We start from the raw sequence: 57,671 nt of genomic DNA on the forward strand, positions 1-57,671 counted from the left end.
AATTTTTGCGGCACAATAACTTCCAAAGTGTGGTTGCGCACAGTCGCTTGTTTTTGCCAGCGGGGAATGCTACTTTGCAGCACTTCACCGAGAGACATGGCTGTTAGCTGCAATGCGGAATTTTTCGCTTGCGACATTTCCATTTCCACGGCGCGGAAAATTAAACCGAAGCGATCGATCTGAGCGGTACACTCAGCATCAATCATTTCCAAACGCTTGACCACCACCGGATCGAGTTTGGGACGTTTCAGCAGCAATCGAGTCAGCGTGCGGATGGTAGCCAAAGGAGTGCGGACTTCGTGGGCGATCGCCTGCAGCAATTCCACCTCTTTAGTAGCCAGAGGAATTGGAGATTTGCAGTTAATATCTGTAGCTGATAACTTTTGATGCCTGCGGCTCAAACCATCATCAGCTCTTTCATCTTTAACCCGGCCCGATTCGTCGATTTTGAGTGGCAAATTCTTCAACAACAAGCGGCTGAACAGCGCGACTGTTTGATAGTTGGGAACAACAGGCGAAAACTGCTGGAACAGCGCATCTAATTTAGTAGAATTATGAGTTAATTGGCTCGCTGGCAAATTGATACCGCCGTCAGAATTGGCAAGCAAACTGTCGCTTTCAGTCACCCGGCGCCGCAAAACTTCCCAAGCTTTGGCGACGACTTGCGGATCGAAAGAAAATAGAAAAGCTGGAAGGCCGACGGAATTTTCACCCAAAACCATCACCAGACTAAAACTAGCAGTTAAAACCACACAAAACTGCTCGTTCGCCAAAGGATCGCCGATCGCCAAAGCCAAAGCCGGGGCCGCCGCAGGCGCAGATATTTGCTCCTGGGCCGCCGGCAGCAAAGCTAAAGTTTGTCTGGCCCGAAAAGACCACAAAGCTGCATCGCTGTCGGGAATACTGGTAAAAATCCAATTAGCAAAGCCCGAAGCCACAGCGGGGTCAGTCAAAACCGAAGACGGGCCCGACAACACCAATCCCTGACAGGAATTGGGGATTGGGGAGAGACAGTGTTTTTGCCGGTCGAGCATTTGATTCAAAGCCGCGATCGCCCCGTACCATTCCTGTTCAGCTTTCAGCCTCTGGGCCCCACGGCTTCCAGGACACTTCGGGCGATTGTTTTCTGAGGCCAACTTCGCCTCAAACAGACTGAGGTCATTTTCGCCAGAGGAGGCTAAAATTTCGCTGATTGTCGGTAAAAAGTAAGTATTCACAGTAGTTATAAACCAACCTTCACAGGTATGAAGGATGAAGTATTTATGTATAGGAAAGTTCAGGAGTAAGAATTCAAGCACCAGCAGAACCAAAAAATCCCGCATAATTTCTTGCGCCTTGCTCCTAACTCACAGGATATCCACATTTGTCAACTACTGATATTGGCAGAACCGTACCAATAAGTCGCAATCTCCGCGCTTGGGGCGATATTTTGCACCAAATAGCCCGATCGCCCCGGCAAAAGTGCAAAATGAAATCAGTTAAACACCGTGCTTTCCTTATGCCCACCTCGATCGCCGACTCAAAAAATCTGCTGTCAGACTTAATGGCACGCTACCGCAACCAAGTAGATTATCTGGCAATTCGACTCGAAGAAGCCGAAGGCACCGACATCCTGCTGCGGGGCGAAAAAATTGAAACCCTCAGCGAAGGAGTCTCAATTGGCGGCCAAGTCCGAGCTTGTCACAAAGGCGGCTGGGGCTTTGCCAGTTTTAACCGACTTTCCACCCTCGCCGAAAGAATCGAAGAAGCCATCGCCGCGGCCAAACTGATCGGCGAAGAAGAAACGATTCTCGCGCCTGTCACCCCAGTACAAGACATTTGCTTGCTGCCGCTGACAGGAACAGACCCCCGTCTGGTGCCCCTAATTGACAAAAAGCAATTGTGCGATCGCTACGCAGCCATTTTGCGCAGCATAGACCCCCGCATCGCCACCATCTCAGTGCGCTACGGCGACAGCACCCAGCGCATCATCCTCGCCACCTCCGAAGGCACCATGCTCGAACAAGGTTGGGCAGACATGGAAATGCGCTTTGCCGCCACAGCCCGCAGCGGGGAAACCGTACAAACCGGCCGCGAAACCACCGGTTCCCGCAAAGCTTACGAAGACTTAACCGAGCTCGATGTTCAAGTTCGCAGCGCCGCCCAGAGAGCCGTAGATTCGCTAGCCTTACCCCCCGTCCAAGGCAACACCTACACCGTCGTCATTGACCCAATTTTGACCGGATTGTTCGTCCACGAAGCCTTCGGGCATCTTTCCGAAGCCGACATGGCCTACGAAAATCCCGACATTCTGGAAATTATGACCCTCGGCCGCCAGTTCGGCCCGAAAAACTTGCAAATTTTCGACGGTGCAGCGCCAGAGGGACACCGGGGCAGCTATTGCTACGACGATGAAGGCACTCCGGCGACTACTACTCAGTTAATTAAAGACGGCGCTTTAGTCGGGCGGCTGCACTCGCGGGAAACTGCGGGCAAGTTGGGAGAAACGCCTACTGGTAACGCTCGGTGTTTGAATTATCACTATCCGCCGATCGTCCGCATGACGAATACTTGGATCGAAAGGGGCGATACGCCGGTGCCGGACTTATTTTCTGGTATCAAAGAAGGAGTTTATGCGCGCAATTGGCAAGGCGGCATGACTAACGGCGAGATGTTTACTTTCAGCGCCGGTGAAGCTTGGATGATCCGCGACGGCAAACTCGACAATCCGGTGCGGGATGTGACTCTTTCGGGTAATGTTTTCAGCACTTTAGCCGATATTGAGGCGATCGGCGACGATTTCTACTGGGATGAATCCGGCGGCTGCGGCAAGGGAGGACAAAGCGGTTTGCCCGTGGGCTGCGGCGGCCCGAGTTTGCGGATTCGCGATGTGGTTGTTGGCGGCGAAGCTGCGGAAGGCTAAAGCTTCAAAAGTTTAAAAAATAAAAGTAAAGCACAAGATGAATAGTTGCGCTTTACTTTTATTTTTTGAGTGCAACATTTCGCGCCAGTTGCTGGCATCTGATATCTTGAGGACGTTTGAGCGTAAAACTGGCACAGCCAAAAATCAGGTCTTGATTCGTCAAATACGGCTAAAAAATCGGTTTTTTGGTAGGCGGTGCCTAACTGCTGAATTATTGGCTCGAAATCTTCAAGTTTTCTCCTCCTATTCCAATTTTCCATTATCTCATTCTCCCCATCTCCCCTAATTCCCAACAGATAATTATCGATTTTTTCGGGTTTATCTACCGCTGCCTCGTTCTGGCAAGACATCTTTATCGTTATCGGCGTAAAATATCTGAGTCTCGGCTGCAGCGGTGATAATTTCGGGAGCAGAGTTGTCTCCAGCAAAAAAGGTCGATCGAGTTTCTAAGCTTTGAGCCTTAACGGAGGTGCCGCTCAGTAACAGGCTTGACATCAGGATACAAGAGTAGAGGCGCATCATAGAGTTCTGTGTGGTATTTTCCACTTCTTGATACGCAGCCTGTACTCTGCTATCAGGGCAAAAAAGGTAAAAAAGTTGAATTGTCGTGAAACCATCAATTAGTCATTGACGGCCTCGGCAATTTTTTTTTATTTTTCCTCAAAAGGGGGTGACACCCATCATCTAGCTCGCTGTGGAGCTCGTAAGTTCGAGTGACCCGCAGATTGCCGGCTACCAGCAGAATTCAGCCCCTGAAATCTTCTTTAAACGCTCTTCAAAGCAGGTAACGAAAAGCGCAAATCGTAAAAATTTACGATTCTTCAGATTTACTTCATAATTTATTGATATGAGGACGCGACCCTCGGATTAAAGACACAAAAGTAGAGTACCCAGACGCACCATCAGCACCCTACATATAAATATTATGGTGATTGAAATTCCTTAAACCGGGTTTTTCAACCGAGCTCGCGGAGTCAATCTATAGCAGTTGACAATTGACAATTGACACTTGACAGTTACATATGGGAATCAAACCGTTTAGGGTAGAGGGGTCTCGGGTTCTATTCATGAGGTTATCGGTAGTCTTAAAAGCCCTGAAGGTTGCTATAAAATCTAAAATTTAAAATCTAAAATCTAAAATCGCCTGACTTGGGCATCTACCTGTAAAAACAGCGAGTCGAGGGTTGACGAGTTGTCCAAAACAACATCAGCTTGTTGGCACTTTTGAGCTAGCGGCATCTGGGCCCTAATGCGGGCCGACGCTCGATCGCAACTCAAGCCATCTCGCTGCATCAGCCGTTGTAACTGCACTTCGGGAGAACAGTACACCACCCAAATTTCGGTACACAAGTCAGTCATGTTAGCTTCAAACAGCAGGGGTACTACCAAAACCACAGTCAACGTGTTTGGCGATACCGGATTCCATGCAGCAATGTAGCTTTGAGTTACCTCAATTAATCGGCGGCGCACGTAAGGGTGAATCTGTTGTTCCAACCACTGCCGTTCGGCTGGGTTACAAAAAATAATATTTCCCAACTCTGGCCGATTTAAATTGCCGTCGGGGAGCAAAATAAGGGCGCCATATCGTTCTACAATAGAGTCCAGTATTGGCGAACCTGGGTGCACAGCTTCGCGGGCGTAGATATCGGCATCTAAAATCGGAAATCCACAGCTATCTGCTAGATAATTAGATATAGCGGTTTTCCCGGTGGCGATGCCCCCTGTTAAACCGATCAAACGGACAATTCGATCGCTCATAATTTTCTCTGGTTAAACTGAAGAGTGTTTCGACACTGACTGTCAGTGTTTGCTATGTTGGTCACACAATCAAAATTAGACTTAAAATTTGAAATTTGCGATCGAGAGTTAGCGTTAGGAATTGTCAGTATAGGGGTGCGATCGACTATTTTTTACGCCAAATCTCCATTTAAAACTCGAATTCAGGTCTAGATCGAGGCAAACTTATGAATGCTCAACGTGCTGTGCGATCGATTCTGGCAGCAATTCCCCTTGCTGGATTTTTGATATTAGATTTTTCTCCCAACCTGGTTTTCCTCAAAGAAGATAGCAGCGGATGGGTGATTGTGGCAATTTGTCCTCAATCTCAAATTGCTGCGGCCGGGCCGATTATTGCAGCCCCAGATGGCACCGGAACCACCGTCACCACACCGGGTGCGTCGCCCTCTCGCTACGACATCAAAGGCGGCACACCCTCGGGAGACGGAGCAAATCTGTTCCACAGTTTTACTCGATTCGGTCTGAATTCTGGCGAAACTGCCAATTTCATCTCCAACCCAAACATTAAAAATATCCTCGGCCGCGTTGTGGGCGGCGACGCTTCCTTAATTAACGGTCTAATTCAAGTTAGCGGCGGCAATTCTAACTTGTACCTGATGAACCCCGCAGGGATTATTTTCGGAACGAATGCCCGACTAGACGTACCCGGGTCTTTTTTGGCTACCACCGCTAGCGGTATCGGTTTTGACAGCGGCTGGTTCAACGGTACCGGGGCGAACAACTACGCGGCATTAGTCGGAGGGCCGAATGCTTTTGCTTTTGGTTCACAGTCCGGCAGTATTGTCAATGCCGGTAACTTGGCTGTCGGCACCGGGCAAAATTTGACTTTGCTGGGCGGTACGGTCATCAGTACCGGGCAACTTTCAGCCCCAGGGGGTCAAATTACTGTGGCGGCTGTCCCGGGGGAAAATCTGGTGCGGTTGAGTCAAAACGGACTTTTGCTGAGTTTAGAAGTTGCTCCGGCCCAGGCAGTGTCGGGTTCGTCCGCTTTTCCCTTCTCTCCCCTGAGTTTACCTCGGCTGCTGTCGGGCCCGGGGGTGGCTAGCGCTACGGGTATAACTGCGAACGATCGCGGTGAAGTCGTACTGACGGGCGGCATCACAGTGCCTGCAGGTGCTGGAACTGCGCTGTTATCGGGTGAGGCGAACGTGTCTGCCAGGGGGGGCGCGGGAGGCCAGGTCAACGTGTTGGGCGACAAGGTAGGGCTGTTGTCCGCGAAGATTGAGGCTTCGGGGCCGACCGGCGGCGGCACGGTGCGGATCGGGGGAGATTACCGAGGCGAGGGAACTGTGCCGAATGCGACGATGACTTACGCAGATGGCAAAAGTTCGATCGCCGCCAACGCCACTGGCTCAGGTAACGGCGGTAGAGTTTTTGTCTGGGCGGACAACACAACAGCATTTTTGGGTCGCATCAGCGCGCAGGGCGTTTCAGAATCGAACAGCAGCGGTGTTGGCGGATTTGTGGAAGTTTCGGGCAAGCAAAGATTGATTTTTAACGGCACTGTCGATACTTCCGGGACAAACGGTTTGGGGACTTTGCTGTTCGATCCGGAAAATATTTTAATTACAGATTCCTCAGAAGCTGCGGGGGATGCGGCAGTTATTGCTAACAGTAATATTTTGGCAACAGGAACGTCACCGGGACAGCAAAACAATTGGGCTCCTTCGCTGACAATTTCTAGAAGAGCTTTGGAAAGTATCTCCGGGACGGCAAATGTGGTTCTGGAAGCGCTCAACGATATTAAAATTGCTGATTTGGCGGACAATCAGTTGCGCTTTGCCGCAACTACTGGTTCGGTAACATTCAGAGCAGATGCCGATCGCAACGGTGCGGGTGTTTTTTCGATGAATGCGGTCGATACAATTAGCACGGCTGGCGGGGCGATCGCAATTTCTGGAAGTCAAATTACTGCGGGCAATTTGTCGAGCAACGGCGGAAATATTAGTTTGATCAGTCCGGGAACAACCGTTGCCAACAATATTTCTGCATCGAATTCCAGTACCGGCAGCAGCGGCAATATTTTGCTCGAAGGCCTGAACGTCACGGCAGCAAAAGTTGATGCTAGCGGCTCTAAATCGGCGGGAAATGTAACTTTGACGGCTCGGAATGTTCTGGGAGTGAGCTTCGTCGCCGGGGGTTCGGGAAACATTACTTTAACTGGTAATGAAATTAATTTGACTGGTGAGAAAAATTCGGTCAGCGGGACGGGCTTTTTGGTACTGCAACCTTGGAGCCCCGGTCAAAATATTGCGATCGCTGGTTCTGGAGATGTGGGGACTAATACTTATTTGAATCTGAGGGCAAACGACCTCGGAAGTTTGCAAAATGGGTTTGCTGGAATTACGATCGGCCGCAGCAACGGTACCGGTTCGATTCTGATTGCTAATAATTTCACATTTTACGATCCGCTAATTATTCAATCGCCAACCGGTTTGGGAACAATCACCACCACAAGTTCCCTGACAGGAGCAGACAATGCCTCAATTACTCTGAAAGCAGAGGGCAATATCCGCACCGGAAATATCACTACCAACAATCAAGAAATTCGCATCAATAGCACAGCGGGCAATGTCACCGCAGGTCAGCTACGCACGGGAACTCCCCCCAGCATCAGCACTTCAGTCAATTCTGGGAAAGTGCCGCGCACAGAGGGGGGAGATGTGAGCGTTACCGCAGAGGGCAATGTGACCGCTGGCGCGATCGACACTAGGGGCGATCGCGCGGGCAATGTGACGCTAAGCGGCCGCGGCGCAGTTACTGTTGGCGCGATCGAAGCTGGCGGCTCGGAAACAGGGGGAAATATTACTCTGACAGGCAACGAAATTGACTTGACGGGCGGCAAGAATTCGATCGCCAGCAACGGCAATGGAGTGCTGCAACCTGCCGATCCGGCTCACAATATTACTATTGCCGGTGCTGCTGAGACTGAGGCTTTGGATTTGACTGCTGCGGAATTGAACTCGCTGCGGAACGGGTTTGGTTCGATCGCGATCGGGCGCGCTGACGGTAGCGGGCTGATAACTATTGCTCCGGCAACCGCAGCGCCAAATTCGGTGACATTTCAAGATCCGACGGCGATTCGATCGCCCTTGGGAACAGGGGCGATCGTGGCTCCGGGTGCGATCGTCGGCACTGATAACGCCACGATCTCTCTGATGGGCGGTACTGTGGCTGTCGGAGACGTTACCTCGAATGCGGGGATTAACATCACTAGCAGTCAAGGCAACGTGACTGCTGGTACTGTTTCATCTCGATCGGCTTCTGGGGCGGCGGGCGATATCAACATCCGCAGCGCGGGCTCGGTAGAAGCTGGCAATGTCAATGCTTTCGGTGGCAGAAGCGGCGGAGATATCTCGATCGTGGCGCCGGGCCGGATCGTTACAGGGGTGATCAATTCTAGTTCGCAGTCGGGAAGTGCCGGTTCGAGCAAGATTACCGGGCAGAAAGATGTTGAGGTTGTTTCGATCAAAGCTAATGGAAATACGGGCGGCGATGTGGCAATCCAGGCTGGGGGATTGTTTCGGGCTGCCGTTGGCGAAACGGCGAGCGATCGCGCATCGAGCGTTAGCATTTCTACAGACGGGCAGGTGCGATCGGGTTCGCTGACGCTGCTGCAAAGCACTTGCCCGTTAGGAAACTGCACGGCGGCCACAGTTGCGACGGGAAACTCGAAGTCGGGCCCGGCCACCTCCCCAACTGCTAGCGGGCAAGTGCTCAACCTGCCGAGTCCAGCACCAACTACCACCGTGGCACTAAAAACTACAGGCAATTCTCAACAAATTGTCACTCAGACCCCCTCCGTGTCGGCGCCAAATATTAGTACCGCAAATGTATCCCCAGAACCGGCTGCTGTGGCTGTTGAGGTGCCGTCGAACGAGACTGCTGCCGGCTCTGTTCTGCTGTCGCAGTCGGTGTTAAAAGACAATGTGGGTGCGTCTAGTGCCACAGAAAACGGCAGCTTGCAGGCAACTGCACAGAAGCCCGCCAGCGGTGGAAATGCAGAAAGTGTCGCGAATTTGAGGCTTCCTGAGATTTCTCGATCGAGAGAAATGCCAATAAACCCGATCGACGCGGTGCAGCAAAGGGATAGAGTTCAGGGCCGGGAATTTGAACGTTACTTTGGGGGCAATCTCGATCAAAAGTCAATCACGCAGCAAAGTATCCGAGAGACTCTCAGCAGCGTCAATCGCTTGACGGGAGTTAAACCCGCGATCGTTTACGTGTGGGCGAAAGAGAAACATTTAGAACTGGTGTTGTTATTGCCAGACGGCAAAAATGTTTTTAAAAGCGTGCCTGCAAGCCGCGAGACTGTGCTGCAAGTTGCTAAAGAATTCACGAATGCTATCAGAATTCCCAGGACATTGACTGGTTCAGATTACAAGGAACCTGCCCAGGAACTTTACCAGTGGTTAATTGCACCGCTGCAACCGGAATTGGAAGCGAACAAAATTGATACGCTAGTGTTTTCGATGGATGCCGGTTTGCGAACTTTGCCTTTGGCTGCTCTTTTTGATGGCAAACAGTTTTTGGTAGAAAAGTACAGTTTGGGGCTGATTCCCAGTTTGAGTTTGACTGATACTCGCTATGCCGATGTTAAGGCTTCGGAAGTTTTGGCGATGGGTGCGTCGAAATTTCCCGAAAAATACGATCAAAATCCTCTGCCTGCTGTGCCGCTGGAAATATCGACAATTGTCGGCAAAATTTGGCCCGGTTCGTCTTTTCTCAACGAAGGTTTTACTCTGGCAAATTTGAAGGACAAGCGCAATCAACCCCAATACAAAATTATTCATTTAGCTACTCACGGCGATTTTCAGCCTGGGGGGGCCGAGAATTCTTACATTCAGTTTTGGGATACAAAGTTGCGCTTGAATCAGTTGGGTGAATTGAAGTTATCTAACCCGCAGGTGGAGTTGTTGGTTTTGAGTGCGTGCACTACGGCGGTGGGAGATGAAGAAGCTGAGTTGGGGTTTGCGGGGTTGGCGGTACACGCGGGCGTAAAATCGGCTTTGGCGAGTTTGTGGTATGTGTCAGATGCTGGTACTTTGGGGCTGATGACTGAGTTTTACCAGCAGTTGCGGACGGCGCCGATTAAGGCTGAGGCTTTGCGGCAAGCGCAGTTGGCGATGTTGCGGGGGGAAGTGCGGTTGCAAGATGGTTATTTGGTGCGATCGGGAAACAATCAAGCTCTACCTTTGCCGTCGGAGTTGGCCGCCAAGGGCGATCGCAATTTGTCGCATCCTTATTATTGGGCTGCTTTTACCATGATCGGTTCGCCTTGGTAATTGCGAAGGAAGTTCGGCAACGGATGAGTATAGCGGATTTAACGGATTTAGCGGATTTAGCCCAAAAGGGCAATCGGGGTGCGATCGTCCAAACTCACTAATGACGGCAGGACTGATGACGGCCCGACTGATGACTTCTTCCTTCTTCCTGATGACTGATGACTGATGACGGCAGGACTGATGACTTCTTCCTTCAACATCTGCTATTTACAATCTCGGATCTACTGGTTCGCTTTCCATCGCTAAAACTCCAAAAACGCACTCGTGAACTTGTCTCAAAGGAGCGCCCGCAACAAATCGCTCCAATGCTTCTACGCCGAGAGCAAACTCTCGCAAAGCTAAAGAACGCTTCCCGGAAAGCCCGCGCGATCGCAATTTTTCCAAATGCTCCGGCAAAGAATATTCCAGACCGTAAATAATTCGCAAATACTCTTTACCGCGACATTTTACCGCAGGCTGTACAAGTCCTTTGCTATTTTTCACAATAAATTCCATCGGCTTAACAACCATCCCTTCGCCCCCGGCATCAGTCATGCTTTCCCACCATTGAATCCCTGCGGATTGGCTGTCAGCATCGGCAAGTTCAACTACTTTGTATGCAGTAGCTAACAGGAATTCTGGATCGCACGCACAGATTTGTGCTATGTGTTCCATGTGCCAGCAGTGATTTTTATCGGTGTGAACATTTCCCTCGGTTGCCAAGATGTGGAAAGGCGCTAACTTGAGGTCGGATATGGATTTCACGGGCCAGCAGTAGCGCTGGTAGGCATTGACATAGCGATCGGCTAAATCGGCTCGTTCCCGGTAGCTAGCCAACACAGAATCAACAGCAACTCCCCGCTGTTTCGCCTGTTCTAAATTCTCAATCGCCGCCGCAAACCCGTGACGGGATGCGGTGCCCGCGGGAGCGTATTGTTCTTGCAATAAACCCTGAGCTTTTGCCGACCAAGGCATTAATTCGCAGTCCAAACACACCCAATCTGTTTTAAAGTTTTCCCAAAAATTGCTGGCAGAAAGAGCGGCATTTACCCGCGTTAAAAACTCTGTTTCTAAGGTAGAATTATCGAAGAAATGGCGACCTGTACGGGTGTAACAAATGCCAATGCTGTTGTTAAAAATCCCAAAGCGCCGTTTAGCCGCCGATTCATCGCGGCAAACAATGACAACTGCACGGGAACCCATGTGCTTTTCTTCGCACACAACTGTCGAGACGCCCTGCTGTTGGTAGTAGTTAAATGCTTCGGCTGGATGTTCTAAAAGTCCGGGTTCTTTGGAAGTAGCAGCGGGAGACATGGTGGGCGGCAAATAAATCAGCCATTTGGGATTGGCTGCAAATCTGCTCATTACTTCTAGGGCGGCGATCGCATTTTCTTCGCGAATTGCAATGTTACGTTGCAGGCGAGTTGAAATAATGCGTTTTCCGAGTACGTCGGAAATGTCCAGCACGTCATCAAACTGCTGTTGGGCGGTGAGATTTTTGGCGGGAATATTGTTAAGTGAATTTGAGCTGGATTGAAATGCGATCGGTTTGGCAGGTTCGCAGTAAATTCTCGCAGCAGGAACGCTGACAAATTCTCTTTCGGGATAGCGCAAAGCTGTTAGTTTGCCGCCGAAAACGCAGCCCGTGTCAATATCAACAGTATTGTTCAACCATTCTGTTTCGGGAATCGGGGTGTGTCCGTAAACAACTGCTGCTTGACCTCGATATTCGGCGGCCCAATTGTAGCGGACTGGTAAGCCAAATTCATCGATTTCGCCTGTGGTTTCTCCGTACAAGGCGAAATCTCGAACGCGGGCGGATGCGCGTCCCTGCAATTCTGCTTTCATCCCGGCGTGGGCGACGACTAATTTGCCGCCGTCGAGGACGTAATGTCCGATTAAACTATCTAGAAATTGGCTAATTTCGCTAACTGCTGATTCGCGCAATTCATCGGGTAAGTCGGCAATTTCTGCTAAGGTTTGTTCGAGTCCGTGGTTGATTTTGACATTTTTGCCGCTGAGTTTTCGCAATAATTTGATGTCGTGATTTCCGGGGACGCACAAAGCGGTTGATGCGCTTACCATGTTGCGGACGAGTTTGAGGGTGTCGAGAATGCGCGGGCCCCGATCGACCAAATCTCCCAAAAACACGGCTTTACGCCCTTCTGGGTGCGCGTAGAGGGGAAAATTCCAAAAGCCGGACTCGCTGGATTCTTCGACAATTTGATAGCCCAACTGTTGCAGCAATTGTTCTAATTCGCCGCAGCATCCGTGAACGTCGCCGATGATGTCAAAGGGGCCTGTGTCCTGTTTGCGGTTGTTCCACAGCGGTTGTCTCTCGATTTGGGCTGCTGCGATGTCTTCTGGGGAACGGAGGATGTGAACGTAGCGGAAGCCTTCGCGATCGAGATTTCGGAGCGATCGTCTTAAATTTTGAACGTGGCGGCGAATTACGTGACTCCCGAAATTGCGGTTTGGACGCTGTTGATTGCGATCGGCGCACAATTTTTCCGGCAAATCTAGCACAATTGCTACTAAAAAGCAATGATATTTTCGGGCTAATTCTAACAGCGGTTTGCGGCTTTCCGGCTGAACGTTCGTAGCATCAATCACAGTTAATTTACCCGCCGCCAGACGTTTAGCAGCGATTAAATGCAGCACTTCAAAAGCATCAGGGGTGGCCGCTTGATTGTTTTCGTCGTCGGAGACTAGACTGCGGCAGTAATCGGCTGAGATGATTTCTGTCGGTTGGAAATGCTGGCGCGCAAAGGTGGATTTTCCGGAGCCGGATGCACCGATGAGCAGGACTAAAGATAGTTCGGGAATTGTAATTTTCATAGTTTAATAATTGTACTTTCTTTTACTGGTTTTTACTCGTTTATTACTCGTTACCAGATTGTGCTTTACAAGGCAGATAAGCGAGGCTTCAGCCTCACGAAGTCCGATCGAGACCCCAGCCTCGCTTACATGGGCTAAGGGGCACAGCGACAGGAACCAGTTAAAATGCGATCGGCTAAATCACAATTACACTGAGTCCTACTCTCCGATCGCCATTTTTGCCATTCTAGCCAGAGAGCTTCATCTGCAAATTTTGCCCATATATGATTTAAGTTTATACAGCAATGCCTCTGTTGTACCCTTTACCTAAAAATCCCATGCACATCGATAATTCAAATGTATCAAGTTTGGCAAGGTTGTCAGAGGACTGATATCAGTAATTCGGTTGTAGCTAACGTTTAGATTCTTCAGCGTCGTGAGTTGAGCTATGGTTTTTAAAGAGCCATCGCCAATATCATTTCTGGATAGATCCAGAGATTGTAGTTGAGTCAACGCTAGCAACGGACTAAAATCTGTCTGCTCTGTCAGGTGGGTTCCATCAAGTTGCAGATCCGTCAGATTTTTCAGTGCAGAGAGGGGAGAAAGATCCGTGATGGGATTATCTGAGAGATCTAAAACCCTTAACTCGGTCAAAGCAGCAAGAGGACTCAGATCTGTAATGCTATTTTGACCGAGATTGAGTTCAGTAAGGTTTGTGAAGTTCGCAAGAACGCTAATGTCGGACAGTTTGCCATAGCTGTCGCTGTTGTTCTCACTTTTCCAACCATTAAGATCCAGGCTGGTTAGCTGGGTAAACGATGCCAATGGACGCAGATCCGTAAGCTGGTAGGAATACCCGTAGGAGTAGGAATCCCCGCAAAAGAAGTTCTGAAGACTTAATTTTGTACAGGATAAAAAAATGCGTTCTAAACTCTCACTCTCTATATCTGTCCTGAGATTTTCAGGTAACAAACTCCTTACATCCTCCAAAGGAAACTCGTCGTAGTAGTCGCTCAGACCTAACTCTTTGCAGGCTAAAAAGATGCGTTCTTTAATCTCACTCTTCAGTGCTGTCATGACTTGAGTAGGCATCCAACTCCAGACATAGTTCCATTCAATCAGTTCTAGCAATGCTTCGACAGTGCGTTTCGCTTCTGCTGGTAGGCGATCTTTGGCATGATACCAATCAATAAAGCGAGTGAAAGTTAATGGATGGGGCAGGTTAATCATCGAGGCAACCCTACTTTTCTCTACAGTGAAAATATTATCCCACCGCTTATACTACAAAATGTATTAAATACAATACACAAGCCTACCATTGAGGCACTCGCTGCTGCACTCCAAACTATACTTACCATTCAACGGGCAGTGGCTCATCTGGGGTAATTTCCTAATATGAGAGAATCGGGAGTTAGGATATTAGCCTTTATGATTCAATGGTTATCATCTTTGAAAGAATTTGAGCAATTGACAGAGCCGTATCACAAGACTCATGCCGTTTATTTCGATACGTTATGCGTTTTAACAGCTATTTCTTTTGCAGAACTGCAAGCCATTCTTCCCTGTCCTCCTGATTCAAATCCTTTTCCACTCGCTGAACCGGGACCACACGAGAATTGGTATTGTTGTATCGACGATTTACCTGTTCTGATCTCGCATCACCATATAGAAGAAGGACTATGTACAAACATCCGTACCTTTGCAAGCCATCCTGGTCAAGATGACTATTTTTGGTCTCCTGTAAAGCAGTTAATAGTTCTACCCAAGCCACTCATGCAACGCATTGTTTAGATCGGATGGTGGGGTCTCAAGAAGCAACCCGTGCGAGCGCTGTATTGTTGTAAAGCACCAATAGCAACGGAATCACCTCTGGAACTCTATCAAACTGAAACGGTTACTGAAGCGGAAGCACTGCTAAATTTCTTGCAGTCTTTACAGTCAGAGTACACTTACTACATCGATAAACCAAACCTAAGTACAGCACAAAAGTAGGCGAGCTTTTTTACGAACTGTACTCAATCTTTTACACGCAAGGCGATCGCGTCTCATCAATTGTTAGGTTTCTGCGGCAAACGCTTTGGGATCAATATCCCAGTTTGCCCAGCGGATAGCTTCACGGGCAGAGGTGAGATTAGGAGGCACCCGCAAGACGTGAATCCGATTCGTGCTAGGGCAGGTCATTTTCAGCAGATGGATCGGTTCAACATCCACCTGAGCATCAATTTTGAGCAAGGTATATTCACGCCAACTATCGAGTTTTACAGTTTGAAGTTCTTCACAGATGCGATCGTAGCCAATTTGTTGAATCAATAATCTGCGAATCTCAGCATTGTTTTCCGTAAGCAGCCACTCTGCTTTCCACTGGCTCAGATGAGTCCAGTATTGCCGAGGAAGTTCAACCCCAAAAGCCCAAACTTTCAACTTTGGATTGGGATGGTTGGCTAGTGCTGACAAATCTTGAATGGGATTGTCCGTTAGAGAAATTTCTTCCAAGTTTTGTAATTGTCCAATCTCTGGTGGCAATTCTGTGAGCTGATTCTCCCTTAAATCGAGTTTTTGTAAGTTTTGCAATTGCCCAATTTCCGGTGGCAATGCTGCGATCAGATTGTCCCTTAACCAGAGTCTTTGTAATTTTTGTAGTTGTTCTATTTCGGCTGGCAACTCTGTGAAATGATTTCCCCCAAATCCGAAATCCCTTAAACTCGATAACTGAAGCTGTTGTAAATTTTTTAAATCTCCAATTTCCGGTGGAAATGTTTTGATTTTCTGACACCATAGAGTAAGTTTTTGTAATTCTTGCAATTGTCCAATTTCGGATGGTAATTCTGCGATCCTATATCCGGTTAAACTAAGTTCTCGTAAATTTTGCACTTGGCCAATTTCCGGTGGCAATTCTGTAATACCATTTGCTTCTAGACAAAGTTTTTGTAAGTTTTGTAATTTTCCAATTGCCGGGGGCAATTCTGTAATATGATTTGCTTCTATAAAAAGTTCTTGTAAGTTTTGCAATTGTCCAATTTCCGATGGCAGTTTGGTGATATGATTGACCCGTAGGGAAAGCTTTTCTAAATTTTGTAGTTGTCCGATTTCGGGCGGCAACGCTGTAATATCATTGTAACCTAAAGTTAGTTCTTGTAATCTTTGTAGTTTTCCAATTTGAGGCGGCAATGTTTTAAGCCTATTTGCCCTCACTGTGCCTAATGTAAGTTTTTGTAAACTTTTAAGCTGAGCAATTTCCGGGGGTAATACTGTAATTTCATTCTGACTTAATAGGAGTTTTTGTAAATTTTTTAGTTGCCCAATTTCGGGGGGCAAGGTCTTGATTTCATTATCACCAAGATCCAGTTCTTGTAAGTTTTGTAGTTGTCCGATTTCGGGGGGCAATGTCTTGATTTGATTATTACCAAGAGCGAGTTCTTGTAAGTTTTGTAGTTGTCCGATTTCGGGGGGCCATGTCTTGATTTCATTATCACCAAGAGCGAGTTCTTGTAAGTTTTGTAGTTGTCCGATTTCGGGGGGCAATGTCTCGATTTTATTATAATTTAAATAGAGTTTTTGTAAATTTTGCAACTGTCCAATCTCAGGCGGAAGTTCTGCGATATTACCTACTATATTGAGACTTAATAAGTTTTGCAGTTGTCCAATTTCGGTTGGCAATGTTATAACTTTACGGCTGTGTAAAATGAGCTCTTGTAAGTTTGCAAATTGCCTAATTTCATGTATTAATACTGACCATTTATTTACTTTTTCACAAAGATATAAAGAGAGTGTTTGTAAGTTTTTAACTAGAAATATTTCTGGTGGCAATGTTGGGGTTTCATTTAAGAATAAGTTGAGTATTTTGAGTTTTTGCAATTGTCCAATAGTGGGTGGCAATGTTGTGCGTTGACTGTAATTTAAACTCAGATTTTGTAAGTTTTGTAATTGTCCAATTTCTGGTGGTAATGCTGTGAGGTTATTCATACATAGATTGAGTTCTTGTAAGTTTTGTAATGGCCCAATTTCCGGTGGTAAGACTGCGAGTTTATTCATATATAGATTGAGTTGTTGTAAGTTGGGCAATTGAAAAATTTCAGGTGGCAAGGTCGTGATTTTATTAGTATTTAGATTGAGCGACCGTAGGTTTTGCAATTGTCCAATTTCAGGTGGTAACGCTGTGAGTTTATTCCACGTTAAATTGAGTGTTTGTAAGCTTTGTAGCTGTCCAATTTCAGGTGGTAATGTGACAAGGTTGTTTACCTCTAGATCGAGTTCTTCCAGGTCTTTATACTGTTGAAAAAAGTCCGATGGAAGTTCTTGAAGTCCTTGGCGCGATATATCTAGTTTCATGGGATTCTCCAAATATTAAAATTTGTTTGGAAGAGCGATCGCAATCAAACCTATCAAAAGGAAGTTGGGCGATCGCCAACTCAGCAATTTTAGGTTTCTACTGCAAAGGCTTCGGGGTCAACGTCCCAGTTTGCCCAGCGAATAGCTTCATGGGCAGAGGTGAGATCGGGAGGAACGCGCAAAACGTGAATATGATTCGTGCTAGGGCAAGTCATTTTTAACAGATGGATCGGTTCGTCATCGATATCTGCCTGAATCTTCAACAGCGAGTATTCACGCCAAGCATTTAGCTGTAAGGCTTTAAGGTCTTGCACAATGCGATCGTAACCAATTCCTTTTTCACCTAACATCTATACCCTAGTGAGAGCCACTATGAAGTTTTGCAAGCTTCAAGGCGCGGGAAAATACAAGCATACAAATCACGGATAATGGTGACACCCCCAACGATTTTGGGATAATATGTACGCCAAACAGGTGTGGGCAGATGTCCTACAGGAGCTTCAATACTAAACGTTAAATCCTCAAACCAAATGCTACTTTCATCAACGCGCCAGCCGACTCGAGTGTCGAATTCTTGCTGAACTTCAATAGGAGAAATCTGACCATCAAGCACTCCACCACATTGCAAATAGATATCTTTTTGAATGCTAAAACCAAACCGCCCTTGACTGGCATCAACCCAAAGTTGGTCAAGTGTCTGGAGTTCAGTGCAGGGAAAGCAGCGCAACTCTTCATCCGAAATTGTCTCTCTCGGTTTTCGATCGACGACTTGCAACATGAGCAGATAGGTTTCGTAATCTGCTTCTTTCCATTGCTTTACTGCAAGGAGATTGCGTAATTTGGTGTAATCGATTTCAGGAGGTTTCCGGTCAGAGAAGATATATTCATACCGACAATCTCCATACTCTCCCACATTTGCCCAGAGCGGTAAGTGTCCTGCTGGAGAACTAAGATGAAATTTAATGTCCTCATACTCACCTAAAAAGCCAGCTACGATCCAACCAACGCGCTGACAAAATGACTGCCAAACTTCATCGCCGGGATATTTACCATCCAGCGTGCCACCGCATTGGAGATAAATTTCTCGTTGGACGCTGAAACCAAAGTGCCCGCAACTGGTGCTTGTCCACAGTCGATCGATGGTTTGCAACTCTTGGGAGGAAAGTGTTAACACCTCTTCCAAACGGATGACACTACCTATTTTTCGTCCCAGCTTTTCCCGAATCAGAGCATATGTGACTCTTTCAGCTTGTTGCCATCGTTGAGCCTTCAGCAGGTCACGCAACATAGTATAGTCGCCGTCGCAATCTGTAGGAATTTCTGGAATTTCGATTGAAATCTCTGGTGAGGTTTCTGATTCGTCAGGGCGATCGCTCTTTGTTTGTTGGGCGTGTTTGGCAATTCCACGAAAGGCAGTCAATCGTATTTGCTCATCTGGTTCATGAACAGCAAGTTCGTTCAATAATTCGATAGCTTCAGAGTTACTCAAAAAATGTTCGCCAAGCACTTTCACGGATGCATGACGTAATTCATTGGGGGTTTGAGCATTATCAATTAAATCCTTCAGCCAAGAGAAGAGTTGCAAATCCCCGGCATAGCATTCACCAATCGTATCCATGACCCAGAAATAGGCGAAACTTTGCTGATTTTGAATATATTGATCGATACATTGGCGTAGCAATGGCAGAGTTTCAAGATTGTCTGTGAAATGAGCCATCCATTGTAGGGCGCGTGTTTGATTAATGCCATCATCATTCTGAGCAATGTCGAGTAGAAATGGCAGAGTTTGTGGTTCGTTCCGATAATGTTCAACCAGGAGTGCTATGAATTTCTCTTTGAAAACCACCCGTTCTTGTTTAAGAAGATGATGTAACACAGCCAAGGTTTGTGGATGCTCGCGGTAGTTCTGAACAAGCAGGTTTACAGCTTTCTCCAATTCATGAGAATAGTCAGCATCATGATACGTTTGGACGAGTTCCAGCCACAAGGGTAAAATTTGCGGATCGTCCCGATAATATTCAGTTGCTGCTTCCATTGCCTTTACCGCCTGCTTTTTCAGAGACCGATCGTTGCTTTGAATCAGAGATTGGATAAAGTTCTGTAAGATCGGTAGGGTTTGGGAATTGTCTCGACAGTATTTGGCAAGGAGCTGTATTGTTTCGATTGCTAGATGAGAGCCAGGATCTTGGAGTTTATGGAGTAGCAGTGGAAAAGTTTGCGGATCGTCTGTGTAATGTTCGGCAAGTGCATTCATGGCGATCTTTCTCAAACGCCATCTATCGCTTTCCACGTAGCCCTGTAACAATGGTAATGTTTGCGGATCATCTTGATAGTGTTCGCTAATTTGCCGCAATGCTGCTTCTTGAATCTGATCATTTTCATCGTGATGGCGATCGCGTAATAAAGCTAGCGTTTGAGGCTCATTCTGGTAGTAGTCACCCAGCGCAACTACTGCGGCATATCGAACATGCTTATCTTCAGAATTTTCAGCGCGATCGCACAGCCAGGAATACGTTTGGGGATTATCCTGATAATACTTACCAATTGCATCAACTGCGGCATATCGAACATACTTATCTTCAGAATTTTGAGCGCGATCGCACAGCCAGGAATACGTTTGGGGATTATCCTGATAATATTCACCAATTGTCTCAACTGCGGCAAACCGCACATACTCATTTTCAGAATTTTGAGCGCGATCGCACAACCAGGAATAAGTTTGCGGATCGTCCCGATAATATTTACCAATTGCTTCGACTGCTGCCTGTCTGAGCCCGTCATAGATATCATTTTCCACCCTATCCTGTAGCAGCTCGAGAGGAAGACGACGATCTCGATAGTAATCAGCCAGTGTCATAACTTGCCGAAAAATTGCCTCTTGTTCATGGCAATCAGGGGCATTGTTATAGTGATTTAACAGCATAGCAGAAGCTTGAGGATGATCTGGATAAAGTTCCAGAATTTCCTCAACTGTTGCTCTTTGAATTGGTTCAAGAGCTTTAGGTGCGTTTCCGTCTTTTGCAGTATTATTGTCCATTTTTCAACAATTCCTTAGAATTACAAGCTTCGTTTTTTAACAACTGTTCAAATCCCTCGCAATCGCGAAGGCAATCGAAACTTTTGTCAGTTGCAAGGTGATCGGCAAAATCTGAATTGAGTTCAAGAGCGCGTTGTAAGCTAGAGATTGCTTCTGCTACTGCTCTATTTTCGGCATAATGGCAGGCTTTGTTATACCAACTATGCTTAAGGCGTTTGAATTGCGACATGGTAAATACTCCTGATTGATGAGTGTTGTTGGTAGGACAGAACTGAATTAAGCTCCTGCTCATTTAAATGTCGGGAAAACGCATCTCTAATTCGCTGTTTGTCAATGTTCGGGTGTTCGTAGTCGATCGCAGATAATCGATCGACGCTCTGTTGAGCCTTGGGTAATAGATCGGTTGGCAACATAGTTTTATCCTTAATTTGAGAAGCGAGTGATTATGACTCAACAGAAAATTGCTCTGGGTCAATATCCCAGTTGCACCAAGCGATCGCCTCTCGCGCCGAAGTAATATCAGGTGGTGTCCGCAAAACGTGAATATGATTCGTGCTAGGACAAGTCATTTTTAACAGATGAATCGGTTCGTCATCGATATCTGCCTGAATCTTCAACAGGGAGTATTCACGCCAAGTATCTAGTTCTACGGCTTCAAGGTCTTGCACGATGCGATCGTAACCAATTCCTTGAATCAAGACACGCCGAAGTTCTGCGTTTGGTTCTTCTAGTAGCCATTGCGATCGCCACTCCCTAGACAAGACTGCTCCGTACTTTTGGGGAATCTGGGTTCCTCGCCAAAAATAGTAGCACTCCCAGTCTAACCATTGAACAGCAGGTTGACCATCTGCGTGAAGCCGATGAAGTCCATTGTTTTCAATTCGCATTACTGGAAGGGTCAAGGCAATAACTTTTGTTGTTGTCACCCAAAAACAAAACAACCCTGCTTCAACCCCATCTACCAATGGCATCCACACGGCACACAATCGATCGTGTTGAGGGCTGCCACTCGTACAATTGACGCTCTCAACAGCCATCTCAACAACCGTCTCAGTATCCTTTGCAGTCCCTCTCACAACATTCCAATCACCATCGAATGCAGCCTCTATTGCAGCATTCCTCGCCCTATCCCTCGCCGCAATATACGCAGACAGAATAGTATGGCTCACTGCCTCCAGTGCATACTTAAACGCCCGATCGCTGGCATAATCACTCCAAGCTTTCCACCCAGCCCTAAACGTAGCATTCCACGCCTCACCCCACCCAGTCCTAAGCGCAGCACCGTTCGCAGCCTTCTTCACAGCGTCTGTCGCATCACCCCACGCCTTATAAAACACCACTTTAAACCCATCATTCCACGCAGCATTCCACAGACGATCGCTAGCGGTCTTATTCACAGCCCTAAATGCAGCATCACTCGCAGCTTTCTCGGCTGTCTCAAACGCAGAACTCCACGCTACCTTAACCGCGCCAAAATGTGGAGCATCACTCGCCCCAGCACTCGCTACATCAAACGCAGCCTGCCTCGCAGCTTCCATCGCCACATCACTCATGAAATTATTTGTAGCATCAGACGCAGCCTGACTCGCCGCCTCAAACGCCGCATCACTCACAGCCTTCTCTGCTGCCTCAATCGCTGCCTGCCACTCGGCATCAAACGTACTCTCCCATGCCACATCAAAGGCATCAAATAATGAGTGATAAATTTCAACAAAGCGATCGTGGAGATTTAGTGCTATTAAATGCTGAGAAAACGCATCTCGAATTCGCTGTTCGCAAATCTTCGGGTTTTCGTAGTCGATCGCAGCCAGTCGATCGATGATCTGTTGAGCCTTGGGCAATAAATCTGTCGGTAACATAGGCCATCCTTTTTTGCAGCTACCATATAGATAGAGTAGGTGCGTAAGTTTTGAGGAATTATACCTGTTGGGTAAATACTGCCATTTGGGTAGGCGAACCTACTTCTAAATCCTCTATTCCAACCGATCGAAACTCTACCAGATATCCAAATCGTGTGGCAACTTCATTCGCCCAAGTCTGAAACTGCTTTCGAGTCCACTCAAAACGGTGATCGCGGTGGCGAAATTTGCCCGCCGGCAAGTTATCAAACCGAACATTATATTCAACATTGGGAGTTGTGACGATCGCAAATTTCGGCCGCACAAACTCAAACAAAACCCGTTCAAAAGCAGCCAACCGTTCTAAATCCAGATGTTCGATCACCTCAATCACCGCTGCTGCGTCAAAATCCGTCAAGCGGCTGTCCCGATAAATCAGGGAACTTTGGATCAATTGTAAGCGAGATTGCTGTGCGGGAGAAAAGCGATCGACCTGCAATCGTTCCTTGGCGATTTCCAACGCCCGAAAAGACACATCGACTCCGGTAATTTGGACGATCGCACTTTCTTTTAAAAACAATCGCAGCAGTTTTCCCTCACCGCAGCCCAAATCTACCACTCGCTGAACACCGCTGGCTTTTAAAACAGCCATCACAGCTTCTAAACGCTGTTTGTTCAGGCTAATTCGCTGTTCTAAAACTTCCTCTTCTAAAGCACGAGAAACTTCGACTTTTTCAGGATCGGTATTATCTTCCTCTGCTAATTGTGCCACAGCAAGGCGCGTCAAACGGCGCTGGCGTTTCAAATAGCGGTTAGCAATTTGTTCGCGGGCGGGATGCGCGTTCAACCAACCTTCGCCGTGCCGCAATAACTTCTCGATTTCATCATCGCCTACCCAATAATGTTTATCGTCATCTAAGACAGGAATTAGTACATAAAGATGACTCAACAAATCCGCCAACCGCAGTGTATTTTGCAGTTCCACAGCAAAGTAAGGACTCGCGCCCCACTCGGGAAATTGTTCGTCAAGAATCAGCGGTTTTGCTGTCACTTGATAGCCCAGCGGCTCAAACATTTGGCGCAGCAACTTCTCGCCGCCGCGACAGGGCAAAACCGACAGCTTAACTGTGAGCGGAATGGCAGTTTCTGCGAGCTCTGGGCGGTCTTTGCAGCGCCCGGATAGGGCGGTACTGAAGACTTTGGCGAGGGCTACAGACAGAAACGAAGAGGCAACGTAGGGGCGATCGTTGACGTATTGTTCGAGCGGGCGATCGCCCGAATTCGACTTGCCGCGCACCAAACCAACCGGATCGACATCTAACAGTAAAGCCGCCGTGCACTTGTCTGCATTTGCTTCAGGATAAAACACGCTGGCTTGTCCGAAAGTCATCGGGAAGCATTGAAGGCGATCGGGATGTTTGTGCAGCAAATAGCCCAAATCTGTAGCAGGGACGCGAGTTGTAGATATAGTTAATAACATATAATAATTGGTAATTGGTAATTGGTAATTGGTAATTGGTAATTGGTTTGTGAGTAACACAGAACCGGGCGCTAATCCACAAGTCCGCCGAGGGTTAAAAACCCCCGTCTCATAGCGAAAGTCCTCTTAAAGAGGACTGAAAAACATATTTTTCAACAACCATTATAATATCTTCCCAGTCGGTTGAAACCGACTTAAGCTATGAGACAGGGGTTTTAACCCCTGGCGGACTTGCGGACTTGCGAACTGAAATTACGAGCGCTATAATTCCCAAAAACAATCAATGAGATTGCTGTTTTTCCACACTTCCCAAATCCAACTTCGCCCGCAATTCATCCTTAATCCGATTTAAAATAGAATCCTCATCCAAAGAAGCCAAAATCTTGCTCACAACAGCCTTCGGCCCATCATCTCCCCAAGAAGCACCATTAGCCAAATAAGCCTTAGTAACTTGACCGATTCCGTAGCAAGAAACCCCAGCGATCGCAGCTTGAGTCACAGCCACAGAAACATAAGGCCCCAAAGCCAAACCCCCGGTCGCAGGCGTCGCCAAACCCAACAATCCTTTCAAAGAACTCAAACCAAAATTAGCCAACAATTCGCCCGCAGTAATTCCCCCCATACTAATCGCAATCTTTTGCAGCAATTCCACCGCGCCCGCTTCGGTCATCGCAATGCCGTAAACTTTAGATAGAGTTAATATCATCACCACATCAATTACCGCACCGCTGAGCAGATCGATGACAGTAACTGGATTCAGGGCGATCGCCACAGCTTTAGTCATTACCCCATTCCAGATAATGCGATTAGCACTGTCCTCTCGAATCTCCATTTTCCGCTGCACCAACTGCTCGTTAATATCCCCCGCACAAAGCATCGTATTCAGCGCGACCAAAGATTTGCCTTCCCGGTCTAAAATCTCCAAAATCTTTAATTTTAAATCTTGCACTTGTGGCAAACTGCGAGTCATTTGCACGCCCATACTTCCGTCGGGACGGCGCACCGCCCGCGCTGTCAAAGGTGAAGCCGCCGCCATCACAATTTCATCGGGAGATAACAATTCTCTGACGCGATCGTCCCGGATTTTATGATAAATTGCCAGTCTATCTGCATCGGGATACTGGTCAATTTTATTAAACACTAATAACATCGGTTTTCCGGCTTCCCGCAACTGCGAAAGCGCTGCGTATTCCACCTTGGTAATGTCGCCAGCCACCACAAACAAAATCAAATCTGCTTGTTGCGCGACGCGGCGCGCCAAAAGTTCGCGAGTTTCGCCGTCAACTTCATCTATTCCCGGAGTATCGATTAATTCTACTTGCGATAAACGGTAAATAACAGGCGAAAGTCGATCGGGTAAATCGTCATCAACACCATCTCCGACATCCCACTGGCCGATAGTTGTGGTGCGAGTCACCCCGTGAGTCGGCCCCGTTTCAAACACATTTTGACCCAAAAGCGCGTTCAAAACCGAAGATTTTCCCCTTCCCACCATCCCAAACACAGCGATTTGCACGCAAGCGCGCTCTAGCTTGTCCAGCATGGTTTCCAAGCCGCCAATTTCCGGCTCCAGTCCAGTTCGCTCTTGTACTGTCAAATCGAGATTTTCTACTATATCTCGCAGAGCATCTTTGGCGCGGCGCAGGTTGAGTTCTGCTTGAATGTCTGCGAAGCTTAAAATTGTGTCATCTAATTCGCGATCGACATTTGAAAAATCCGATACTTCAGTCATTGTTACCTGATGTTATAGCTTTGCTTAAAGTTTCTACCGATATGATGCTATTCTAGCTTTTTCTGTGGGCTTTGTACATCGCATTCACCCACCAGTCCGCCGGGGATTTAAATCCCCGTCTCATAGCCAAAGTCGGTTGAAACCGACTGCGAACCTCGATGATGTGAGGAATTTCAGTTTTCTTTCAGAGGACTTGCGCTATGAGACACGGGTTTTCAACCCCTGTCGGAATGTCGGAATGTCGGAATGTCGGAATGTCGGAATATCGGAGAATCCAATTTACCCAATTTCAACTAATTTACAACAATGATTAACCCCATAAAATTTGCCAATTATCCATTTCCATTACGTGTAATAATTTTCCTATTAATCTTAGCAGCAATCTGGCTGCCGCTAGCCGCACCAATTTATCTGTTAGTTAAAGATAGCAACCTAGCAACCATTCTGACAATGGGATTGTTGTTTGCCGAATTTCTGTTCCTACTTCCGCGCTGGGGAAAACAGGTTTACGGACAAACGCAATTGCTCAAAAGTTACGGTTTAATCAATACGCGACAAAACGGTTTTGAATTTTCGATCGGATTGGCGATCGGCATTTCGATTACTTTCACCCTATTTTTGGTGCAAGGACTGCTCGGTTTTGTCGCATGGCAAAATTCTCATAATTTGCCTCGAATCATTGCAGAAGGGCTATTAAGCGCCTTTGCAGTCGGTTTTTTTGAGGAGTTGATATTCCGGGGTTGGTTGCTCGACGAGTTGCAGCGGGATTACAGTTATCCGATGTCTGTGCGGGCGAACAGTCTGGTGTTTGCCCTATCTCATTTTATCAAATCCGTGGAGGGAATGCTGCGGACTTGGCCTCAGTTTCCGGGCTTGTTGTTGTTGGGTTTGATACTGGTCTGGGCAAAGCGAAGTTGTCAAAATCGCCTCGGTTTGCCGATCGGCTTTCACACAGGTATCGTCTGGGGATATTATATAATTAACGTCGGAGAGTTAGTGCGATATTCTGGCTCTGTCCCCGATTGGGTGACTGGAATTAACGGCAATCCGTTGGCTGGTGCGATCGGGCTGTTGTTTTTGAGCGTGTTGGCTGTGGGAATGCGGCAGATGTCCGAACGTTCAAAAGGGCGATCGTATTAATCAATCCTTGAAAGTGCCATAATAGATCAGACCCTACTCTAGAACCAATCTTGGGAATTTTTTATGCAGCTTGCTGAACTTCTACCACACCTGAAGAATTTGCCTCACGCTGACAAACTTTTACTACTGCATTTTATCATATCAGAATTACTGCAAGAATCAGGTATAGTTCCGCTAGAAGAGCAAGGCAAAGTATCTAGCACTAATTCCTACAACTCTTTTGAAGCCGCTGCTGTATTAGCAAAGGCATTATCAGAAGAAAAAGCAGTAAAACATGGTTGATAAAGTCAGATTTGCGTTTACCGAAATCGCTCCGCAACTGGGTGCATTAAGTACATTGCCTTACTTGCCACTAACTTTAACTTATCAGAATTGCTCTTTAAGTGCATCAGGCTTGCTAGATACAGGTTCTAGTGTTAACGTATTGCCCTACGAAATGGGATTAAGATTAGGAGCAATTTGGGAACGTCAAACACTTTCTGTTCCATTAGGAAACAATTTGGCTAGGTTTGAGGCGCGGGCCTTGGTATTGAGAGCGAACATCGAGCGCTTTCCTCCAGTCGATTTAGCTTTTGCTTGGACAAAAGACAGGAATGCTCCATTAATTCTGGCACACATGAATTTCTTTCTGGAGTTTGATGTCTGCTTCTACCGGGCTGAATTATTATTTGAAATTAGTCCTAAAAGGAGAGGCTAGCAAAGATAGGCTGGGTTTGTCCGGGCTTCACGATCGTTGATGTAACTTAACAGGCTTAGGCTTATGTCTCAAAATTTTCAGATGATTAGCATTTCTGCTGAAATCATGGGCGGAACTCCTGTTTTTATTGGCACTAGGGTTCCTGTCCAAACACTTTTTGACTATTTAGAAGCCGGAGAGTCAATTGATGATTTTTTAGAGGGATTTCCCACTGTAACTAGGGAGCAAGTAATTGCTCTGTTGGAAGTTCTTAGAAAACAATTGATCGCGATGGTGGCGTAGAATGAAGCTGATATTGGATGAGTGTATCGATCGCAGATTGGCAAAAGAGTTTGTGGGCTATGAGGTAAAAACAGTTCCACAGATGGGATGGGCAGGAATTAAAAATGGTCAACTTCTGGCTCTAGTAGAGGCAGAGTTTGATGTTTTTATTACGGTCGATCGCAATTGTCATTTCAGCAAAATCTGCCACAGTTTAACATTGCCGTGGTTGTTTGGCAAGCATCCTCTAACCGCTTGGCAGATTTGAAGCCTGTGGTGCCGAATATTTTGGCAATTTTAGCTAAGGTAGTTAAAGGTCAAGCTACGGTTGTTAGTGCGTAAGGGCGATCGTATAAACCTAATTTTGTACAACAGAATAACAATATTGGCACAGTGATAGTGATTTTCCCAAGAATAAATTGAGTCGCCTTTGGCGACAAGCACAAGAGGGAAAAGAAAAAAGAGTAAAGAGCTAAAGGGCAAAAGAGCACACAAAAGTCCTCACAGGGACACAGCGACAGCCAAAGCCAGCGCAACACGAAAACCCCTGTGCCTGTAAGATCCATCCACAGAGAGCCTGTGGCGGTAGGCAGTGCGGCAATGGACTGCTTTGTCGAACCACGAACCTCCACGCAGCACGCGGAATTTGCTATCTCCACCAGTTTCCCAAGCACTACCATCAGTCGGCGTACCGTTATAATTATCGTGCCAAACATCTTGACACCATTCCCAGACATTTCCGTGCATATCGTACAATCCAAAGGTATTAGGTGGAAAACTACCCACAGTAGTTGTTTTTTGACGATAGATTCCTTTCTGTGCAGAATCATCAGGGTAATTCCGACAATTGACTAAATCGGTTGTAATAGTCTCCCCAAAATAAAAAGGTGTCGTCGTTCCTGCACGACAAGCATATTCCCATTCGGCTTCGCTAGGCGGTCTATAATTCCGTCGAGTAAGCCTAGATAACCTCGCACAAAACTCTGTAGCCTCATTCCAAGATACTTGCTCAACAGGCAAATTATTACCTTTAAAATGAGAGGGATTAGGATTGAGGTCAATCTTGACTTTTGCCAAACCTGCCACAGCACGCCATTGATCCTGAGTCACCTCATATTTTCCCAGAAAAAAAGGGGCGACAGTAATAGTATGCTGCGATCCTTCATTTTTACTTCGTTCTGCTTCGGTATTGGGGGAACCCATGACAAAACTGCCCCCAGGAATTCCGATCATTTCTAAAGTAATGCCCTTGGCGATAGTTTCTGTAAAAACCTGTGCTTGACTTTGGCGGCGGTTGGTGATTTGCCCCGTTGAATTCACTGTCACCGTTTCAAATTTAACTGTTTTTAGGGGATTTGATGATTCTTTTGGCGCTGGGGTTGTTGGTGATGGTGGTTCTGGTTGTCGGGTTTCTGAAGATGGCAAAGGAGATGGTGTATCCTTCGGTAATATCGGTGACGATGGCTTATCCGTTGGAGTTTGAGCCGATTTGTTCCCTAAGTTTTGACTCACAACTGCACCGACAAATCCTACTCCACTTAAACCGACTAATTGTAAAAAACCTCGCCTTGTCGGTGTCGGTGGTGGTGGCGGTGGTAGCGGTGGTGGCGATAAAGATAAAATTGCTTGCAATGCTTCGTTTGCATTTTGATAACGCTGGCTGAAATTGTCGCGCACCATTTTATCTAAAACAGTAGCTAAATTGTTGCTCGCTTGAGCCTGATTTCGCCAAGCCACCTCTCCGGTATTTGGATCTTCTGGTAAGCTCTCAGGAGTTTTCCCTGTTAATGCTTGAATTCCAATCATTCCCACTGCATAAACATCACTACACAGTTTAGGTTTGCCCTTCGCTTGTTCGCTCGGCATATAACCAGAAGTACCAATCCCAACGGTAAAGCTTGTTTGCCCTTGAGCATTCACAACCAACGAGCCAATTTCCTTAACAGCCCCAAAGTCAATCAAGACAATTTTACCATCTTGCCGGCGCATTAAGTTATGAGGTTTAATATCTCGATGAATCACATTTTGTCGGTGAACAATCGCTAAAACTTCTAAGATATTGTGCAATAATATAATAGTCTGCGATTCGCTTAATTTTTGGCCCGGAATCAGTTCTTTCGCAAGGTCGTGTCCTTCGATAAAATCTTGAACCAAATAAAATTCTCCATGTTCCTCAAAGTGGGCCCAAAGGCTGGGGATTTGGTCGTGTAGCTTGCCCAACTTGTACAGGGTTTCGGCTTCACTGTCGAACAAGCGTTTGGCAATTGGTAAAATGTCGGGATTGGGGTCTTTCGGTTTAAAATGTTTGACAACGCAGTCGGGCTGTCCGGGTAAGTCTAAATCTTTGGCACGGTAAGTATCGCCAAAACCGCCTTGTCCCAAGAGTTCGATAATTTGATAACGATTGCGGAGAATACGACTCGGCATAGTTTTCAGGGCAGGGAGTGGAAGTTAGGATCTATTGTCGCACAAGAGGAAATTAGATGCTTAAAATCAGAATCGTTTCCACAATTATACTGCTAGTTAGTGCCTGTTGTTCATCTCCCGCACAAGCACAAATTCCTGCACAAACAAAGCAAAATAACTCTTTAGTTCAAGTCCAGCCAACCCGCGAACAAATCCTCAATGCTTGCGTGCTCAATCGCGCGGAAACTCTGCCAAATCCTTTCACCGATGTGCCATCAAATCACTGGGCTTACAAAGCAGTTTTGACGATGTATTATTGCGGCGCTTACCGAGAAGCAACCCCGCCTGCTTTAATTCAAGAGTTGCTGGAATCAACACAAACAAATTGACTATCCCGCATTTCATCAGAGGCCAGAAACCGGGTTTTTTACGAAAATACTTGTTGAAAACCATAAATCTCGGAAAAAACCCGGTTTCTTAGTTCGTAGCATCTAGGCCAAAGAAACCGGGTTTTTGAGAGGTTTAGGGTGTTGTAACGAAGTATTATCTAAAAAACCCGGTTTCTGACTATTAAAACTGAGCTCGAACTGTAAACGAATAATCCCCCCCGGGTTCAAGCTGATAATCCCATTTCTCTAGAAAACGGTGCAGCGGTTCCTGAATCAATGCCCTACCCTGAGAAGGCTCGAGTATCAGTGTTTTTTCGGCCGTGAAACGCCACTGAAACTGCCACTCAAAACTGCCGGCACTTACTTCACCCTCAATCGTGCCTTTCTGCCAAGATTGACCAGTAACCCGGACATATGCAGTAGTTTCAGGTAAACGTCTCGAACTCACTCTTTTGTTTCCGCGTTTGTTGCTGCAATGGTACGATTGTTGTAAAGGCTCATGGCTTTTTCTACTCCCTGATGCAGGCTAAGTTCCACAGCTTCTACAACCAATTTCAGCATCTTCTCCACTAACTGACTTTCCTCTGAGGAAAATTTTCCTAAGACGAAGGAAATCGTATCTTTATCATTTTTAGCAGGATCGCTTTGAGGTTTGCCAATGCCAATCCGCAATCGGGGAAATTTGTCTGTGCCCAAATGAGAAATTGTGGATTTCATGCCGTTGTGCCCGCCCGCTGAACCGGCTAGCCGGATTCTCATTTTCCCGATCGGCAAATCCATATCATCGTATACTATTAATACCGCAGGCGCAGGTATTTTGTACCAATCCGCCGCCGCCCGAATCGATTGGCCCGACAGATTCATGTACGTCAGCGGTTTCAGCAACCGGATTTTCTGTCCGCGCGGCCGATTTCCCTCGCCGAAGATGCCTTGAAATTTGCGATTTTCCGACAGCGAAATCTGCCAAGCTTGAGCCAAAGCATCTACTGCATTAAAGCCGATATTGTGTCGCGTGCGATCGTACTTTGGTTCTGGATTCCCCAAACCCACAATTAGCTGAGGAATCACTAACTCCGCTGGAGTTTCCGACTTCTGAGTGTTGTTCATTTAACTATCTGCGGTATCTTCCTTAGCAGCCGCGAGTTTTTCTGGTTCCGGCTTTTTGCTGGCGACTGCTTCTTCTAACTGCTTAGCTTCCCGCGTGAATTCCGACTCAAAATCCCGCGAAGCATCCTGAAAGCCTCGAAGTGCTTTCCCGAAACTGCGACCAATTTCTGGTAACTTTTTCGGGCCGAATACCAATAGGGCGATCGTAAAAATTACTGCCATTTCCGGCAAACCAATGCCAAAAATATTCATTTTGTTTCTCCTGCAATTTGTTTAATTAGTTAGCATTTAATAACCAGCCCGTAACGGGAAAGGGCAAGGAAAAACGGGAAAACTTAGCTTTTACCCTTTCTCCTCTACCCTCAGCTTTTACTGTTAGCCTTACTTTTCGGTGCTCAAATTTTAGCGGCCGAGACTCGACCAATCCATATCCACATTCTCCAGAATCAGTGAAGAGTTGTAGATTTGCAAAATAATCAACAAGAACACGAAAAACAGTCCGATGAAAACGCTCATCAATAGGGTGGTTCCCCAACCTGGGGCTACCTTGCCGTATTCTGAGTTAAGGGGTTTGAGTCTGTCTCCCAACCAAGTCCGTTGTGCCATAAGTCACCTGCAATGAATCTCTACAGAAAAGTTTGACATATTTCCACCCCTAATTGCGATCGCAATTTTTTAGATCCCCGAGTCCCCGACTCGGACACTCGAACCCTCGAACCCTCGGACATTCTCCCTGCCGCACTCGGACGCTGCCATACCGTACCGCGCCTAAAATTACTAGACTTTTAGACGAATTGTTATTTTTTGTAATATTATAGAGGGGATCACTCATAATCGCTCCCAAATATGGAACCAGCAGCAGTTCTCGGTATTTCTCTCGGTATGTGTCTGGTGGCAATCACCGGCTTCTCGATTTATACGGCTTTCGGCCCTCCCGCTAAGGAATTAAGAGATCCTTTTGAAGAACACGAAGATTAAAGATGAAGGAAGTTCGGCAACGGATTTTTTAACGGATGTAACGGATGTAACTGCGGTCAGTGCAAGGGAAGAAGGGAGATTTTCCTCTTCTTCCAATTCTCCGACTCTCCGATGCGATCGAACTTCTGTGGTGCGCGATCGACCGCAAGCCTCCCAGTCAATGCTAGATTCTTCAGAAATACAGTAAATCTATATGTGAGAAATCTATCTTCCAGTTAAAGTAAAAATTATCAAGTTTCAGGCAAAAGCATCATGGGCAATACCTTTGGGCATCTATTTCGGATATCGACATTTGGGGAGTCTCACGGCGGCGGTGTCGGAGTAATAATTGACGGTTGCCCGCCCCTGGTGTCGATCGACGCATCGGAAATTCAAGCGGAACTCGATCGCCGCCGCCCCGGACAAAGCAAAATTACCACGCCCCGCAAAGAAGCAGATACCTGCGAAATTCTTTCGGGAGTGTTTGAAGGCAAAACTCTGGGAACTCCGATCGCCATTTTAGTCCGCAATCAAGACACTCGCCCCCAAGATTACGGCGAAATGGCGACAACTTACCGCCCTTCCCACGCTGATGCTACCTACGATGCTAAGTACGGAATTCGTAACTGGCAAGGCGGAGGTCGAAGTTCGGCAAGGGAGACAATAGGTAGAGTAGCAGCAGGGGCGATCGCCAAAAAAATTCTCTCTCAAGCAGCAGGAGTAGAAATAGTCGGCTACGTCAAACGAATCAAAGACTTAGAATGCGTCGCCGACCCGGACACTGTTACCTTAGAACAAGTAGAAAGCAACATCGTCCGCTGTCCAGATGCCGAATGCGCCACCAAAATGATTGAACTGATCGAAAAAGTGCGCGATAGCGGAGATTCGATCGGCGGTGTAGTCGAATGCGTCGCCCGCAACGTACCCAAAGGCCTGGGAATGCCCGTATTCGACAAACTCGAAGCCGACTTGGCCAAAGCCATCATGTCATTGCCGGCCAGCAAAGGCTTTGAAATTGGTTCGGGCTTTGCCGGGACTCGGCTTTTGGGCAGCGAACACAATGATGAATACTATACTGATGAACAGGGTGCAATTCGTACAGTGACGAATCGCTCCGGTGGAATTCAGGGCGGCATTGCTAACGGTGAAAATATCATTCTGCGGGCGGCTTTCAAGCCAACGGCGACAATTCGCCAGCAGCAGCGCACAGTTACCCGAGAGGGCGCAGCAACGCTGCTGGCTGCCAAAGGACGGCACGACCCTTGCGTTTTGCCAAGAGCTGTGCCAATGGTGGAAGCGATGGTAGCTTTAGTTTTGTGCGACCATTTGCTGCGCCATCACGGACAATGTGGAACCTTAAAGTCTGAATTTTAAAATGGAAATCAGCTTGTCCTCTGTAGTGGCAAATCCCGTTGATTGCCCTCAACCCTCCGAAGCAATAAAAGGTATAGATGATTTTGTAGTACAGTTCTGGGGCGTGCGGGGCAGTGTTCCGACACCCGGAGAGGAAACTGTTCGCTACGGCGGAAATACTTCTTGTTTGGAAATGCGAATCGGTGGAAAACGCTTGATTTTTGACGGCGGAACAGGCTTGCGGATGCTGGGAGACCAGTTGCTGCAAGAAATGCCCGTGCAAGCTTATATGTTTTTTACTCACTATCACTGGGATCACATTCAAGGGTTCCCGCTGTTCGCCCCAGCTTTCATCCGCGGCAATAGCTTTGATATTTACGGGGCGACTCCGCCGGATGGAGATTGCATGAAACGGCACTTCGTCGAACGGGTGCTGCACTCGAATTCGCCGGTGCCGCTGATGGGCTTGCAGGCAGATTTGAATTTCTACGAACTCAATCACAACCAGACGATGATGCTGGATGATATTGAGATTAGGACGGGTTCTCTGAATCACCCGAATACTGCTATGGGATATCGGGTGACTTGGCAGGGACGTTCTGTTGTTTACTGTTCGGATACGGAACATTTTCCCGATCGCCTAGATGAGAATGTTTACAATTTAGCCCTCGACGCTGACGTGCTGATTTACGACGCGATGTACACAGACGAGGAATATCACAACCCCAAGTCTCCGAAGGTGGGTTGGGGACACTCGACTTGGCAGGAAGCGGTGAGAATGGCTAAGGAGGCCCGGGTGAAGCGGGTGGTGATTTTTCACCACGATCCGGCTCATACCGACGATTTTCTCGACCGCATCGCCGAAGACGTGCAAATCGCTTTTCCCAAGGCAGTTATGGCCCGCGAGGGTCTTATTTTGCCGATCGGCTTCTGAACTTTCGTCGGTACGGTCGATCGTACCTTTGTCAAACCATCATTTGATGTGGAGCAGGTCTGGCGGCCGGCTCCACAACTTTTTTTATTTGTAGCAAACACTCGGAGTGCGTGGTATAATTCTTGGCTAGTAACTTTTTAGGAATAATATTTAAGGTTTTTTTCATTGTTTGACCGACTCTTATTTGAGAAGATCGGGCACGGATTAGCAGTTTGTTACTCGCTGAGCCGGATTTTAGGGGATACAATCTGTAGGCGCGATCGCTGGGCTTTCTGTAAGTGTGACCGATTGAAATATGCTGTTAGAAAAAGTATCTAGCTTGGCAACGTCTGGGACTTTCGGGAAGTGCTGCGACACAACTAACGTCGCCGCGATGGCGAAAGTAAAAATTTATTGCGACGTGCCATTATCTGCGATCGAGTAACGACGCATCTGCCCGATAGCTTCCGCAAAACGCACAGCAAGAAGTAAAATATTTGGAGGATTGACTCCGCAGGCAAGGTGAAAGTTTTGAAGGTCAACAAACACGGCGAGGCTCCGCAAGATATCACTCTCGCGAGAGGCTCCGCAGGTGGCAGCCGACTTCCTGAATCCTTGTCACCGAGTAATTCTTTGAGTAATTCCTAAAGATAAAAGCTGAGGTTATAGTTACGATAACACACAAGTACGATGCTTTTTTGGGAACATGAATATTGGCAACTCGGAAAAGCCGCTCTGAGAGCTTTTCGCTACAATCTGAGTGATTTTTCAGCAGTCAATTTCACTCAAAAGAAAGAGACCATCGCTCTTTGGTTTGGGACTAGCTGCAACGCCGCATATGTTATGACTTGACTATCAAAATGGGAAATTTACGTTTTAGATCTTCAGCAAATCAGTACAGATGGATTGCCTTAGGCAGTTTCGCTGTAATTATGGGTATTTCAGGGGCCCTTGCCTACCGCCTAGCTCCGCCGCCCGGATTCATGGCTCAAGGCACTCTGGGTTCTAACAATCCGCCCGTCAAATTTTCGAGCACGGGCACGACAATTCTCAAGCAGGGAGAGCAACTGACTCCGGATGTTCTGCTGGCAGATAATGTTGTCAAAGCAGTGGCAGATGCAGTTAAGCTGTCGCCTTCTCAAGTTCGACAAAATGCTAGCGTCCAGATTTCCAAGCCGGAACAACCGCTAGAGATTGCTGTTGGATACCGATCGCTCGATCGGGAACAAGCAGTGCAAACGGCGGATATGTTAATGAAGGGCATGGTTGAAAAAAGCCGCCTGATTAACAGATATCGGTGGCAATCAGTCAATCAGTCGCTCAACCAACGCTTGGCACAAGTCACTCAAGACCTGAAACAAGCTCAGCAACAACTCGACCAATACGAAAGAGAGCGCGCTCGCCTGTTGCAGCAAATGAAGCTTCAGCAAGACGTTTACAACAAGACTCAGCTTGCGATGGCGGATACGCAAGCGTCGGAAAAAGAAATGGTGAGCAGTTTGGCTGCGGCTACAGCGCCGCAAATTGTGGCGACGCCCACGAGCGATCCGACTGTGCCTCTAATTTTGGGAGTTGGCCTGCTGTTGGCGATTTTGGTCAGCCGCGGTTTGATTCCTTCGGTGGCGGATTGGCAGAACAAAACAGCTTTTGAGCGAGAAGAGAGCGAAAGGCTCCAAAGTGCTTTGTACCGACTGATCAAAGAAGGCAGCGGCGAAATCACTCTGGTGCGGTTTGCGATGGAGACGCGGCTGTCGCCGGATGTCGCCCAGCGTTTTTTGAACCAACAAGCTGAAGTCTTTAATGCCAATTGCGAAATTAAAGACGACGGCAGTATCTTGTATCACTTCCACATTTAAAGGGCTGCGGGCGATCGCGCTTAACACAGAACCTTGGCCGATCGCCCGCATCGCTGCTCGATCGGCTTGCCTTTTTGGGGCGAGCAGATGTTGAAGTCAGAAGGCTTCAGTTATCGTCGCGATCGAAGTCAGAAACAATAATAGCAAGGGTTTCAGCAATTAACAACGTCCCGGTCGGCTTACCTTTTTTGTAATTTGTTAAAAAATATTTGATTTTTGTGTTCCGCTCGCTTAAAGATCGGTATAATAAAAAATAAGTAAAATTACGGTTGCTTTTACCTAAGTTCCCGGATAAAGGGCGACTAGACCGTTAAATATGTCTTAAGGGGTCAGTCACCTCAGTATAAATGCTGTAGTCTTGAGCGATAAATAGTTCAGGGATTTTAGACAGTTTCACTGAAGAAACTCGATCGAGCAAGAGCCTGGAATCAAACTCCCAGCCAGAAAGCGTGCGTTCTCATATTCAAATTTTGCAATGTGTTGAGGCTAGACCATGATGTTTGGAATAATTTGTTCTTCTTGCGTAGTTTACTTTTTGCTAATGTCGATCGCCAATTACGGCGATACTGGAATGTAGACTATAGCCAGCCGGCAAAAAAGCAGTTTGACAGCTTCGGTGAAGTCGGGGCCAGGCCCGTGTCTGTCGCGCTCGCAACCTGCAGGAAAATACATGGATGAAGGAGTCGTTAAGTACCGCTGCGACTGGAAAGAGGCAGACCCTATAGCTGCCCGAGACATAGCAGATTTGATGGACTGGCGCGATCGACTCCACTCTTGGGGACTAATTGGCGTCTACGAAAATGGTATTGGTTTTGGTAACATCAGCGTCAGAATTGGCAATTCTTCCCAGTTCGTGATTTCAGGCACCCAGACGGCACACTTGCCAAATCTGGGGCCTGAATCCTACTGTACTGTCACCGAATTTAACTTAGAACAAAATTTACTCGGCTGCCGGGGCCGGGTACCAGCTTCGTCGGAGTCCCTGACTCACGCTGCACTGTACCTTCGCAGAGATGATGTGCGCGCGATAATTCACGTTCACAATCCTCAACTATGGCAGCAACTGCTGTTTAAGATTCCTACTACTAGAAAAGAGATACCCTACGGCACTCCTCAAATGGCCTTAGAAATGTTTAGACTGTTTGAGGAAGAGAATTTGGCCGATCGCAAGATTCTGGCGATGGCCGGTCACGAGGACGGAATTATCTGTTTTGGCAGCACTTTGGACGAAGCCGGCCAAGTGCTTTCGGCTGCGATCGGTTAGATGCGATATCTGGCACTATGCTCAGAAAAAGCTCATCGCGATATGTATAGCAGTTGACAGTTGACAATTGACAGTTGACAGTTGGATATGGGAATCAAACCGTTTAGGGTAGAGGGGTTTCGGGTTCTATTCATGAGGTTATCTATGTCTTAAAAGCTAAGAAGGTTGCTATAGCTAGAAACCGGGTTTCTACGAGTTTTGCGGACAGGTAACGAGAAATCAACGCAGAAACCGGGTTTCTACGAGTTTTGCGGACAGGTAACGAGAAATCAACGCAGAAACCCGGTTTCTGAGGTAAGCGAGTCCGCTTGAAGTAAACTTGTGCGTCGAAACCGGGTTTTTCAACCAAATATTTGGCTCAAACCCTTAAATATCGGTAAAAAACCCGGTTTCTTTAGTCGCTCTGGGTGAGTTCTGCCAGGATTTGACGCGATATTTTCCCAAAATAATGCAACTGTAGGCCCGCGATCCAAACCCTTATAGAATCAGCAATCCCCAATCTAAAATCTAAAATCGACTGACTTTGGTGCCGCTATGTGAGTTAAACTGGGCTGGGCAGTTGGCCGAAGATCGATCGAGCAGGCACGGGTTCAAAACTTTTAAAGTGCCTCTTGCCTCTGAGGTAAGGCAAAGATATTTTAAAGAAACACATTTTATAGCAAAAGCTGAGAGTCATTGTGAATCAAACTAAACTGGTAAGCTCAAAAGAACTGCAATCAGAGGTATCTCGTCTCACCGAAGAGCTGCAAATGCGCGACCAATTGGTGCAGCAGTTGTCTCAAGAACTTTTTAGGCTGGTGAAGGGAAATTCGAGTTTTGTGCCGGCGCCGGAAGTTTCCGATCGCCACCAAGCTCAAATGCAGGCAATGCGGGAACAACTGCAAGCTGTCGAAGAACAGGTGGGTTTTTATCAGGAACAAATCGCCGAGCGGGATGCAGAGGTTTACCAACTGCGGCAGTCGGTGCAAGAATTGACCGATCGCTCTAGAATGCTGGAACAAGTGGTTCAGGAATTGCCGGGGGTTTACCGCCAGAAGTTTGCCGAACGGATCGAGCCGATTAAGGAAAAATTGGATCAACTGCAAAAGGAAAACCGCCAGTTGCACACCGAGTTGCAAAGCGTTACTTACCGTCTGGCGGTGCGCAATCGCAAGGCGAAGGGCCTGGATCTGCCGAGCGTCGATCCTGATGACGATCGCGGGATTCAAATGCCGAGCTTTGGCAATGTCTAAGGTTTTGATTGTGGCGGGCGGCGATGAGGGCGCGGCCGATCGTCTCAAGGCTGCGATCGCTCAATCCGATCCTTTAACTACTGATGTCCAGATATGTGCGGTTTCTGAACTCAATTCTGGCGCGCGATCGGATGGTGGGGCGATCGTTTGTCCTTTGACGCTGGATCTGCCGTCCGATCTGGTTTTTCCGGGTCAAGATGTGTTTCGATTTTGCCGCAACGTTTCGGCGGGGCGCGATCGAGTGGCCCAGGAGTTACAAGTGCCCGTCGGCGATGGCAATTTTTGGCTGCCTGTGGTGTTGACGGCAAAGGGGCCGCTGTATGCTGAGGCGATCGCTGCGGAATCTGACAACTTGTCGGGCGAGTTGAGTTACCGTCAACCGCTGCATTTGTCGGATGTTTGGCGGCAGCAGTTGTACGAGTTGGCTTACCGCTTGCTGCATCTTTTAAATGCGCCGCCGGCGACTTATTTGATGCAGTTCGGGTTCGTAGGGGAAAGGATTTGTTTCGATCGACTTTGGCCTTTTCCGGCTGCACCTGCGATCGCTTCTGTCGGCGTTCAAGTGCCGGATTTATTTGTCTGTCATTGGTATTGCTTGACAAATAAGCCGATTTATGATATAGAAATTAATTCTTTGTGTTTGTAGTGAGGACTTCAGTCCTCTCTTGATGAATCAATCAGGACTCTTCGTCCTTACTGCGAACCTAGTTATGGGCAATTAAGGGGACATAATATAATTTTTATCAAGCAACTAAAGCGGGAGTTTGTGTTGAGATAATTTGCTCGAAACTGTCGAAAATTTCAAAGAGTTGGTCGAGTTGAGTAATTTCAAATATTAACCTGACTGTGACTGAGAGGTTGCAGATGACGAGGCGGCATCCCCGGTGGCGGGCGGCGTTGAGTCCGCCGACTAGGGCGCACAAGCCGGAACTGTCGATAAAATCTACGTCGCCCATGTCAATTACCCAGAGTTTGTGGCGATCGGGCAAAATTTCTGCTAGCTGTTGCTGGAGGAGGCTGCCTGCTTGGGAGTCGAGGCAGTTGTGAGGTTGCAGGATGATGTGTTGGTTGAAGTTGGGAAATTCCATAGCAGTTATCCTAGGATTGTACAGTACGAATAAGTGAGTTCAGTTGCTGATTCTGTTCAGAAAATCAGCGGATTTCAGCGTATGTTTTAGGATGGGCGATCGGGGCTGCTGTGAAAGCGGTGGCGATCGCACTTGTGATAAATTGAGTAGGAAAACTGGCTGGCGATCGCGCGTCCGGCAACCGCAACAATTCTCGATTTATCTATAATGCCCTGAAGGCTAATTTTTAGTTGGGCGAGCGATCGCAAGTGTAGTGTGTTTTTCATCACAGCGAAAGATTGCACTATTGGCGGAATCGAGCCAATATATAAAAGTATTGAGAAGAGCAAAAGTTTACGAAGGCAGTATCGAATGTCTTTTGAGTTTTTATCGTTAGAGACTATTCAGCAATTTGCGCGAGATTACGGCTACTGGGCTGTATTTCTGGGAATTTTGCTAGAAAATCTGGGAGTCCCTCTCCCAGGCGAGACGATTACGATTGCTGGCGGGTTTTTGGCCGGCAGCGGGGAACTGAATTACTGGTATGTGCTCGGAAGCGCGATCGCCGGTGCGACTGTGGGCGGAAATTTCGGTTATGCGATCGGCAGATACGGCGGCTGGCCCCTGCTCCTGAAGCTGGGAAAATTTTTCCGCTTTCGGGAAGAACAACTGTTTGACTTAAAAGAAAAGTTTAGCGAAAATGCAGCTAAAGCCGTATTTTTGGGTCGTTTCATCGCACTGCTGCGAATTTTTGCCAGCCCCCTAGCGGGTATCGCAGAAATGCCCTTTTGGAAATTTTCGCTGTTCAATGTTCTGGGTGCAGCAAGTTGGGCATCTGTCATGGTAAGTTTGTCATATTTCCTAGGACAAGTTGTGTCTTTGGAGAAGTTGGTAGCTTGGGCGGCTCAATTTGCGGTAGTTGCTTTGCTGTTAGCAGTTGCTTGGATTGCAATTCCTATTTGGTTGGAGTCGCGCAATTTGGACAAGACTAAGTAGGAACACAACAATGTTGTGTCTTTGTCTAAGTTACCGCGCCAAGTAGGGACACAACAATGTTGTGTCCTTATTTTTTGTATTGTTGTGTCCTTATGTTTGGTATCGTGCAAAATAGGAATATAACAATTCAGTCCTAGACGCATCATATCATCTCCCGTGGATTGACAACAATAAGATTGGTTTGTAGTGCGGACTTCAGTCCGCAGCCTGATAGCGGACTGAAGTCCGCACTACGAACCGTTTTTGTCGGGTTTTTACCTAATCTCTGGGTGACAACGAAGATTTTTGGTTAAAAAACCCGGTTTCTGACCGCCCGTGCGTCCAGGACTACATTAATTATTTGCTGCAAATTCGATCTTTAATTGGGAAGGATTTAAATATGGGATACACTACAATTTTTGACGGAATATTTCATTTAAACAAGCGGTTATTGGACAGCGAAACTCTTTACTTATTGGAGTTTTCTCGGACGAGGCGGATGAAGCGAAATCCTGAAATTTTGCTAGATGTTCCCGATGCGGCGAGAATGGCGGTGGGTTTGCCTTTGGGCGAAGAAGGCTGCTATTTTGTCAATGAAAAGTGGGATGAAGAGTCGGAATTGTCGATCGTAAATTACAACCGCCCGCCGAAGACTCAGCCAGGATTGTGGTGTCAGTGGATTCCGACTGCTGACGGCGGGGGGATTCAGTGGAATGGCATGGAAAAGTTTTATGATTATGTGGAATGGTTGCAGTATATTATCAACAATTTTATCGAACCTTGGGGTTATGTTTTGAGAGGTGAGGTGAATTGGCAAGGGGAAAGAGAAGAGGATGTGGGTATGATTTGGGTTGAGAATAATGCGATCGTTTCACCCGAAGGTGCAGAGGAATTGTTGAGGTATGCGGTGTCGCCGGTATCTGTACCAAAGTTTGTTTGGGATTGTTTGCAAGCGGTGGAAGCGACGGGGAAGCCTCTGACGGGTTGGTATGAATTAGTCGATCGCGCTGTGGAGTTGGGACACGGGGAAGCGGCGCTGTGGATTAAGCCTAATATGGATAAGTATTTAGATGGTTGGTATCGGGGTTTTGAGTTTGAGGGGAAGGTAATTAAAATCACAGATAGTGAGCTTTAAGCGGTTGTTTGGATTGCGGATAATCCGGTTATAATTGTGAGTACGATCGCAAAAGGATGTAGTATGACGGCATCAACAGAAATTCGCGAAGAAGTAATTGAGGGAAAAGTTGAAATTTATTACTCCACTGAAGAGTATTTAATGCTGGAAGAGGGGGCAGAATTTAGAAGTGAATATCAGGATGGCAAGATAATTCCTATGACAGGCGGAACACCAAATCACAATCAAATAGCTGGCAATTTTTATGGGGCGCTAAATCTGGCTACGAAAGGACAACCATATCGAGTATTTATAAATGATTTGCGTTTGTGGATACCGTCGAAGCGGGTTTATACTTATCCCGATGTGATGTTGGTGGCGGGAAAATTGGAGTTTGCTGAGGGTAGGAAAGATACGATTACTAATGCGGTGATGGTAGCGGAGGTTTTATCGGAATCGACGGCGGACTATGACAGGGGTGGCAAGTTTAAACTTTTTCGTTCTATTCCTAGTTTTCGAGAGTATGTTTTGATCGATCAGTACGAGATGCACGTCGAACAGTTTTGCAAGACGGATGACAATAAGTGGGTTTTGTCTGAGTATGATGGTGCTGATGCGGTTCTGGTGTTGAGTTCGGTGCAGTTTGAGATGTCTTTGGGCGAAATGTACGATCGCGTGGATTTTGAGTCGGAGGAGTGAGCGATCGCCCTCGAACAATTTGATTAAGTAATATTATGTCCGACCAATTGACCGTAGTTCTTGTAGGGGCGGGTTCACTAACAATACCGGCCAATAATTGACAATCTCAAAAACCCGCCCCGGCCGAGATATCGCGAGAGAACGACTGGACAGAATATAAGAATCGAATTAAGCGAGTAGATTCAATCAGAAAAGTCGAGAAAAACCTCATGATTGCCAACAAAAATTCTCCTGATGTTTCAGTTAAAGACTATTTAGAAGGTGAACTGGTAAGTCCCATCAAGCATGAATACAGGAACGGACAAATCTATGCAATGGCAGGGGCAAGTAATCCCCATGTTTTGATTTGTCTAAATTTAGCAACTCTGCTGAGAAATCATTTGCGCGGAAGTGGTTGTCTGGTTTTTATGAGCGATACAAAAGTAAGATTGGAGACAATTAATAGCTTTTATTATCCAGATATAGCTGTATCTTGCGATGAACGAGATACTACTTCTGTTGCCGACTTTATCTGCTATCCTTCGCTAATTGTGGAAGTCCTATCTCCCACAACTGAGGCGTTTGACAGGGGAGATAAATTTGCGGATTATCGATCGCTCTCAACAATGCAAGAATATGTATTAATCGGTCAACAGCGGATGAATGTAGATTGCTACCGTCGCGATGTCGCAGGGCGTTGGGTTTTTTCTTCCTGCGGTGAGGGGGAATGTCTGGAGTTGGCTAGTATCAATTTTCAGTGTCCAATCTCTGCTTTGTATGAGGATGTTCCTGGATTGAGTTAAGATGGCGTTGGGTGAAATGTTCGATCGCGTGGATTTTGAGTCGGAGGAGTGAACTGATATAATAATTAAGTCGATCGAGCAAAAAGCATAAACTTAGATTGTCAGTTCACTCACGCTATGCAGATGGCACACTTGTGCTGAAAAACCAGCAACCGCCGCGACTTGGGGAATCAAGACCGGATCCAAATGCTTTAGGCGCTCATTCTCAGTTAAGATACGATACTTATAACCAGAGGATTTATCAGGCGCGAGAATTTGATGAGTCAGGGCAACCAGTCAGAGATATTGATTTTACAAGTCCCACCTATCCTAATGGAAATCCCCGTCCAGATCATCTACCGCCACCGCATCAACATCGATGGACACCAAATCCCACCGGTGGTACTCCTACTAGAAGTAGAATCCCGGAAGCATTATGAAATCTGAAAAATCGGCTATTACCTACAATATCGGTCAAAAATGGGCTGTGACGCTTTGCTGCGAAGCAGAGGAAAAACTGGAATTGAGAGTTGCAAAAATCCTTGAGTATTTAGACAAAAATTATCTCTTAAACCAATGGGCAATATCTGATATTGAGGCTACGGGCAGTTACGGCAATTCCTTGACTGCGCGGTGCAATAATCAGGAAATATTTCAGGTATCTACTGCTGATTTGTTGGATGTAATGAGGGAAGAAGGTCAAGTTATTGAGTTAGATGCTAGTTTGCTAAAAGATGACGAGGAATTGTTTAAAATATTGATTCGAGATGGGGTTTCAATTGATTTGCTTGGCAGCGGGGAGATGATGCCGCTGACGGTTTTGGGCAAATATGTTTATGTAGACAAAGAACTATTTATGTGGTAAATAATGTGGGGCGATCGCACTTCAAAAACCTGTTAGCAATCTGTCAGAGAAGATGACGAACAAGTGAGGAGAGGAAGTGCGATCGTCATCATTAGTGTACTATGTAGCATAAGTTTATGGAGCCGACATAGTAAGAGTGTAATGGGTTTCTGTAGCTTTTAACCGCACAATAACAATGTAATTACCTGCTCGCAACTCTTCTTTTTTAATTAGTCCTGGCTTTGAGTTAAAAGCAGATGTATATCCATAATTATCTCCAATTACTCCACCTTTGCCTGAGTATAAATACATTTCTACTTCGCTACTGACACCATCTAAAGATAGACTAATGCTGCTAGGATTGTCTAGTTTGAAACCGTAAAATTGCTCTCGTTTTTTTAAACTAACACTGCCATTTTTGGGAATAGTCTTTTGCTCCACAGAACCAACATTTTCAACTTGACTTGTATCGTTAACAATTTGAAGTGAATATTTGGTGTCTCTAGCTTTCAATTTCACAACAACAATATAGCTCCCCTCCTTCAATTCTTTTTTAATCATTGCTGATTGAAATTTATAAGCAGAGGTATATCCATAATTATCTCCAATTACTCCTGTGCCATCTTTATCGGAATATAGATATATTTCTACTGCGCTATTCACGTCATCTAAAAACAGGCTTATATTACTGGGATTACCTATCTTAAAACGGTAACGTATCTCTCGATTATTAGAGCTAAGATTACCAACGAATGGGCAAAAACCCTCCAAAAAACCAATGTTTACGGTACTGCCATTTTGCTCTGCTTTGCAAGGATTATGGTCAGCAGGAATTTGTACAGGGGAAGGAGGTAGTGATGCTCTCGGTGAAGTTTGCTGTGTAGGGAAAGGATTGAGCGTGGGCGATGGAGAATACTCAGGATTTGGTTTAGTAGGAGGAGGTGTTGTTTCTGTTGGAGGTGGAAAACGAATTGGCGGGCCTACTATTACCAGTGCGATAATTCCTAATATAACCACACCAAATAAACCAATTACTACGGGTGCCATATCTTCATCATTACCTTTTTGGCTTGTTTGGCTATCGGGAGGGTTCAGTCAGAAGTTTCCTCCGTGAAAAGTATTTCCCTGAAATACATTCTTGATATCCTCTGCCAACTTGCTATAGTTTACGACGGTTGGCTGGTGAGAATTGAGATCACCTGCTACTTGTTGAATCATTTGAGCAATATTGGAAGTTTTATCTTGATTTACTGATGCTTGTAACTCAATAATTGCTTTAGCAACTTCAGGATCTTGTGCTGCTGCTTGTAACTCAGTAACAGCTTTACTATAATTGAGAGGCTGCCGTTCAGCTAGTTCTATCGAGCTTACTATATTGGAAGATTTCCTGTTGAGCAGGGATAGCAATTTGCTACCATCCTCAAATATCTTATTTGCCAGATTTTCACCCGTCTTTTCAAGTGCTTTAGTTGAAATTAACGTAGCGATTGCGGTTCCAATAGCCGTTAATGTTACAGGTTCCATATAAAATTCCTCAACTTGGCTGAATAAAAGTTTATTTTTTCGCTGACAGAGACAGCAATTACAGTAAAAGTTACTAAATAACTCTCTGCGTTAACACCATTTAAAGGCTGCAAGTTCTAACTGCTTTTGTAAAACTATACCAAATCCACCTCTACCTTAAAAGGTCAAAAAGTAGCATAAAAGTAATACAAAAGTAACATTAAAGTAATAACGGAGTCGATCGCTCCTCTGACGAGAATCTTTACCTGTTGCGGTATAATCTAGTCGTTGGAGAGGTTTTAGATGTGAGGGGACTTTGACCCATGACCGTTGACGAAGCACTAGACATTGTAGAAGTCGCTCTAGACTACCAAGCCCTAAACAAAGTTCAAGAGCTAGTCTTTCGGAAATCCTGGGAAGGCAGTTCTTATATAGAAATGGCTAAAAGCAACGGGTATGAACCTGATTATATCAAAGATGCTGGTGCCAAACTATGGAAGTTACTCTCAAAAGGACTTGAAGAAAAGGTTAAAAAAGATAACCTTAAGTCGGTTATGAAGCGATACTTACGGCGAAATCAAGTGAGCGTACAGCGAAATCTGACCATCGAAGTTAATCTCAGCGGCGCAAATCTTAGTGGAGCAAACCTAAGTGGAGCGGGACTATTTGCAAACTTAGTAAAAGCTGATTTGTGCCAAACGGATTCACACAAACCAATAATAACCGATCCTAGCACTGAATCAAATAAAGAAAATACATTGAGTGAAGATGAACAAAACCAGGAAACTCAGCCTCACTCGGAAAACACAATTGACTGGAACGGTTTTTGCTTTCACTCAGAAGCACAAGTGAAAATTGCCGAAACGCTCGATCGCACTTCCGCACTCTTCATCCCCAACACTCAACTGCGAGTGACAACACCCGCCGGCAGACAAAACCAAAAAGCTCAATTTCTCGTCTTCCACCAAGGCAAACTAGGGATTCTTGAAGTTGACGGGCCCGAAGATGCAGCAGAAGATGAAGCGGTAGATATTCTGGCGATAAATTCTGGCATCTGTCTTGTCAAACATTACGACGCTACCCGATGCAGCGAACAACCGGATCTAGTTGTGCAAGAGTTTTTGGAAATATTGAGTCAGGAATAGGTATGAAAAAGCGCGATTATTAATAATCAAAAGTTTAACTATGCTTTCAACTGTTGTAAGTCTATTGTTTCTCCCTTCTGGGCTTGTTGGATGCCCGATCGCAACTGAGCCATAAATTCGCGGTCGGAGAGAATTTCTATCGTTTCTAACAAAGATTCAAATTGTTTAAAACTGAGGGCAACGATTGCCGGTTTCCCATTCTTAGTGATGATAGCTGGCTCTGCTACTAAGTCATCGGGCCACTTTGGTAGTTGTTGTTGCGCTTCTGCAATTGTCAAGTATTTTGGCATATTTGCAATTATGTTTTTTTGCTCGGAAACTTCACCATTTCTATTATACCGCACTCGCCCTGTTTTTAAGCTAGCCACTCGTTCAAGTCTCTATTTCCGCATCATTCCCAGCAAACACTACATCCTCATATATGCTATCAATACTCGTGCGAAAGTCAACACTAGCTAAGTAAACTTCGCTTCCGGGCGTATAAGAAGTCAAAACCCACAACCCCTCAGCATTGCGGCGAAAACACTCCACTCGCTGCCGCTTTTGGCTAATCAATACGTACTCCTGAAGCGTTTCTAACTCCTGGTAGTCAGCAAACTTATCTCCCCGATCGAATCCTTCAGTTCCATCAGACAAAACCTCGATAATTAAACAAGGATATTTTTTCAGAGATTTAAAAGCTTTGTCCCGTTCATCGCAACTCACCATCACGTCAGGATAGTAGTAGATATTTGCTGTATCAATTCGGGCTTTCATGTCTGACATATAGACGCGACAGCCTGTTCCTCGAACATGATTTCTCAACAGTGCAAATAAATTTCCGGCCGCAGTCACATGAGCATCGCTTGCACCAGCCATTGCATAGACTTCGCCCCGAATATACTCATTCTTGAAAGGGCTGAGTTCCTCTAATTTCAGGTATTCTTCTGGGGAAATGTAATTTTGGCTTTTATTAGCAATCATTGCTTTTCCCGAATTAAGTTTTTTATGATTCTAGTATCCGCAATCATATTATAGCACAATAATCACTCTGTTTTCAAGCTTGCAATCTGTTGAGCAAACCAGATAGCTGCACTGCCATTTGTTTCTGCATTCAAACGTTCCAAAGTTTGATTCAATAAAGAAATTGGCAGTCCAGACAGTGCTAGAGAAGTCTCGCATTCCTGATATTTGCCGTTTGACTGCAACCTAAATGCGAAAACTCGCAAACCTTTAACATCAATTACCCAATATTCAGGAATTCCCAAATCGGCATAGAGATATTTTTTTTCATCTAAATCTATTGTTAAAGTTGTGTCAGAAATTTCGCCAACTAAATCGGGTACTCGCCACTGTTCTAAATTGATATAACGCCGTTCTCCTGTTTGCCAAGTTGGGTATTCGCTGCCCAGGTAAAGCATTAAATCTGGCGATGCAGCTTGCTTTTTAGGTTTTTCTAGCAAGCAGCCGCCCAGAGAAGTGAATATCAGTCCTGGTGTTTGACTAAACCAGAACGCAAATAACATCGTAAACAAGTTATTGATGCTGGCGTGATTGATTCCTTCTTTTCCCATATCGATGACCAAGAGCCGATCGCCATTAAAGAACAATCCGATGTTATCATCGTTTTGAGCGTCGCGATAAGCCAAGTAATCTTCCCAAGTGGCTGTTTGACCTTGGGATGCGGTTGCCGTAATATCTGTTTGAATAAGTTTTGAGATTGAGGCAGTCATGGCATTTGCGGGGATTTTTTAATTATTATATTTATAGTTTAGCAAATGAGGTGGGGAGTTCGCCGGGGGTTTAAACCCCCGTCTCATAGCTAAAGTCGTCTAAAGACGACTGAAAAACTTAGATGTAATTAGGCTAATTAACCGATGTTAGTTGCACAGTTAATTAACCGATGTTAGTGGCACAGTCCGCCGTTCGTTTAAACCCCCGTCTCAAAGCTAAAGTCGTCTAAAGACGACTGAAAAACTTCGATCGAATTCAGATCGGGTTAATTAAAAAACTCATAAATTATTCAGTCCTCTTTCAGAGGACTCGCAGCTCTGAGCCAGGGGTTTAAACCCCTGGCGGACTGCGGAATGATGCACTCTACAAATTTCTAACCCCTGGCGGACTTATGCGTCCTACAAATTTCTACCCTCTATTTTTCTCCGACCAAATGCGTGTTGGCAGTCCCCAAACGTAGACAAATCCTTCCGCCGCCTTGTGGTCGAATTCGTCCTCAGCGCCGTAGGTTGCTAAGTCAAAACTGTACAGCGAGTTCTCTGATTTGCGGCCGACAATTGTCGCATTTCCTTTGAACAGTTTGAGCCGCACAGTTCCAGTTACTCGCTTTTGCGTGTCCTGAATAAATGCGTCTAACGCTGTTTTTAAAGGGTTGTACCAAAGACCGTTGTAAATCATTTGGCTGTAGGTTTCTTCGATGCCGCGCTTGTACCGCGTGACATCTGCTGTCAAGGTCAAACTTTCTAAGTCTCGGTGTGCGTGCATCAAAACTAAAATCGCTGGAGTTTCGTAAATCTCCCGCGATTTAATCCCGACTAGGCGGTTTTCAATCATGTCGATGCGCCCGACTCCGTGATTTCCAACTATTTCGTTTAGTTGGGTAATTAAGGCGACTGGTGATAAATCTTTGCCGTTGAGAGTGACAGGATTTCCGTATTCAAAACCGATTTCAATGTATTCGGGCGTCTCGGGTGTTTGTTCGATCGCCTTTGTCATCAAAAACACCTCTTCCGGCGGTTCCGCCCAAGGATCTTCGAGGATGCCGGCTTCGATCGCCATTCCCAACAAATTGCGATCGATACTGTAAGGCGAAGACTTCTTCACCGGCGACGGAATGCCGCATCTCTCGCCGTAAGCGATCGTTTCCTCCCGGCTCATTTTCCACTCCCGCGCCGGTGCTAAAATTTTAATCTTGGGATTGAGCGCGCCGATCGACACATCGAACCGCACCTGATCGTTTCCTTTGCCGGTGCAACCGTGGGCGATCGCATCTGCACCGTATTTTTCGGCAGCTTCTACTAACAATTTAGCAATCAGCGGGCGGGCCAGCGCCGTAGAAAGAGGATACCGATTTTCGTAAAGCGCGTTAGCTTGAATTGCTGGAAACGCATAATCTTTGACAAATTCCTCCGTAGCATCGATTACCAACGATTCCGAAGCACCCGATGCTAAAGCTTTTTTGCGGATCGGTTCTAATTCATCTCCCTGTCCCAAATCCGCCGCCAGAGTAATTACCTCTTCGACTCCCCACTCGTTCTTGAGGTAAGGAATGCAGACAGAGGTATCGACTCCGCCGGAATATGCTAGGACAACTTTTTTAGCGCGACTCATTGCTATTTACATCCTGAATTTAACTTAATACGGTTGGGTTAAGACTGTTTATTGCCCGGAAATCGCCCTTGCATACCCCCTACTCCCCCTGGTTGTAGGGAGACTGTCGATCGAGTTCTTGTCCCCCCCTTGACAAGGGGGGTTAGGGGGGATCTGGCTTCACCCAACCGTATTGGAATTTAACCGACTTTTTATTATGCACCTAATTGAGATCGATTCTTGTCAGAAATAGTACAGATTTAGATATTCTTTTTTTGCTAGAGTTGGCTATTTCCCGGCCCAGTTGCTGCGAAAAATCTGCTACCGTGGGATACGGTAACTGTGGCGATGGGGTAAAGCCGTGTTTTTTAGTGTTGTGATTCCGACGTACAATCGTAAACCGATTTTGGCAAAATGTCTGCGGGCTTTGGAAAATCAGCAGTTTGGTAACAGTGTCACAGATTATGAGGTGATTGTAGTCGATGACGGTTCGACGGACGGGACGATCGAGTGGTTGGCGGCCAATGGGGAGGAGTTGTGTCACGTGCGATCGATCTGTCAATCTCACCAAGGCCCCGCCGCCGCCCGGAATTTGGGCGTTGAAGATGCTAAGGGCGACACGATTATTTTTATTGACAGCGATTTGGTGGTAACAAAGCATTTTTTGCGATCGCACGCAGATGCTTTGCTACAGGCTTACAAGGATACTGATGCGGTTTTTACTTACGGCAGCGTGATTAATACTTGCAATTTCGATAATCCCACTGCGGAACCTTACAAAATAACTGATTTTTCTGCCGCTTATTTTGCTACGGGAAATGTGGCGATCGCCCGCCACTGGCTGCTGCAAGCTGGATTGTTTGACAATCGCTTTCAACTGTACGGATGGGAAGATTTAGAATTGGGTGTCAGGTTGAAAAAATTAGGTTTAAAATTGATTAAATGTCCGCAGGCGGTCGGCTATCACTGGCATCCACCTTTTAGTTTAGAGCAAATTCCGGGGATGATTGACCGAGAAATTCAGCGCGGGAGAATGGGAGTTTTGTTTTATCAAAAACACCCGAGTTGGGAAGTGCGGCTGATGATTCAAATGACTGTTTTGCACCAAATACTGTGGGGTGTTTTGTCTTTGGGCGGGATGCTGAACGAGCGCACAATGAAACCTTTTTTGCAGTGGTTGATTGACCGAGGCAAGCCGCAGTTAGCTTTAGAAATTGCTCGGATTTTTCTGAATTGGTATAATGTGAAAGCCGTGTATGCGGCTTGCGGTGAATTGCAGGCTGATACAAAAGTTCCTTAAACAGTTGACAGTTGACAGTTGACAGTTGACAGCGAGGTTTTTAGAATGGGGATTTATACCCCACCCTAAAAACATTCCGCCTTGAGGCGGGGGTTTTAAACCCCTAAATTTTGATAAATTAACCCGATCGCCCAAACAAAATATAAGATATTGTCAGAGCTTGTCAGGGCTTGTGCAGTTGCCGAAAGAAAGTAAGTAAATTTACTGAAAAAACACAATTCCGAGCAACCCGATAAATACAGCCAAAACAGGGTTTTAAACATGGTAAAAGTTCTACGTTTAATTAAATTTGGCCGATTTGTCGGTAATTTGAGGAAGATCGGCTGTTTTATCGAGATCCTCAGATATTTTTATGCGAAGCGTTTTAATAATGCAGACATTTTTGATACAATTATTACAAATATCAGGGGTGTCCTAGATTGGCGATCGATCCGACAGTTCCACTGCCTCAATCGCAAAAAAAGCTGAGGGTCTGATTTATGCTGCTATAGCTGATAAAAGCATCGCATACAGTCGCTCATTGACCACCAGCGCTCTAAAAATAGGATGCGGAGCTGATTGAAACTTTTACTGCTCAAATCCGCGCCATAAATCAATATCTACCAAATACTCTTGCTGCTGCAAGCTAATAGTTCTATTGACAAATAGTTGTAGACTTTAATAATTTTTAATGCCCCTTAAAAAATCCTACTTTGAGGCAAGTCTGTTGTGAATATATCTGATAAAAAATACGCAAAAACACAAACGCGGGCATCTGAAAGCGAGAGCTTACAACAAAACATTTTAATGATTGACGACCACCCAGAAAGCTTGCGCCTTTTATCCCAGCTTTTGTCTAAGCGGGGATATAAAGTGCGGCCGACACGGGATAGCAAAATCGCTCTCAACTTTGCGCGATCGACTCCACCGGATTTGATTTTGCTGGACATCATGATGCCCGGTATGGATGGCTATCAAGTCTGCGAACAGCTAAAAGCTTGCGCTAAAACAAAAGATATTCCTGTGATTTTCATCAGTGCTTTACATGAAGTATTTGATAAAGTCAAAGCTTTTTCGCTGGGGGCGGTAGACTACATTACTAAACCGTTTCAAACAGAAGAAGTGGTGAGCCGCATCGAAAATCAACTGCTGCTCAGTCGTCTTTCTAAGCAAATTGTAGCACAAAATGCGCTGCTGCAAGCAGAAATAGAAGAACGCAAGCGGGTCGAAGCACAACTGCGAGAAAGTCAGCGCTGGCTGTCGGCAGTAATTAAAATGAATCCTAATGTTTTGTACATTTACGATGCGATCGAAGAGCGGATTTTATATCTCAATCGCGAACTGTATACGGATCTTGGCTACTCGCTGGCACAAATACAGCAAATGCCATCAGCATTTATTCGTAACTTAATACACCCTGATGATTTGCAGGCATTCTCAGAACATATCAGCAGGATTGAGACAGCAAAAGACGGTGAAATCTTTGAGTTTGAGTACCGAATCCAGCACAAAAACGGTGAATATCGCTGGTTTTTTAGCCGGGATACCGTGTTTACCCGAACAGAGGATGGCAAAGCTTGGAAGATTCTGGGAACTGCTACTGAGATTAGCGATCGCAAACAAGCAGAATTTGAGCTTAAAACAGCTTTAGCTGCTTTGGAACGGCAAATCAAGCAAAGATTTCTGCTAGAAACAATTACTCTCGAAATTCGCTACAGCTTAAAGCAGGATCAAGTTTTTCAAACAGCGGCGGCCCAAATCTGTCGCGTTTTTAATGCCGATTGCTGCTTGATTCACATCTACACCGAAGACCCAATTCCCCGCCTTCCTTGTGTGGCGCAGTACATAAAATCTGAAGGGAAATCGCTTTTAGATTTAGAAATTCCCGTGGAGGGCAATCCTCACGTTCAGTTTGTCTTGTCCCAAGATAGAGTTGTAGTTTCGGACGATGTTTTTGCAGAACCGCTGCTAGAAAATGTCAGAGATTTGTGCTCTCAAATAAATCTGAAGTCGATGATAGCCGTCCGCACTTCCTACCAGGGAAAACCCAACGGAATGATGTGCTTGCACCAGTACGATCGCCGCCAATGGACGGCAGATGAGATCGGATTGTTGAAAACTGTGGCGGCACAAATGGGAATTGCGATCGCCCAAGCCAATCTTCTCGAACAAGATAAACAGCAGCGACTTAAACTTCAACAGAGCGAAGCTAGTCTAGCAGCAGCCCAGAAAATTGCCCGTATCGGCAGTTGGGAATTTGATGTCCTCACAAATAAAATCAGTTGGTCAGAAGAAGTATTCCGCATTTTTGGTCTTGACTCAACCGCGCCTGAACCGACATATGACCAACTTTTACCGATGTATCATCCCGACGACAGAAACTTGTTCAAACAAACTGTCAGCCGCGCTATCTCACCAGGAATTTCCTACCAAAAAGAGTTCCGAATTTTGCATTCGGGCGGTCAAATCCGATACTTGGAAGCAAGGGGAGCATCTGTTTTTAACGAAACAGGAGAAGTAATCAAACTGTTGGGAACAGTAATGGATATCACCGATCGCAAACAAGCCGAAGCAGCTTTGCTTCTTAGCGAAGAACGCTTTTATCTGGCATTTGAAGGCAGTGCGATGGGATTGTGGGATTGGAATCTTGTCACGGGAGAAGTCTATTTTAATTCGCGGTGGAAAACGATGCTAGGATATGAAGTAGAGGAGGTAGAAAATAATATCGCATCGTGGGAGCAACTGGTACATCCAGAGGATTTGCGTCCGGTTAAAGCAGCGCTAAATGCTCACCTAGAAGGCAAAGAGCCGACTTACGAAAAGGAATTTCGGATGCTGACAAAATCCGGCGAGTGGAAGTGGATTTTGAGTCAAGCGAAGGTGATGGAACGATCTGCTGCGGGAAATCCTTTGCGGATGACGGGCACGCATATCGATATTAGCGATCGCAAACAAGCCGAAGTAAATTTGCAATTTAGCGAACAGCGAGAACGAGAAAAAGCACAACAGCTAGCACAAACTCTGGAAGATTTAAAAAATGCTCAATCCCAGCTCATTCAATCCGCAAAAATGTCAAGTATCGGGCAAATGGTAGCGGGAGTTGCTCACGAAATTAATAACCCCATCAGCTTCATCTACGGCAATATTATTCCCGCCGCACAGTACGCTCAGGATTTAGTAAAATTGCTCCAGCTCTACCAACAATACTATCCCCAACCAGTTCCAGAAATAGCCGAAGAATTGGCAGAAGTCGAAGTGGATTTTATCGCTGAGGATTTCCCGAGAATCATGGCTTCAATGCAAGGAGGTGCAAACCGAATTAAGCAGATCGTGCTGTCTTTGCGAAATTTTTCTAGACTAGACGAAAAAGATTGCAAAGTAATCGACATTCATGAAGGGATAGAGAGCAGTTTGGTGATTTTGCAGCACCGATTGCAGTCGCAGCCACAACGTCGGGAGATTCAAGTTATTAAAAATTACGGCGAACTGCCAAATGTCGAGTGTTATCCGGCGCAATTAAACCAGGTATTTATGAATTTGCTGTTGAATGCGATCGATGCTGTGGAAGAGTCATTAGTCATCAGTCATTCGTCATTAGCAAACAATATTTCAACAGTTACAAATGATGCCGGACAAATGTGTGAGAAAAATCCTCAGATTCGCATTAGCACTGAAATAAATAGGGACAATCAAGTTGTTGTGCGGATTGCTGACAATGGGCCAGGTATCCCTCCCGATGTTCAGTCAAGGATGTTTGACCCGTTTTTTACTACCAAACCCATCGGCAGCGGCACTGGTTTGGGATTGTCGATTAGTTACCAAATTGTGAAAGACTCCCACGGCGGTAAGTTGTGGTGTCATTCAGAAGTTGACCGGGGAACAGAATTTGCGATCGAACTACCGATTTCGCAAACAGTGAAAAGTAAAATTGGTTTGTAGTAAGGACTTTAGTCCTCATAATCTGAGGACTAAAGTCCGAAGGATCAAACCTTTTATTAAGTATTTCAAGCAAAAGGTCTGTCGTTGTGTTAAATCTTATCCCGAGCGTGATACAATCATAAGTTGACCTTTTGGGGGCCCAGACGTTCCGCTGCTAAAATTAGTAGTGGATATTACAGTTGCTCTTATACAAACTCTGTCAACATACGTCTGCTGTAGCGTCTACCACATTTTAACTGAATTATGACTGACTCAATTCGCTTCCTCATGTGCGCTCCCGACCACTACGACGTGGACTACGTGATTAACCCGTGGATGGAGGGAAACGTCCACAAATCATCGCGCGATCGCGCCGTCGAACAGTGGGAAAAACTTTACCACGTCCTCAAAGACAACGCCGTTGTAGACCTCGTACCGCCCGAAAAAGGCTGGCCGGATATGGTGTTTACCGCCAACGCAGGCTTGCTTTTAGGCAATACCTTCGTGCTCAGCCGTTTCTATCACAAAGAGCGCCAAGGCGAAGAACCCTATTTTAAAGCATGGTTTGAAAACAAAGGTTTCACCGTGCACGAACTGCCGAAAGACTTGCCGTTTGAGGGTGCAGGCGATGCTTTGCTCGATCGCGAAGGACGCTGGCTGTGGGCAGGATACGGCTTCCGTTCCGAACTCGACTCGCACCCGTTACTCGCAAAATGGCTCAACATTGAAGTGCTTTCGCTGCGTTTAGTAGACGAACGTTTCTATCACCTAGACACCTGTTTTTGTCCCCTCACAGGCGGCTATTTGCTCTACTATCCAGCAGCATTTGATTCCTATTCCAACCGCTTAATTGAAATGCGAGTTGCGCCGGAAAAACGCATTGCCATTGAAGAAGCAGATGCCGCAAATTTTGCCTGCAATGCCGTCAATATTGACAAAATTGTGGTAATGAACAAGGTTAGCGAAGGCTTGAAAACGCGCATAACTCAGGCCGGATTCCAAGTAATCGAAACGCCGCTGAGCGAATTTCTCAAAGCCGGAGGCGCAGCTAAGTGCCTGACGCTGCGGGTGACGGAACCGGTGCAAGAAGATCGATCGGCAAACGTGATGGTAGAAAGCCGCACAATTCGCATGGAAGGCCACCTGCTCGATGCTGGTTTAATCAGTCGCGCTTTAGACTTAATTATCGAAAACGGCGGCAGTTTCCAAGTGCTGAATTTCAATTTAGGAGAGCAGCGGCAAAGCACATCATCTGCGGACGTTAAAGTTTCGGCTCCTTCCCACGATGTGATGGAAGAAATCATGGGACTGCTGATTGACTTGGGTGCAGTTCCTCCGCCGCAAGAGATTTGCGATGCTATTTTAGAAGATGTCGTGCAAGATGGTGTCGGCCCCGACGACTTTTACGTTAGTACAATTTATCCCACGGAAGTGCGGGTAAACGGTCAGTGGATAAAGGCGCAAAATCAGCGGATGGACGGCGCAGTTGCTATTACTGAAACTGCGGAAGGCCCGGTGGCTAAGTGCAAATTATTGCGCGATTTAAAAGTAGGTGAAAAAGTCGTTGTTGATGTGGTTGGAATCCGCACCGTCCGCAAAACAGAATCGCGGGAACAGCGCAATTCTCAAGAATTTAGCTTTATGTCTGGGAGCGTTTCTAGCGAGCGCCGCGTAGAATTGGTGGTGGAACAAGTAGCGTGGGAATTGCGCCAAATTCGCGATCGCGGCGGTAAAGTTGTAGTGACGGCGGGGCCTGTTGTCATCCACACCGGCGGCGGCGAACATTTAGCGCATTTGATCCGCGAAGGTTACGTGCAAGCATTGTTGGGTGGAAATGCGATCGCAGTTCACGACATGGAACAATCGAGCATGGGAACTTCTTTGGGAGTTGACATGAAACGCGGCGTTGCTGTGCGCGGCGGACACCGCCACCACTTGAAAATGATTAACACTGTGCGGCGTTATGGCAGTATTGCTAAAACCGTTGAAGCAGGGGTGATTACTAGCGGTGTGATGTACGAGTGCGTGAAGCACAATATACCGTATTCTCTAGCCGGTTCGATCCGCGATGACGGGCCGCTTCCCGACACGCAAATGGATTTGGTTAAGGCTCAAGAAGAATATACTGAGCTGTTGCGGGGCGCGGATATGGTGTTAATGCTGTCGTCTATGCTGCATTCGATCGGTGTGGGAAATATGACGCCCGCGGGTGTGAAGATGGTCTGTGTGGACATTAATCCGGCTGTGGTGACGAAATTGAGCGATCGGGGGTCGATCGAATCTACTGGAGTT

The 57,671-nt window shown here is 46.3% G+C and carries 55 protein-coding genes (2 of these 55 cut by a window edge); 27 read left to right on the top strand and 28 right to left on the bottom strand.

All coding sequences use genetic code 11. The annotated features are described in order from the left end of the window. Positions 1-1,322, bottom strand: partial view of a sensor histidine kinase gene (locus tag QUB63_RS17000; RefSeq protein WP_332946436.1) — the 5' portion only. Its footprint begins 367 nt before the window's first position; only the first 1,322 of its 1,689 coding nucleotides appear in the window; the start codon lies at positions 1,320-1,322; the stop codon falls past the left edge of the window. 176 nt (positions 1,323-1,498) lie between these two features. Between QUB63_RS17000 and QUB63_RS17005 the strand changes: the two genes are divergently transcribed. Then, positions 1,499-2,902 (top strand): TldD/PmbA family protein, encoded by a 1,404-nt coding sequence (locus QUB63_RS17005; RefSeq protein ID WP_332946531.1) that lies wholly within the window; start codon positions 1,499-1,501, stop codon positions 2,900-2,902. On the opposite strand, the gene QUB63_RS17010 is transcribed toward QUB63_RS17005, so the two are convergent. From QUB63_RS17010 to coaE, 3 genes are all read right to left on the bottom strand, one after another. Further along, a complete protein-coding gene (locus QUB63_RS17010) occupies positions 2,899-3,162 on the bottom strand; it encodes a hypothetical protein (protein WP_332946437.1) in 264 nt (87 codons plus the stop codon). The two genes, QUB63_RS17005 and QUB63_RS17010, sit on opposite strands and share 4 nt — an antisense overlap. 58 nt (positions 3,163-3,220) lie before the next feature. After that, complete coding sequence (gene patX, locus QUB63_RS17015) at positions 3,221-3,424, bottom strand: heterocyst-inhibiting protein PatX (RefSeq protein ID WP_332946438.1); 204 nt, start codon at positions 3,422-3,424, stop codon at positions 3,221-3,223. Positions 3,425-4,036: 612 nt separating this feature from the next. After that, entirely contained in the window at positions 4,037-4,660 is a 624-nt protein-coding gene (gene coaE, locus QUB63_RS17020; RefSeq protein WP_332946439.1) for a dephospho-CoA kinase, read from the bottom strand. A gap of 54 nt (positions 4,661-4,714) precedes the next feature. On the opposite strand from coaE, the gene QUB63_RS17025 reads away from it, so the two are divergent. After that, a complete protein-coding gene (locus QUB63_RS17025) occupies positions 4,715-4,852 on the top strand; it encodes a hypothetical protein (RefSeq protein WP_332946440.1) in 138 nt (45 codons plus the stop codon). 14 nt (positions 4,853-4,866) lie between these two features. Continuing rightward, complete coding sequence (locus QUB63_RS17030) at positions 4,867-9,984, top strand: CHAT domain-containing protein (RefSeq protein WP_332946441.1); 5,118 nt, start codon at positions 4,867-4,869, stop codon at positions 9,982-9,984. A gap of 56 nt (positions 9,985-10,040) precedes the next feature. Here QUB63_RS17030 and QUB63_RS17035 read toward each other — a convergent pair whose 3' ends face one another. The 3 genes from QUB63_RS17035 to QUB63_RS17045 all read right to left on the bottom strand — a co-directional run bounded on the left by QUB63_RS17035 (position 10,041) and on the right by QUB63_RS17045 (position 14,010). Beyond that, positions 10,041-10,184 (bottom strand): hypothetical protein, encoded by a 144-nt coding sequence (locus QUB63_RS17035; protein WP_332946442.1) that lies wholly within the window; start codon positions 10,182-10,184, stop codon positions 10,041-10,043. A 7-nt stretch (positions 10,185-10,191) separates the two neighbouring features. Further along, entirely contained in the window at positions 10,192-12,801 is a 2,610-nt protein-coding gene (locus QUB63_RS17040) for a polynucleotide kinase-phosphatase (RefSeq protein ID WP_332946443.1), read from the bottom strand. A 306-nt stretch (positions 12,802-13,107) separates the two neighbouring features. Further along, entirely contained in the window at positions 13,108-14,010 is a 903-nt protein-coding gene (locus QUB63_RS17045) for a leucine-rich repeat domain-containing protein (RefSeq protein ID WP_332946444.1), read from the bottom strand. A gap of 198 nt (positions 14,011-14,208) precedes the next feature. Between QUB63_RS17045 and QUB63_RS17050 the strand changes: the two genes are divergently transcribed. Then, positions 14,209-14,571 carry a hypothetical protein gene (locus tag QUB63_RS17050; protein ID WP_332946445.1) on the top strand — a complete coding sequence of 121 codons (363 nt, stop codon included), beginning with the start codon at positions 14,209-14,211 and terminating at the stop codon, positions 14,569-14,571. Between the two features lie 264 nt (positions 14,572-14,835). Here QUB63_RS17050 and QUB63_RS17055 read toward each other — a convergent pair whose 3' ends face one another. The 7 genes from QUB63_RS17055 to QUB63_RS17085 all read right to left on the bottom strand — a co-directional run bounded on the left by QUB63_RS17055 (position 14,836) and on the right by QUB63_RS17085 (position 25,196). Continuing rightward, positions 14,836-17,109, bottom strand: coding sequence for a leucine-rich repeat domain-containing protein (locus QUB63_RS17055; RefSeq protein WP_332946446.1), 2,274 nt, complete (start codon positions 17,107-17,109; stop codon positions 14,836-14,838). A gap of 89 nt (positions 17,110-17,198) precedes the next feature. Further along, a complete protein-coding gene (locus tag QUB63_RS17060; RefSeq protein ID WP_332946447.1) occupies positions 17,199-17,459 on the bottom strand; it encodes a hypothetical protein in 261 nt (86 codons plus the stop codon). A gap of 20 nt (positions 17,460-17,479) precedes the next feature. After that, the gene (locus tag QUB63_RS17065) at positions 17,480-20,146 is read right to left on the bottom strand and encodes a GUN4 domain-containing protein (RefSeq protein WP_332946448.1); all 2,667 of its coding nucleotides are present in this window, start codon (positions 20,144-20,146) and stop codon (positions 17,480-17,482) included. Continuing rightward, on the bottom strand, positions 20,136-20,375 hold the full coding sequence (locus tag QUB63_RS17070) for a TPR end-of-group domain-containing protein (protein WP_332946449.1): 240 nt from the start codon (positions 20,373-20,375) through the stop codon (positions 20,136-20,138). The genes QUB63_RS17065 and QUB63_RS17070 overlap by 11 nt, the downstream gene beginning before the upstream one ends. Before the next feature lie 214 nt (positions 20,376-20,589). Continuing rightward, positions 20,590-22,005 carry a DUF6745 domain-containing protein gene (locus QUB63_RS17075; protein WP_332946450.1) on the bottom strand — a complete coding sequence of 472 codons (1,416 nt, stop codon included), beginning with the start codon at positions 22,003-22,005 and terminating at the stop codon, positions 20,590-20,592. A 58-nt stretch (positions 22,006-22,063) separates the two neighbouring features. After that, entirely contained in the window at positions 22,064-23,524 is a 1,461-nt protein-coding gene (locus QUB63_RS17080) for a 3' terminal RNA ribose 2'-O-methyltransferase Hen1 (RefSeq protein ID WP_332946451.1), read from the bottom strand. A 220-nt stretch (positions 23,525-23,744) separates the two neighbouring features. Further along, the gene (locus tag QUB63_RS17085) at positions 23,745-25,196 is read right to left on the bottom strand and encodes a GTP-binding protein (RefSeq protein ID WP_332946452.1); all 1,452 of its coding nucleotides are present in this window, start codon (positions 25,194-25,196) and stop codon (positions 23,745-23,747) included. Positions 25,197-25,502: 306 nt separating this feature from the next. On the opposite strand from QUB63_RS17085, the gene QUB63_RS17090 reads away from it, so the two are divergent. The 5 genes from QUB63_RS17090 (at position 25,503) to QUB63_RS17110 (ending at position 27,562) form a co-directional block, all read left to right on the top strand. After that, positions 25,503-26,336: a CPBP family intramembrane glutamic endopeptidase gene (locus QUB63_RS17090; RefSeq protein ID WP_332946453.1), complete on the top strand. Its 834-nt coding sequence runs from the start codon at positions 25,503-25,505 to the stop codon at positions 26,334-26,336. A gap of 63 nt (positions 26,337-26,399) precedes the next feature. Next, the gene (locus tag QUB63_RS17095; protein WP_332946454.1) at positions 26,400-26,618 is read left to right on the top strand and encodes a hypothetical protein; all 219 of its coding nucleotides are present in this window, start codon (positions 26,400-26,402) and stop codon (positions 26,616-26,618) included. Then, positions 26,611-27,033, top strand: coding sequence for a hypothetical protein (locus QUB63_RS17100; RefSeq protein ID WP_332946455.1), 423 nt, complete (start codon positions 26,611-26,613; stop codon positions 27,031-27,033). The genes QUB63_RS17095 and QUB63_RS17100 overlap by 8 nt, the downstream gene beginning before the upstream one ends. 81 nt (positions 27,034-27,114) lie before the next feature. Then, positions 27,115-27,315, top strand: coding sequence for a DUF433 domain-containing protein (locus tag QUB63_RS17105; RefSeq protein WP_332946456.1), 201 nt, complete (start codon positions 27,115-27,117; stop codon positions 27,313-27,315). A gap of 1 nt (position 27,316) precedes the next feature. Next, entirely contained in the window at positions 27,317-27,562 is a 246-nt protein-coding gene (locus tag QUB63_RS17110; RefSeq protein ID WP_332946457.1) for a DUF5615 family PIN-like protein, read from the top strand. Positions 27,563-27,795: 233 nt separating this feature from the next. On the opposite strand, the gene QUB63_RS17115 is transcribed toward QUB63_RS17110, so the two are convergent. Next, a complete protein-coding gene (locus QUB63_RS17115) occupies positions 27,796-29,721 on the bottom strand; it encodes a bifunctional serine/threonine-protein kinase/formylglycine-generating enzyme family protein (RefSeq protein ID WP_332946458.1) in 1,926 nt (641 codons plus the stop codon). Between the two features lie 56 nt (positions 29,722-29,777). On the opposite strand from QUB63_RS17115, the gene QUB63_RS17120 reads away from it, so the two are divergent. Continuing rightward, on the top strand, positions 29,778-30,089 hold the full coding sequence (locus QUB63_RS17120) for an S-layer protein (RefSeq protein WP_332946459.1): 312 nt from the start codon (positions 29,778-29,780) through the stop codon (positions 30,087-30,089). Between the two features lie 181 nt (positions 30,090-30,270). Here the strand turns inward: QUB63_RS17120 and QUB63_RS17125 are convergent, their stop codons facing one another. The 4 genes from QUB63_RS17125 to psbH all read right to left on the bottom strand — a co-directional run bounded on the left by QUB63_RS17125 (position 30,271) and on the right by psbH (position 31,802). Then, on the bottom strand, positions 30,271-30,537 hold the full coding sequence (locus QUB63_RS17125; protein ID WP_332946460.1) for a DUF3146 family protein: 267 nt from the start codon (positions 30,535-30,537) through the stop codon (positions 30,271-30,273). Then, positions 30,534-31,196, bottom strand: coding sequence for an aminoacyl-tRNA hydrolase (gene pth, locus QUB63_RS17130; protein WP_332946461.1), 663 nt, complete (start codon positions 31,194-31,196; stop codon positions 30,534-30,536). The genes QUB63_RS17125 and pth overlap by 4 nt, the downstream gene beginning before the upstream one ends. Then, a complete protein-coding gene (locus tag QUB63_RS17135) occupies positions 31,197-31,448 on the bottom strand; it encodes a TatA/E family twin arginine-targeting protein translocase (protein ID WP_332946462.1) in 252 nt (83 codons plus the stop codon). A gap of 150 nt (positions 31,449-31,598) precedes the next feature. Further along, entirely contained in the window at positions 31,599-31,802 is a 204-nt protein-coding gene (gene psbH, locus QUB63_RS17140; protein WP_332946463.1) for a photosystem II reaction center phosphoprotein PsbH, read from the bottom strand. Positions 31,803-32,042: 240 nt separating this feature from the next. Between psbH and psbN the strand changes: the two genes are divergently transcribed. The 4 genes from psbN (at position 32,043) to QUB63_RS17160 (ending at position 34,440) form a co-directional block, all read left to right on the top strand. Beyond that, positions 32,043-32,174, top strand: coding sequence for a photosystem II reaction center protein PsbN (gene psbN, locus QUB63_RS17145; RefSeq protein ID WP_193971847.1), 132 nt, complete (start codon positions 32,043-32,045; stop codon positions 32,172-32,174). Continuing rightward, positions 32,155-32,361, top strand: coding sequence for a hypothetical protein (locus QUB63_RS17150; RefSeq protein ID WP_332946464.1), 207 nt, complete (start codon positions 32,155-32,157; stop codon positions 32,359-32,361). Before psbN ends, QUB63_RS17150 begins: the two co-directional genes overlap by 20 nt. A 65-nt stretch (positions 32,362-32,426) precedes the next feature. Continuing rightward, complete coding sequence (gene aroC / locus QUB63_RS17155) at positions 32,427-33,527, top strand: chorismate synthase (protein WP_332946465.1); 1,101 nt, start codon at positions 32,427-32,429, stop codon at positions 33,525-33,527. A gap of 1 nt (position 33,528) precedes the next feature. Beyond that, positions 33,529-34,440, top strand: coding sequence for an MBL fold metallo-hydrolase (locus tag QUB63_RS17160; protein WP_332946466.1), 912 nt, complete (start codon positions 33,529-33,531; stop codon positions 34,438-34,440). Between the two features lie 390 nt (positions 34,441-34,830). On the opposite strand, the gene QUB63_RS17165 is transcribed toward QUB63_RS17160, so the two are convergent. After that, positions 34,831-34,968: a hypothetical protein gene (locus QUB63_RS17165; protein WP_332946467.1), complete on the bottom strand. Its 138-nt coding sequence runs from the start codon at positions 34,966-34,968 to the stop codon at positions 34,831-34,833. A 383-nt stretch (positions 34,969-35,351) separates the two neighbouring features. Here QUB63_RS17165 and QUB63_RS17170 point away from each other — a divergent pair, with 383 nt between their 5' ends. The 4 genes from QUB63_RS17170 (at position 35,352) to QUB63_RS17185 (ending at position 39,417) form a co-directional block, all read left to right on the top strand. Then, positions 35,352-36,275 (top strand): hypothetical protein, encoded by a 924-nt coding sequence (locus QUB63_RS17170; RefSeq protein ID WP_332946468.1) that lies wholly within the window; start codon positions 35,352-35,354, stop codon positions 36,273-36,275. A gap of 670 nt (positions 36,276-36,945) precedes the next feature. After that, positions 36,946-37,539, top strand: a complete 594-nt coding sequence (locus QUB63_RS17175; protein WP_332946470.1) for a class II aldolase/adducin family protein — start codon at positions 36,946-36,948, stop codon at positions 37,537-37,539. Between the two features lie 677 nt (positions 37,540-38,216). Next, complete coding sequence (locus QUB63_RS17180) at positions 38,217-38,771, top strand: Npun_F5560 family protein (RefSeq protein WP_332946471.1); 555 nt, start codon at positions 38,217-38,219, stop codon at positions 38,769-38,771. Continuing rightward, positions 38,764-39,417, top strand: a complete 654-nt coding sequence (locus QUB63_RS17185) for a hypothetical protein (protein WP_332946472.1) — start codon at positions 38,764-38,766, stop codon at positions 39,415-39,417. The genes QUB63_RS17180 and QUB63_RS17185 overlap by 8 nt, the downstream gene beginning before the upstream one ends. A gap of 97 nt (positions 39,418-39,514) precedes the next feature. Here QUB63_RS17185 and QUB63_RS17190 read toward each other — a convergent pair whose 3' ends face one another. Beyond that, the gene (locus QUB63_RS17190) at positions 39,515-39,859 is read right to left on the bottom strand and encodes an STAS domain-containing protein (RefSeq protein ID WP_332946473.1); all 345 of its coding nucleotides are present in this window, start codon (positions 39,857-39,859) and stop codon (positions 39,515-39,517) included. Positions 39,860-39,945: 86 nt separating this feature from the next. Then, entirely contained in the window at positions 39,946-40,125 is a 180-nt protein-coding gene (locus QUB63_RS17195; protein ID WP_332946474.1) for a hypothetical protein, read from the bottom strand. A gap of 85 nt (positions 40,126-40,210) precedes the next feature. Here QUB63_RS17195 and QUB63_RS17200 point away from each other — a divergent pair, with 85 nt between their 5' ends. From QUB63_RS17200 to QUB63_RS17220, 5 genes are all read left to right on the top strand, one after another. After that, on the top strand, positions 40,211-40,834 hold the full coding sequence (locus QUB63_RS17200) for a DedA family protein (protein WP_332946475.1): 624 nt from the start codon (positions 40,211-40,213) through the stop codon (positions 40,832-40,834). Between the two features lie 379 nt (positions 40,835-41,213). Next, complete coding sequence (locus QUB63_RS17205; protein WP_332946476.1) at positions 41,214-41,948, top strand: hypothetical protein; 735 nt, start codon at positions 41,214-41,216, stop codon at positions 41,946-41,948. Positions 41,949-42,011: 63 nt separating this feature from the next. After that, on the top strand, positions 42,012-42,626 hold the full coding sequence (locus QUB63_RS17210) for a Uma2 family endonuclease (RefSeq protein WP_332946477.1): 615 nt from the start codon (positions 42,012-42,014) through the stop codon (positions 42,624-42,626). Positions 42,627-42,835: 209 nt separating this feature from the next. Continuing rightward, entirely contained in the window at positions 42,836-43,408 is a 573-nt protein-coding gene (locus QUB63_RS17215) for a Uma2 family endonuclease (RefSeq protein WP_332946478.1), read from the top strand. 415 nt (positions 43,409-43,823) lie between these two features. Beyond that, on the top strand, positions 43,824-44,252 hold the full coding sequence (locus tag QUB63_RS17220) for a hypothetical protein (RefSeq protein ID WP_332946479.1): 429 nt from the start codon (positions 43,824-43,826) through the stop codon (positions 44,250-44,252). A 114-nt stretch (positions 44,253-44,366) separates the two neighbouring features. Here QUB63_RS17220 and QUB63_RS17225 read toward each other — a convergent pair whose 3' ends face one another. Both QUB63_RS17225 and QUB63_RS17230 read right to left on the bottom strand, forming a co-directional pair. After that, complete coding sequence (locus QUB63_RS17225) at positions 44,367-45,278, bottom strand: PPC domain-containing protein (protein WP_332946480.1); 912 nt, start codon at positions 45,276-45,278, stop codon at positions 44,367-44,369. A gap of 48 nt (positions 45,279-45,326) precedes the next feature. Then, the gene (locus QUB63_RS17230; RefSeq protein ID WP_332946481.1) at positions 45,327-45,755 is read right to left on the bottom strand and encodes a hypothetical protein; all 429 of its coding nucleotides are present in this window, start codon (positions 45,753-45,755) and stop codon (positions 45,327-45,329) included. Between the two features lie 302 nt (positions 45,756-46,057). Between QUB63_RS17230 and QUB63_RS17235 the strand changes: the two genes are divergently transcribed. After that, positions 46,058-46,879 (top strand): pentapeptide repeat-containing protein, encoded by an 822-nt coding sequence (locus QUB63_RS17235; RefSeq protein ID WP_332946482.1) that lies wholly within the window; start codon positions 46,058-46,060, stop codon positions 46,877-46,879. A 38-nt stretch (positions 46,880-46,917) separates the two neighbouring features. On the opposite strand, the gene QUB63_RS17240 is transcribed toward QUB63_RS17235, so the two are convergent. The 4 genes from QUB63_RS17240 to QUB63_RS17255 form a co-directional block, all read right to left on the bottom strand. Then, positions 46,918-47,247, bottom strand: coding sequence for a type II toxin-antitoxin system Phd/YefM family antitoxin (locus QUB63_RS17240; protein ID WP_332946483.1), 330 nt, complete (start codon positions 47,245-47,247; stop codon positions 46,918-46,920). Positions 47,248-47,251: 4 nt separating this feature from the next. Further along, positions 47,252-47,842, bottom strand: a complete 591-nt coding sequence (locus QUB63_RS17245) for a Uma2 family endonuclease (RefSeq protein ID WP_332946484.1) — start codon at positions 47,840-47,842, stop codon at positions 47,252-47,254. Between the two features lie 62 nt (positions 47,843-47,904). Then, on the bottom strand, positions 47,905-48,591 hold the full coding sequence (locus QUB63_RS17250) for a Uma2 family endonuclease (protein WP_332946485.1): 687 nt from the start codon (positions 48,589-48,591) through the stop codon (positions 47,905-47,907). Between the two features lie 409 nt (positions 48,592-49,000). Next, the gene (locus QUB63_RS17255) at positions 49,001-50,203 is read right to left on the bottom strand and encodes an argininosuccinate synthase (RefSeq protein WP_332946486.1); all 1,203 of its coding nucleotides are present in this window, start codon (positions 50,201-50,203) and stop codon (positions 49,001-49,003) included. A gap of 340 nt (positions 50,204-50,543) precedes the next feature. On the opposite strand from QUB63_RS17255, the gene QUB63_RS17260 reads away from it, so the two are divergent. The 3 genes from QUB63_RS17260 to argZ form a co-directional block, all read left to right on the top strand. Then, a complete protein-coding gene (locus tag QUB63_RS17260; RefSeq protein ID WP_332946487.1) occupies positions 50,544-51,482 on the top strand; it encodes a glycosyltransferase family 2 protein in 939 nt (312 codons plus the stop codon). A gap of 786 nt (positions 51,483-52,268) precedes the next feature. After that, entirely contained in the window at positions 52,269-55,400 is a 3,132-nt protein-coding gene (locus QUB63_RS17265; RefSeq protein ID WP_332946488.1) for a PAS domain-containing protein, read from the top strand. Positions 55,401-55,643: 243 nt separating this feature from the next. Next, positions 55,644-57,671 carry the 5' portion of a bifunctional arginine dihydrolase/ornithine cyclodeaminase gene (argZ, locus tag QUB63_RS17270; RefSeq protein WP_332946489.1) on the top strand. It continues 87 nt past the right edge of the window, so only the first 2,028 of its 2,115 coding nucleotides appear in the window; it begins with the start codon at positions 55,644-55,646; the stop codon falls past the right edge of the window.

It is taken from the genome of Microcoleus sp. ARI1-B5 (genome assembly GCF_036705795.1).
In the GTDB taxonomy this organism is placed as follows: domain Bacteria; phylum Cyanobacteriota; class Cyanobacteriia; order Cyanobacteriales; family Microcoleaceae; genus Microcoleus.

Coding starts and splice junctions, on each gene's coding strand:
- QUB63_RS17215 (WP_332946478.1), top strand. CDS start 42,836: ATGATTGCCAACAAAAATTCTCCTGATGTTTCAGTTAAAGACTATTTA.
- QUB63_RS17100 (WP_332946455.1), top strand. CDS start 26,611: ATGGTTGATAAAGTCAGATTTGCGTTTACCGAAATCGCTCCGCAACTG.
- QUB63_RS17070 (WP_332946449.1), bottom strand. CDS start 20,375: ATGTCGCAATTCAAACGCCTTAAGCATAGTTGGTATAACAAAGCCTGC.
- QUB63_RS17235 (WP_332946482.1), top strand. CDS start 46,058: ATGACCGTTGACGAAGCACTAGACATTGTAGAAGTCGCTCTAGACTAC.
- QUB63_RS17135 (WP_332946462.1), bottom strand. CDS start 31,448: ATGAATATTTTTGGCATTGGTTTGCCGGAAATGGCAGTAATTTTTACG.
- QUB63_RS17055 (WP_332946446.1), bottom strand. CDS start 17,109: ATGAAACTAGATATATCGCGCCAAGGACTTCAAGAACTTCCATCGGAC.
- pth (WP_332946461.1), bottom strand. CDS start 31,196: ATGAACAACACTCAGAAGTCGGAAACTCCAGCGGAGTTAGTGATTCCT.
- QUB63_RS17195 (WP_332946474.1), bottom strand. CDS start 40,125: ATGAAAAACACACTACACTTGCGATCGCTCGCCCAACTAAAAATTAGC.
- QUB63_RS17050 (WP_332946445.1), top strand. CDS start 14,209: ATGATTCAATGGTTATCATCTTTGAAAGAATTTGAGCAATTGACAGAG.
- QUB63_RS17110 (WP_332946457.1), top strand. CDS start 27,317: ATGAAGCTGATATTGGATGAGTGTATCGATCGCAGATTGGCAAAAGAG.
- coaE (WP_332946439.1), bottom strand. CDS start 4,660: ATGAGCGATCGAATTGTCCGTTTGATCGGTTTAACAGGGGGCATCGCC.
- QUB63_RS17265 (WP_332946488.1), top strand. CDS start 52,269: ATGATTGACGACCACCCAGAAAGCTTGCGCCTTTTATCCCAGCTTTTG.
- QUB63_RS17065 (WP_332946448.1), bottom strand. CDS start 20,146: ATGGACAATAATACTGCAAAAGACGGAAACGCACCTAAAGCTCTTGAA.
- QUB63_RS17175 (WP_332946470.1), top strand. CDS start 36,946: ATGGATGAAGGAGTCGTTAAGTACCGCTGCGACTGGAAAGAGGCAGAC.
- QUB63_RS17220 (WP_332946479.1), top strand. CDS start 43,824: ATGAAATCTGAAAAATCGGCTATTACCTACAATATCGGTCAAAAATGG.
- QUB63_RS17190 (WP_332946473.1), bottom strand. CDS start 39,859: ATGGAATTTCCCAACTTCAACCAACACATCATCCTGCAACCTCACAAC.
- QUB63_RS17035 (WP_332946442.1), bottom strand. CDS start 10,184: ATGTTGAAGGAAGAAGTCATCAGTCCTGCCGTCATCAGTCATCAGTCA.
- QUB63_RS17085 (WP_332946452.1), bottom strand. CDS start 25,196: ATGACTGAAGTATCGGATTTTTCAAATGTCGATCGCGAATTAGATGAC.
- QUB63_RS17060 (WP_332946447.1), bottom strand. CDS start 17,459: ATGTTAGGTGAAAAAGGAATTGGTTACGATCGCATTGTGCAAGACCTT.
- psbN (WP_193971847.1), top strand. CDS start 32,043: ATGGAACCAGCAGCAGTTCTCGGTATTTCTCTCGGTATGTGTCTGGTG.
- QUB63_RS17040 (WP_332946443.1), bottom strand. CDS start 12,801: ATGAAAATTACAATTCCCGAACTATCTTTAGTCCTGCTCATCGGTGCA.
- QUB63_RS17045 (WP_332946444.1), bottom strand. CDS start 14,010: ATGATTAACCTGCCCCATCCATTAACTTTCACTCGCTTTATTGATTGG.
- QUB63_RS17185 (WP_332946472.1), top strand. CDS start 38,764: ATGTCTAAGGTTTTGATTGTGGCGGGCGGCGATGAGGGCGCGGCCGAT.
- QUB63_RS17095 (WP_332946454.1), top strand. CDS start 26,400: ATGCAGCTTGCTGAACTTCTACCACACCTGAAGAATTTGCCTCACGCT.
- QUB63_RS17200 (WP_332946475.1), top strand. CDS start 40,211: ATGTCTTTTGAGTTTTTATCGTTAGAGACTATTCAGCAATTTGCGCGA.
- QUB63_RS17030 (WP_332946441.1), top strand. CDS start 4,867: ATGAATGCTCAACGTGCTGTGCGATCGATTCTGGCAGCAATTCCCCTT.
- patX (WP_332946438.1), bottom strand. CDS start 3,424: ATGATGCGCCTCTACTCTTGTATCCTGATGTCAAGCCTGTTACTGAGC.
- psbH (WP_332946463.1), bottom strand. CDS start 31,802: ATGGCACAACGGACTTGGTTGGGAGACAGACTCAAACCCCTTAACTCA.
- QUB63_RS17210 (WP_332946477.1), top strand. CDS start 42,012: ATGACGGCATCAACAGAAATTCGCGAAGAAGTAATTGAGGGAAAAGTT.
- QUB63_RS17115 (WP_332946458.1), bottom strand. CDS start 29,721: ATGCCGAGTCGTATTCTCCGCAATCGTTATCAAATTATCGAACTCTTG.
- QUB63_RS17225 (WP_332946480.1), bottom strand. CDS start 45,278: ATGGCACCCGTAGTAATTGGTTTATTTGGTGTGGTTATATTAGGAATT.
- QUB63_RS17230 (WP_332946481.1), bottom strand. CDS start 45,755: ATGGAACCTGTAACATTAACGGCTATTGGAACCGCAATCGCTACGTTA.
- QUB63_RS17170 (WP_332946468.1), top strand. CDS start 35,352: ATGGGTATTTCAGGGGCCCTTGCCTACCGCCTAGCTCCGCCGCCCGGA.
- QUB63_RS17160 (WP_332946466.1), top strand. CDS start 33,529: ATGGAAATCAGCTTGTCCTCTGTAGTGGCAAATCCCGTTGATTGCCCT.
- QUB63_RS17075 (WP_332946450.1), bottom strand. CDS start 22,005: ATGTTACCGACAGATTTATTGCCCAAGGCTCAACAGATCATCGATCGA.
- QUB63_RS17090 (WP_332946453.1), top strand. CDS start 25,503: ATGATTAACCCCATAAAATTTGCCAATTATCCATTTCCATTACGTGTA.
- QUB63_RS17025 (WP_332946440.1), top strand. CDS start 4,715: ATGTTGGTCACACAATCAAAATTAGACTTAAAATTTGAAATTTGCGAT.
- QUB63_RS17250 (WP_332946485.1), bottom strand. CDS start 48,591: ATGACTGCCTCAATCTCAAAACTTATTCAAACAGATATTACGGCAACC.
- aroC (WP_332946465.1), top strand. CDS start 32,427: ATGGGCAATACCTTTGGGCATCTATTTCGGATATCGACATTTGGGGAG.
- QUB63_RS17010 (WP_332946437.1), bottom strand. CDS start 3,162: ATGGAAAATTGGAATAGGAGGAGAAAACTTGAAGATTTCGAGCCAATA.
- QUB63_RS17005 (WP_332946531.1), top strand. CDS start 1,499: ATGCCCACCTCGATCGCCGACTCAAAAAATCTGCTGTCAGACTTAATG.
- QUB63_RS17245 (WP_332946484.1), bottom strand. CDS start 47,842: ATGATTGCTAATAAAAGCCAAAATTACATTTCCCCAGAAGAATACCTG.
- QUB63_RS17255 (WP_332946486.1), bottom strand. CDS start 50,203: ATGAGTCGCGCTAAAAAAGTTGTCCTAGCATATTCCGGCGGAGTCGAT.
- QUB63_RS17105 (WP_332946456.1), top strand. CDS start 27,115: ATGATTAGCATTTCTGCTGAAATCATGGGCGGAACTCCTGTTTTTATT.
- QUB63_RS17205 (WP_332946476.1), top strand. CDS start 41,214: ATGGGATACACTACAATTTTTGACGGAATATTTCATTTAAACAAGCGG.
- QUB63_RS17120 (WP_332946459.1), top strand. CDS start 29,778: ATGCTTAAAATCAGAATCGTTTCCACAATTATACTGCTAGTTAGTGCC.